Origin of the sequence: Plantactinospora alkalitolerans (genome assembly GCF_015690345.1) — a bacterium.
GTDB classification, from domain to species: domain Bacteria; phylum Actinomycetota; class Actinomycetes; order Mycobacteriales; family Micromonosporaceae; genus Plantactinospora; species Plantactinospora alkalitolerans.
The window spans coordinates 1-44,762 of the sequence record NZ_JADPUN010000165.1 but is presented as its reverse complement, the minus strand read 5'-3'; the positions used below and the strand labels follow the sequence as shown (position 1 = coordinate 44,762).

38 protein-coding genes, 1 tRNA gene and 3 pseudogenes are annotated in these 44,762 nt (G+C 70.4%); 22 read left to right on the top strand and 20 right to left on the bottom strand.

Annotation, left to right across the window (positions count from 1 at the left end; all coding sequences use genetic code 11):
* The first annotated feature begins 629 nt into the window (after positions 1-629).
* The 6 genes from I0C86_RS17165 (at position 630) to I0C86_RS17140 (ending at position 5,538) form a co-directional block, all read left to right on the top strand.
* The gene (locus I0C86_RS17165) at positions 630-1,019 is read left to right on the top strand and encodes a hypothetical protein (RefSeq protein WP_196202239.1); all 390 of its coding nucleotides are present in this window, start codon (positions 630-632) and stop codon (positions 1,017-1,019) included.
* Between the two features lie 191 nt (positions 1,020-1,210).
* On the top strand, positions 1,211-1,762 hold the full coding sequence (locus tag I0C86_RS17160) for an RNA polymerase sigma factor (RefSeq protein WP_323373693.1): 552 nt from the start codon (positions 1,211-1,213) through the stop codon (positions 1,760-1,762).
* Positions 1,759-2,553: a zf-HC2 domain-containing protein gene (locus I0C86_RS17155; protein ID WP_196202238.1), complete on the top strand. Its 795-nt coding sequence runs from the start codon at positions 1,759-1,761 to the stop codon at positions 2,551-2,553. Before I0C86_RS17160 ends, I0C86_RS17155 begins: the two co-directional genes overlap by 4 nt.
* Positions 2,554-2,744: 191 nt before the next feature.
* A complete protein-coding gene (locus I0C86_RS17150; RefSeq protein ID WP_196202237.1) occupies positions 2,745-3,548 on the top strand; it encodes an ABC transporter ATP-binding protein in 804 nt (267 codons plus the stop codon).
* Positions 3,545-4,927 carry a hypothetical protein gene (locus I0C86_RS17145; RefSeq protein WP_196202236.1) on the top strand — a complete coding sequence of 461 codons (1,383 nt, stop codon included), beginning with the start codon at positions 3,545-3,547 and terminating at the stop codon, positions 4,925-4,927. The genes I0C86_RS17150 and I0C86_RS17145 overlap by 4 nt, the downstream gene beginning before the upstream one ends.
* Positions 4,924-5,538 carry a hypothetical protein gene (locus I0C86_RS17140; protein WP_196202235.1) on the top strand — a complete coding sequence of 205 codons (615 nt, stop codon included), beginning with the start codon at positions 4,924-4,926 and terminating at the stop codon, positions 5,536-5,538. The genes I0C86_RS17145 and I0C86_RS17140 overlap by 4 nt, the downstream gene beginning before the upstream one ends.
* A 44-nt stretch (positions 5,539-5,582) precedes the next feature.
* Here the strand turns inward: I0C86_RS17140 and I0C86_RS17135 are convergent, their stop codons facing one another.
* The 5 genes from I0C86_RS17135 to I0C86_RS17115 all read right to left on the bottom strand — a co-directional run bounded on the left by I0C86_RS17135 (position 5,583) and on the right by I0C86_RS17115 (position 12,562).
* Entirely contained in the window at positions 5,583-6,686 is a 1,104-nt protein-coding gene (locus I0C86_RS17135; RefSeq protein ID WP_196202234.1) for a PLP-dependent cysteine synthase family protein, read from the bottom strand.
* Positions 6,687-6,731: 45 nt separating this feature from the next.
* On the bottom strand, positions 6,732-7,052 hold the full coding sequence (locus I0C86_RS17130) for a MerR family transcriptional regulator (RefSeq protein WP_196202233.1): 321 nt from the start codon (positions 7,050-7,052) through the stop codon (positions 6,732-6,734).
* 593 nt (positions 7,053-7,645) lie between these two features.
* Positions 7,646-8,515, bottom strand: coding sequence for a hypothetical protein (locus I0C86_RS17125; RefSeq protein ID WP_196202232.1), 870 nt, complete (start codon positions 8,513-8,515; stop codon positions 7,646-7,648).
* Positions 8,516-8,789: 274 nt separating this feature from the next.
* A complete protein-coding gene (locus tag I0C86_RS17120; protein WP_196202231.1) occupies positions 8,790-10,079 on the bottom strand; it encodes a S8 family peptidase in 1,290 nt (429 codons plus the stop codon).
* A 125-nt stretch (positions 10,080-10,204) separates the two neighbouring features.
* A complete protein-coding gene (locus I0C86_RS17115; protein ID WP_196202230.1) occupies positions 10,205-12,562 on the bottom strand; it encodes a cation-translocating P-type ATPase in 2,358 nt (785 codons plus the stop codon).
* 155 nt (positions 12,563-12,717) lie between these two features.
* Here I0C86_RS17115 and I0C86_RS17110 point away from each other — a divergent pair, with 155 nt between their 5' ends.
* A complete protein-coding gene (locus tag I0C86_RS17110) occupies positions 12,718-14,409 on the top strand; it encodes a sensor histidine kinase (protein ID WP_196202229.1) in 1,692 nt (563 codons plus the stop codon).
* Positions 14,410-14,445: 36 nt separating this feature from the next.
* Here I0C86_RS17110 and I0C86_RS17105 read toward each other — a convergent pair whose 3' ends face one another.
* Positions 14,446-15,177: a GNAT family N-acetyltransferase gene (locus I0C86_RS17105; RefSeq protein WP_196202228.1), complete on the bottom strand. Its 732-nt coding sequence runs from the start codon at positions 15,175-15,177 to the stop codon at positions 14,446-14,448.
* Positions 15,178-15,265: 88 nt separating this feature from the next.
* On the opposite strand from I0C86_RS17105, the gene I0C86_RS17100 reads away from it, so the two are divergent.
* Together I0C86_RS17100 and I0C86_RS17095 are read left to right on the top strand one after the other, a co-directional pair.
* Positions 15,266-15,802, top strand: coding sequence for a type 2 periplasmic-binding domain-containing protein (locus I0C86_RS17100; RefSeq protein WP_196202227.1), 537 nt, complete (start codon positions 15,266-15,268; stop codon positions 15,800-15,802).
* A 132-nt stretch (positions 15,803-15,934) separates the two neighbouring features.
* Positions 15,935-16,576, top strand: coding sequence for a flavin reductase family protein (locus tag I0C86_RS17095; protein WP_196202226.1), 642 nt, complete (start codon positions 15,935-15,937; stop codon positions 16,574-16,576).
* A 46-nt stretch (positions 16,577-16,622) separates the two neighbouring features.
* On the opposite strand, the gene I0C86_RS17090 is transcribed toward I0C86_RS17095, so the two are convergent.
* Positions 16,623-19,772, bottom strand: coding sequence for an ice-binding family protein (locus I0C86_RS17090; protein ID WP_196202225.1), 3,150 nt, complete (start codon positions 19,770-19,772; stop codon positions 16,623-16,625).
* A gap of 408 nt (positions 19,773-20,180) precedes the next feature.
* Complete coding sequence (locus I0C86_RS17085) at positions 20,181-20,837, bottom strand: RlpA-like double-psi beta-barrel domain-containing protein (RefSeq protein WP_196202224.1); 657 nt, start codon at positions 20,835-20,837, stop codon at positions 20,181-20,183.
* Between the two features lie 273 nt (positions 20,838-21,110).
* Here I0C86_RS17085 and I0C86_RS17080 point away from each other — a divergent pair, with 273 nt between their 5' ends.
* The 7 genes from I0C86_RS17080 to I0C86_RS17050 all read left to right on the top strand — a co-directional run bounded on the left by I0C86_RS17080 (position 21,111) and on the right by I0C86_RS17050 (position 31,093).
* Entirely contained in the window at positions 21,111-22,490 is a 1,380-nt protein-coding gene (locus I0C86_RS17080) for a glycoside hydrolase family 18 protein (protein ID WP_196202223.1), read from the top strand.
* A gap of 424 nt (positions 22,491-22,914) precedes the next feature.
* A complete protein-coding gene (locus tag I0C86_RS17075) occupies positions 22,915-24,372 on the top strand; it encodes a D-glucuronyl C5-epimerase family protein (RefSeq protein WP_196202222.1) in 1,458 nt (485 codons plus the stop codon).
* A gap of 105 nt (positions 24,373-24,477) precedes the next feature.
* Positions 24,478-26,625, top strand: a complete 2,148-nt coding sequence (locus I0C86_RS17070; RefSeq protein ID WP_196202221.1) for an NACHT domain-containing protein — start codon at positions 24,478-24,480, stop codon at positions 26,623-26,625.
* Between the two features lie 272 nt (positions 26,626-26,897).
* The gene (locus I0C86_RS17065; RefSeq protein WP_196202220.1) at positions 26,898-27,443 is read left to right on the top strand and encodes an RNA polymerase sigma factor; all 546 of its coding nucleotides are present in this window, start codon (positions 26,898-26,900) and stop codon (positions 27,441-27,443) included.
* Between the two features lie 10 nt (positions 27,444-27,453).
* Positions 27,454-28,620 carry a CU044_5270 family protein gene (locus I0C86_RS17060; protein ID WP_196202219.1) on the top strand — a complete coding sequence of 389 codons (1,167 nt, stop codon included), beginning with the start codon at positions 27,454-27,456 and terminating at the stop codon, positions 28,618-28,620.
* 310 nt (positions 28,621-28,930) lie between these two features.
* Positions 28,931-29,305 carry a hypothetical protein gene (locus tag I0C86_RS17055; protein ID WP_196202218.1) on the top strand — a complete coding sequence of 125 codons (375 nt, stop codon included), beginning with the start codon at positions 28,931-28,933 and terminating at the stop codon, positions 29,303-29,305.
* A gap of 342 nt (positions 29,306-29,647) precedes the next feature.
* Entirely contained in the window at positions 29,648-31,093 is a 1,446-nt protein-coding gene (locus I0C86_RS17050) for a serine hydrolase domain-containing protein (RefSeq protein WP_196202217.1), read from the top strand.
* Between the two features lie 140 nt (positions 31,094-31,233).
* Here the strand turns inward: I0C86_RS17050 and I0C86_RS17045 are convergent, their stop codons facing one another.
* Positions 31,234-31,779, bottom strand: coding sequence for a GNAT family N-acetyltransferase (locus I0C86_RS17045; RefSeq protein ID WP_323373690.1), 546 nt, complete (start codon positions 31,777-31,779; stop codon positions 31,234-31,236).
* A gap of 187 nt (positions 31,780-31,966) precedes the next feature.
* Here I0C86_RS17045 and I0C86_RS43490 point away from each other — a divergent pair.
* Positions 31,967-32,181 (top strand): annotated as a pseudogene (locus I0C86_RS43490) (site-specific integrase); the annotation flags it as partial.
* A 113-nt stretch (positions 32,182-32,294) separates the two neighbouring features.
* Here I0C86_RS43490 and I0C86_RS17040 read toward each other — a convergent pair.
* Positions 32,295-32,384 (bottom strand) — tRNA-Ser (locus I0C86_RS17040).
* 76 nt (positions 32,385-32,460) lie between these two features.
* Here I0C86_RS17040 and deoD point away from each other — a divergent pair.
* Positions 32,461-33,168 carry a purine-nucleoside phosphorylase gene (gene deoD, locus I0C86_RS17035; RefSeq protein WP_196202216.1) on the top strand — a complete coding sequence of 236 codons (708 nt, stop codon included), beginning with the start codon at positions 32,461-32,463 and terminating at the stop codon, positions 33,166-33,168.
* A gap of 102 nt (positions 33,169-33,270) precedes the next feature.
* Here the strand turns inward: deoD and I0C86_RS17030 are convergent, their stop codons facing one another.
* Genes I0C86_RS17030 through I0C86_RS17015 form a run of 4 tightly spaced genes read right to left on the bottom strand, consistent with a single transcriptional unit; the run spans position 33,271 to position 37,104 of the window.
* The gene (locus tag I0C86_RS17030; protein ID WP_196202215.1) at positions 33,271-34,494 is read right to left on the bottom strand and encodes an ABC transporter permease; all 1,224 of its coding nucleotides are present in this window, start codon (positions 34,492-34,494) and stop codon (positions 33,271-33,273) included.
* Positions 34,494-35,279 carry an ABC transporter ATP-binding protein gene (locus I0C86_RS17025; protein ID WP_456319960.1) on the bottom strand — a complete coding sequence of 262 codons (786 nt, stop codon included), beginning with the start codon at positions 35,277-35,279 and terminating at the stop codon, positions 34,494-34,496. Before I0C86_RS17025 ends, I0C86_RS17030 begins: the two co-directional genes overlap by 1 nt.
* A 32-nt stretch (positions 35,280-35,311) precedes the next feature.
* Positions 35,312-36,565: an efflux RND transporter periplasmic adaptor subunit gene (locus I0C86_RS17020; protein WP_196202213.1), complete on the bottom strand. Its 1,254-nt coding sequence runs from the start codon at positions 36,563-36,565 to the stop codon at positions 35,312-35,314.
* Complete coding sequence (locus tag I0C86_RS17015; RefSeq protein WP_196202212.1) at positions 36,562-37,104, bottom strand: hypothetical protein; 543 nt, start codon at positions 37,102-37,104, stop codon at positions 36,562-36,564. Before I0C86_RS17015 ends, I0C86_RS17020 begins: the two co-directional genes overlap by 4 nt.
* Positions 37,105-37,235: 131 nt before the next feature.
* On the opposite strand from I0C86_RS17015, the gene I0C86_RS17010 reads away from it, so the two are divergent.
* Both I0C86_RS17010 and I0C86_RS17005 read left to right on the top strand, forming a co-directional pair.
* Positions 37,236-37,892: a response regulator transcription factor gene (locus I0C86_RS17010; RefSeq protein ID WP_196202211.1), complete on the top strand. Its 657-nt coding sequence runs from the start codon at positions 37,236-37,238 to the stop codon at positions 37,890-37,892.
* Positions 37,889-39,175 (top strand): sensor histidine kinase, encoded by a 1,287-nt coding sequence (locus I0C86_RS17005; RefSeq protein ID WP_196202210.1) that lies wholly within the window; start codon positions 37,889-37,891, stop codon positions 39,173-39,175. The genes I0C86_RS17010 and I0C86_RS17005 overlap by 4 nt, the downstream gene beginning before the upstream one ends.
* Before the next feature lie 14 nt (positions 39,176-39,189).
* On the opposite strand, the gene I0C86_RS17000 is transcribed toward I0C86_RS17005, so the two are convergent.
* The 5 genes and pseudogenes from I0C86_RS17000 to I0C86_RS43485 form a co-directional block, all read right to left on the bottom strand.
* Positions 39,190-40,101: an aminoglycoside phosphotransferase family protein gene (locus I0C86_RS17000; RefSeq protein WP_230394298.1), complete on the bottom strand. Its 912-nt coding sequence runs from the start codon at positions 40,099-40,101 to the stop codon at positions 39,190-39,192.
* 135 nt (positions 40,102-40,236) lie between these two features.
* Positions 40,237-40,716 carry a nucleoside deaminase gene (locus tag I0C86_RS16995; RefSeq protein WP_196202241.1) on the bottom strand — a complete coding sequence of 160 codons (480 nt, stop codon included), beginning with the start codon at positions 40,714-40,716 and terminating at the stop codon, positions 40,237-40,239.
* Between the two features lie 82 nt (positions 40,717-40,798).
* Complete coding sequence (locus tag I0C86_RS16990) at positions 40,799-41,335, bottom strand: tRNA adenosine deaminase-associated protein (RefSeq protein WP_196202208.1); 537 nt, start codon at positions 41,333-41,335, stop codon at positions 40,799-40,801.
* A 160-nt stretch (positions 41,336-41,495) separates the two neighbouring features.
* Positions 41,496-41,663 carry a hypothetical protein gene (locus tag I0C86_RS16985; RefSeq protein ID WP_192766406.1) on the bottom strand — a complete coding sequence of 56 codons (168 nt, stop codon included), beginning with the start codon at positions 41,661-41,663 and terminating at the stop codon, positions 41,496-41,498.
* A gap of 117 nt (positions 41,664-41,780) precedes the next feature.
* Positions 41,781-42,116, bottom strand: a pseudogene (locus I0C86_RS43485) (hypothetical protein); the annotation flags it as partial.
* A 382-nt stretch (positions 42,117-42,498) separates the two neighbouring features.
* On the opposite strand from I0C86_RS43485, the gene I0C86_RS16975 reads away from it, so the two are divergent.
* Both I0C86_RS16975 and I0C86_RS16970 read left to right on the top strand, forming a co-directional pair.
* Positions 42,499-43,275: a M23 family metallopeptidase gene (locus I0C86_RS16975; RefSeq protein WP_196202207.1), complete on the top strand. Its 777-nt coding sequence runs from the start codon at positions 42,499-42,501 to the stop codon at positions 43,273-43,275.
* Positions 43,276-43,303: 28 nt separating this feature from the next.
* Complete coding sequence (locus tag I0C86_RS16970) at positions 43,304-44,308, top strand: prephenate dehydrogenase/arogenate dehydrogenase family protein (RefSeq protein WP_196202206.1); 1,005 nt, start codon at positions 43,304-43,306, stop codon at positions 44,306-44,308.
* On the opposite strand, the pseudogene I0C86_RS16965 reads toward I0C86_RS16970, so the two are convergent.
* Positions 44,280-44,762 (bottom strand): annotated as a pseudogene (locus tag I0C86_RS16965) (hypothetical protein); the annotation flags it as partial. The gene I0C86_RS16970 and the pseudogene I0C86_RS16965 sit on opposite strands and share 29 nt — an antisense overlap.

Genomic DNA, 44,762 nt, shown 5'->3' with positions numbered 1-44,762 from the left:
CAGACGCAGACGTGCGCGCGGGGTCAAGGCAGCGTTAGCGTGGGACACGAAGGCCTCCTGGTTGGCGGAGCGGTTCCTAGACAGCTCCACTCCACAACCGGAGGCCTTCACCTACCTACGACATCAGGTCGTGTCGTCACACAATCTCGACCAACCTCCCTGGGCAGTACAGCTAGTGCATCTCGTAGTGCGTGGTTCGGCACGTGGCCACCTCGCTAGGACGTCTGGGACGTTTCTGGGAGCGTAGCGATAAACGTCCAGTCCGTCCCTAGAACGTCGTTCCCCGACCTAGCTAGCTCGCCTACGTTGCGTGTGGGACGTGCCGACCGGCCGTAGGGCCTGGTCAGTCGCAGTCAGGGTGCGCGTCCCCGCCGGTCCGGGGCCTTGTACGGGGCTCTCCGGACCGGCGCCGGAACAGGTGGCGAGTGGCGCTCCGTGATCGGTGATCCGGGGCGCCACGTCCGGAAGGGGATCACAGCGATGGATGCATGGGCCCGTTGGCGGGCGGACCGGTGGATAGAACGGCAGCACCGGGGTGGCGGCCGGTGCACCGAGTGTGGACGGCGCGGCGGATGCCTGGCGCTACTCGCCGTCGTACGCCGCAAGATGGCCCGGTCCCGCTCATGGGGATGACCGAGGGTCCGCACGGGGCGGCGATAGACGCCGCGTACGACATCATCAGCACGCACGCCAGTGGCGGCGACTGCGGAGCCTGCCGGCTCGACTGGTGCCCGACCGCCGAGTGGGCACTGTGGGTTGTCGTCGCTGAGCCGGCGGCGGCACGCCCCGATGCCCGGCAAATGGTCACGGTCGTGGCCCGTCAGGTGATGGCCGCGCACTGGCCCAGCGCCGTCGACGGCTGCCGCCCCTGCGGACTGCCGGACTGCGACCGGATCCGGACAGCCGGCCCGTGGCTCGAAGTCCACGACCCGGGGTACATACCGCCGCCGATCCAGGCGCTGATGCGGTCCAGGCGGCCGACCGACGACGAGCTACGCGACATCACCGGAATGGATTGACGGAGGACCTTGTGGTTGTGCACCGGGTTCAGGAGGGCCCGCTGTGCAGGTAGAGCTTCTGATGCTGTCGGGTCTCACCACCATGGCACCCTGGTTGCGGGCGCCGAGGCCTCGCGCATCGACAGCGTGAATGTGACGCGGGTCACTGGCAGGAGAGAACCGATCCGGGGGTACCCGTCGTCTTGCCTGATGTGAGACGAAGCCTGGACGAACTCGACGAGGGCGAGCTGCTGCGCCGCGTCGCTCGGGGCGACCGGCGTGCCTTCGACGAGTTGTACCGGCGTACCTCGCCCTGGTTGACCGTACGGCTGCGTCGGCGGTGCGCCGACGAGGACGTGGTTGCCGAGGTGCTCCAGGACACCTACCTGGCGGTGTGGCGCTCGGCCGGCAGTCAGGCGCACGCCTCGACCGGCGGCAGCGCGCTGGGCTGGTTGTGGACGATCGCCGCCCATCGACTCGTCGACGCGTTCCGGCAGCGGGCCCGGCGGGAGCGCATGCCGGCGGTGCGGACCTTCGAGCCGGTGGCTCCGGCGGCCGAGGAGGAGGCACTGGCCGGCGGAATGGACGCCGACCTGGAGCGGGCCCTGCTGGCGCTGCCGGCGGAGCTGCGTCAGGTGCTACGGGCGATGGTGCTCGACGGGTTGACCGCCCGGGAGACCTCGCTGCTGCTCGGTATGCCGGAAGGGACCGTGAAGACCCGCGCGCGGCGGGCCCGGATCGCCCTGCGGGAGGCGCTGTCATGACCACTCATCCGACCTCCGCCCTGATCTCCCGGTACGCCGTGGGCGCCGCCGACGTCGACGACGCGACCGTCTGGGCCGTGGAGGCACACCTGGAGTCCTGCGCCGCCTGCCGGACGTTGTTGGCGGACGCCGTCGACCCGGGCACCCGGGACCTGCTGGGCCGGGTGGCCGACGGAATCGCCGACGGGATCGCCACCGGCCCGGGTCCGGTGCGCCGTCGGCGGTTGCGGCGTACCGGGGTCGCGGCCCGGGTGCTGCCCTGGCTGGCCACGGCGGCCGGACTGATGCTGGCCGCCGTCGTCTTCGAGCGGACCTTCGAGAGCCTGCCGTCGCTGGTGCTGCTGCTCTCGCCGGTGGCGCCGCTGCTGCCGGTGGCCGCCGCCTGGAGCCGGCGTACCGATCCGGCCTGGGAACTACTGGCCACGATGCCCCGGGCCGGGCTGTGGCTGCTGCTGCGCCGTACGTTGGCGGTGCTGGCGGTGGTCGTTCCGGTCCTGGCGGTGGCGGGCTGGTGGACCGGACAGTCGCCGGCCCTGTGGTTGCTGCCGGCGCTGGCCTTCACCGCCGGAAGCCTGGCGTTGGGCGGGCTGGTGGGGGTGGACGTCGCCGCGCTCGGCTTGGCGGTCGCCTGGTCCGCCGCCGTGGTGGCGCCGAGTCTGGCCGGCAGGCGGCTGCCGGCGATCCTGGCCGGCGGAAGCTGGCCCGGCTGGGCGGTGATCACCGTGGCGTTGCTGGCCGTGGTGCTCGTCCGGGCCGCCGACCACCGCCATCTCGGCGCCGGCCGTACCTGAGACGGTTCCGGCGTCAGTCGTACCCGAGGCAGTTCCGGCGCCGGCCGTACCCGATTCGGTTCCGGGGGGAACGCCCCCGGCCGGGCCAGCACCCTCCCCGACGCCCGGCCGGGGGCAGACCGCGACACCGAACATCTTCACGACAACCCATCCAGGTGGCGCATCCGCGCTGCCCGACGAATGGAGACATCATGATGCGCGCGGTCAGCGCGGCGGAGATCGCACCGACCACCTACCCGTGGACGGTGCACGCCGAGAATCTGGTCGTCCGGGCCGGACGACATCTGGCGGTCAACGGGCTCGACCTGGCGCTGGGCACCGGCGTGCACGGGCTGCTCGGCCCCAACGGCGCCGGCAAGACGACGCTGATGCGCGCCTTGGCCACGGTGGTGAAGCCGGCCGGCGGCCGGCTGACCCTGCTCGGCGACGACCTCACCGGCCGCGCGGACCCGCGTCGGGTACGCCGCAGCCTGGGCTACCTGCCGCAGCACTTCGGCTTCTACCCCCGCTTCACCGTCCGGGAGTTCGTCGAGTACATGGCCTGGCTCAAGGAGATGCCGAGCGCGGTCGTCCCCGGTGCCGTCCAGCGGGCCATCGAACGGGTGGGCCTGACCGACCGCGCCGACTCCCGGATGAAGACGCTGTCCGGCGGCATGCTGCGGCGGGCCGGCATCGCGCAGGCCCTCGTCAACGACCCGCAGGTGCTACTGCTCGACGAGCCGACCGTCGGCCTGGATCCGGAGCAGCGGATGGGCTTCCGTGACCTGCTGCGGGAGCTGGGCATGGACAGTTGCGTGCTGGTCTCCACCCATCTGGTCGAGGACGTCGCGGTGGCCTGCACCGACGTGGTGCTGCTTCACGAGGGCCGGCTGGTCTGGCAGGGCAGTACGGCGGAACTGGCCCGGCAGGGCGGGGCCGGGAACGCCGGTGACAGCGCCACCGAACGTGGCTACTCGGCGTTGCTGCACGCGTACCGGGGGCAGGTGGCGGGATGATGGGCCGGATTCTGCGCATCGAGCTGCGGCGCTCGGCGGCGCTGGGAGTCGCCCTGTTGTCGCTGGTGGTCGCTACGGCGACGCTGCTGTCGTACACCGAGGGGTTTGCCGGGCGGTGGATGCAACTCGCGGTGTCCGGCCGGTCGTTGTTGATGGTGATGTGCCCGCTGGCGCTGGCCGGCGGGGCGTGGCTGGGCCGGCGGGACAGCCGCAGCCGGGTCGACGAGTTGTTCACCAGTACCGCCAGGCCACGGTGGCAACGCGTCCTACCGACCGCGGGCGCGCTCGCGATCACGCTGGTGACCGCGTACATCCTGATGCTCCTCATCGGGGCGGCCTGGGTCCTGCCGACCGCCGGGTACTTTCCGATCGCCGCGATCGCCGTCAGCGCCGTCGGCGTGCTGTCCCTGATCGCCGCCGGCTGGCTGGGTATGGCAGCCGGCCGGGCGATGCCCCGGCTGGTCACCGCGCCCGCGCTCGCGGTGGTGTCGGTGGCCCTGCTGGCGCTGCTGCCCGACTACCTGTCCGTCGCCTCCATGGTCGAGGATCGGTCCGATCCGGCGGCCCTGCTGCTCACCCCGGTCTACATCGGCGGCCTGGACGACCTCCAGACGGTCGTGGCCCGGGTCAACCTCACCCAGGCGCTGTGGCTGGCGGCCCTCGCGGCCACCGGGTTGCTGCTGCTCGGCGCGGTCGGCCGTCGCGCCATCACGCTCGCCGTGCTTCCGGCGGTGCTCGGCGCCGCCGTCGCGATACCGCTCATGCCCACCGGCGGCTACGACGCGGCCGCCGCCGTCGACCCGGACGCCGCCGAGCTGGTCTGCGACAACGACGGCTGGCAGGTCTGCGTCACCCGGGCACACGCCGGGCTGCTGCCCGACGTCGTCGGCCCGGCCCGGCTGGCCCTGACGATGATGGCGGCGAAGCTGCCGGGCGCCCCCAGCCGAGCGGTGGAAACCCGCCGGGTCCAGTCCTGGGCGCAACCGGACGACGCTGCCCCGGCGGCGAAGGCGGATCGGGCCCACACGCTCGTCTTCGACGCTCCCCCGATCGGGCGTACCGGGCGCGCCGACCTTACGGACGCGGACTTCCTGCCGGGCCTGCTCGAGGCCGCCTGGCGGCAGGACTGCGGCGGCCAGCAGGAGGACCAGGACGCGTACCTCGCGCGGACGGTGGCCGCCGCCTGGCTGACCGGTCAACTGCCTGTGGCGCAGAGTTGGTGGGTACCCGGGGACCCCGAGCGGGTGTCCGCCGCCTACCAGACGCTCATCGGGCTGCCGGAGGCCGAGCAAGAACGCCGGATGGTGGAGGCCCGCGATGCGGCGCTGGCCTGCCGGACCGACGCCCTCAGGTCGATCCTGCCCACGGACGGCCCATGAGGTTCCTCCGGCTGTACCTGCGCTCCCGCCGGGTTCCCCTCGCGCTGGCCACCGCGACAGCGGCGATCACGGGTGTCTGGGCACTGTGCCTGGTCTACTCCGACACCCCGACCATCGACGCTAAAGGGGTGAGCCTCACCGTGATGCTCGCGGTGGCCGCGCTCGCCCCCACCCTCGGCGGCGCCGACGACGCCCTCGACCAGACCGCGTCGATCAACTGGCCGACCCGCCGGGCCGGACACCTGCTCCTCGTCGCCACCGCGATCGTCGCGCTGCTGCTGCTCAGCACGCTCACCGACGCGCGCTTCGCACCGGTGGGCCTCGTGCTGCGCAACACTGCCGGCCTGCTCGGACTCGCCGCCCTCGGCGCCGCTCTGTTCGGCACCGCCCGCTCCTGGATCGCCCCGTTGACCTGGACTCTCGTCTCGGTCCTGCCACTGGTACACGCCAGCCCGGAGGTATCGATGCAGATCCTCGGCTGGCTGGTGCAACCGGCCGGCACCACCGCCGCCACCACCTGCGCCGCCGTCCTGGGGGTGACCGGCCTGCTCGCGTACGCGCTGCGCGGCTGTCCCCGGCACCCCGCCGCCGAAACAGCGCCCGACCGCTGAGGGCGCCCGACCTCGGCCCTGCACCCGGGCTCCGGGAGTCCGGCTCAGTGCGCGCTGCGATCCGGTGGCAACCAGCGGCCACCGGCGAGGAAGCCCTCGATCGCCGCGGCGTACGGGGCCGGGTCGAGGTTCCTGCCCGCCACCCACCCGTCGTCGTGGTACGTACGCAGGTGCCGATCGGCGGCGTCGCCCACCAGGGACACCACCGAGCCCCCGACGCCCCGGTCCCGCAGTTCGGCGACAAGGTGCAGCGCTCCCCACAGGTTGGTCCCGGTGGATCCGCCGACCGCCAGCCCGGTACGCGCCCGTACCGCCCGGGCGGCGGCGACGCTGGCCGCATCGGGGACGGGGATCACGAGGTCGATCAGGGCGGGTACGAAGCCCGGCTCCATCCGGGGCCGACCGATGCCCTCGATCCGGGACGGCATCCCGGTGCCGTAGTCGGCGGCTCCGCTGGCCCAGCCGGGAAAGTACGCGGAGTTTTCCGGGTCGACGACCGCAAGTCGACTCGGCAGCCCGTGGTACCGGATGTGCCGGCCCAGCGCCGCCGAGGTGGCACCCGTACCCGCTCCGACCACGACCCACTGCGGATCGTCGCCGGCCACCTCCCGATGCTGGTCGAAGAGTTCACCGGCGAGGCTGTCGCCGCGCCAGTCGATGGCACGCTCGGCCCAGGTGAACTGGTCGAGGTAGTGACCGCCGACGTCGGCCGCCAGGCGCCGGGCCGTCTCGTAGATCGCCAGCGGCGGTACGACGAACTCGCACCGCCCGCCCAGCGCCTCGACGGCGGCGGCCCGAGCCGGATCGGCCCTGCCCGGCATCACCGCGACGTACGGCAGGCCGAGCAGTCGGGCGAAGTACGCCTGCGCCACGGCGGCGTTGCCTCCGGTGGCCTCCACCACCGTCGTGCCTTCGGTGATCCGGCCGGACGCGATGGCGTACCGAAACATCGCCCTGGTCGCGCGGTGCTTGACGCTGCCGGTGGGCTGCGCCGACTCGTCCTTGAGGTATAGCGCGACACCCCACTCGGGCGGCAGCCGAAACGGCACCAGCGGGGTCGGTCCCGCCTGTTCGGACTCGGTTGTCAGACGCCCGATGGCCCGTGCCGCCCACCGGGTGGAGTGCTCGCTGTCCGCCACGCCGACCATGGAACCAGATTCGGCAGGCCCCCACCGGACCGGGCGACGCCCGACCTATCCGTCGGCTGAATCCTGCTGCCGGAGTTGCTCGTTCAGCCTCAGGGCTTCCTGTAACTGGTCTTCGAGGATGATGATGCGGCAGGCGGCTTCCAGGGCGGTGCCCTGGTCGACCAGTTCGCGGGCCCGGGCGGCCAGCCGAAGCTGGTACCGGGAGTAGCGGCGGTGGCCGCCCGCCGAGCGCTGCGGCTCGATCAGCTTCGCCTCGCCGAGGCTGCGCAGGAACCCCGGGGTGGTGCCGAGAATTTCCGCTGCCCGCCCCATCGTGTAGGCGGGGTAGTCCTCGTCATCGAGAAACATGTTCGCGTCTTGGCCCATCTAGCCTCCACATCGAGGGCCCCGGTGCATATATGCACCGGGGCCCAGGGTTTTGGGTCTTAACACCATCTACCGACGTTGCCGCCGGCTTGTCGTATCCGCACCGACCGCTCGAAGCGGTTGGCGGTGCGAGGATCGCATAATCGTGACCGGAGACCACCTTTCGTTCCGATGGGACTACGGTGTCCGCTCCACGCGCAACCGCGGGTAGCGGGCGATCCAACGGTGTGAGCCCCTCCCTTTCCTCTGCTTCCACTGTCACTTTCACTTCTTTACTTCGCGTTCGTCACTGCCGGAGCCCCTTGCAACCTCATGGCCCCATGCACTTGCGACGAACCGTCCTGCCGGTCGGAGTCCGGATGGTGCGCGGCTCCGACACGTCCGCTCGTCGTGTCCTCACGGCCGAGCGGTGGTACGTCTGCGTCTTTGGTAATCCTTGCTCTCTTGACAAGAGAGAACGTTAGCCGACGCGGCGCCGAATGTCTACCGCAACCACGATAGATTTTGTCTTCCGCTGACCCGAGCATGCCTCGGAACAGCGAGGATCCCCGACCGCCTCCCGGCGAACGGGGATCCTGGGCAGCACCGACCGGTCAGGCGCAGACGGCGTAGGCGCGGACGCCCCAGTTGCCGGCGAAGCCGTTCTCGTCCTCCATCCCGGTCACGGTGACCGAGGTCGTCGAGGTGGCGAGGACCCCGGTCATCCGGACCTGGCCCGCACCACCCTCGATCTCCCCACCGACGCCGTGCACCCGCGTGCCCGAGGGGCAGGTGGCGGTGTTGGTCTTGACACCGGTCGAGTCGAGCAGGCCGAACGGCCCCGCCACCCGTTGCAGGCTGGCCGGCGGCGTCACGCAGATCGCCTTGGCGGCGATGCTCCAGTTCGCGGCATAGCCGTTCGCGTCCTCGGCGCCGGTCACCGTGACGCTGCTCAGGTTGGCGTCCGGACGCAGTTCCTCCAGGATCACCTGGCCGAGCCCGCCGGACAGTTCGCCGCCGACGCCGAGCGCCTTCTTCCCGGCCGTGCAGGGCAGGGTGACCGACTTGTTGGTCGAGTTGTCCGGAGAGAACATCGCCTCGGTCTCCAGGCCGGCGGGAGCCGGGGCGCAGAGCGACACGGTGGTGATCGACCAGCTTCCGGCGAACCCGTTGTCGTCCTCCCGACCGGTCACCGAGTACGCGCTCCCGTCGTTCAGCGGCAGCATGGTGTCCATCACCACCTGGCCGGAAGCCGTGTTGATCCGGCCGCCGCCGCCAAGCACGGTGGTACCGGCCGGGCACTGCGCGTTCGTCGTCTTCCATGCGCTGTTGACGGGTCCGGTGGTCTGGACCCGAACCAGGCCGGGCACCGCCTGTGCCGGCGCGACCACCACCAGCTGACTCGCCAGGACCGCGGCGGCGGCCAGGTTCACCCCGGCCAGGATCCGGCGGGTACGTGCGGGACCATTCTGACGTACGTTCATCGGGCAGCCTCTTCTCTTTCGCCTCTTCGGTAATCGGGTCGCCCGTACTGTCAATTCGATGACAGTTCCGTCGCGCTCGACGATGCGGCGGTTGACCCTGCTCCGACCTGGGGTTCTCCCGGTCAGAAAAGACGGTACGAGAAACGCTCTACAGTCGACTCACCATTTCGTGCCAGGGTGCCGGAGAGCAGAAATGCCCGGAATCAGCAACGCCGAAATGGTACGGGAGCCGCCCCGTCCGAGGCGACTCCCGTATTGACCGGGCGAAATCAGGTCAGCCGACGTACAGCAGCAGGTTGACGGTGTTCGTGTAGATCCAGTCCAGCCGGTCCGGGGTGGCCGTGGAGACGAGTTCGTCGCGTACCTGGGCCGGCGTCCAGCCCGGATGTGCGGCGAGCAGCAGCGCCGCCGCCCCGGCCACGTGCGGGCTCGCCATCGACGTACCGCTGCGGATGTACTGCTGCGTGTCGCTGGCGTGCCCGGCGGAGACCACGTTCAGCCCCGGCGCGAACAGGTCGACGCAGGGTCCCTGGTTGGTGCTGGGCCAGGTGCCGTCGTCGGACTCCGAGGCGCCGACCGTGATCGCCTCCGGCAGCCGGGCCGGGGTCTTCGCGCAGGCGTCACTGCTGTTGTTGCCGGCCGACACCGCGTAGGTGATGCCCTCGTCGATGGAGTTGGCGATGGCGCTGTCCAGCGTCCCGCCCGGATCCGACGTGGCGGGCGTGTAGCCGAGGCTCAGGTTGGCCACCGCCGGTGCGACGGCGTTGGCGGTGACCCAGTCGACCGCCGCGACGACCGTGGCGAGGTCCCCGGCGCCGATGCAGTCGAAGACCCGTACGGCGACCAGGGTGCTCTCCTTCGCCACCCCGTACGCGGTGCCGCCGACCGTTCCGGCGACGTGCGTGCCGTGCCCGTTGCAGTCGTCGGCGGCTCCCCCGTCGACGAGGTCGATTCCCTGCACCGCCCGCCCGCCGAAGTCCTGGTGCGTCATCCGGATCCCGGTGTCGACGACGTACGCGTGCACGCCCTCACCACCGTCCGAGGGGTACGTGTAGGAACTGCTCAGCGGCAGGTCCTGCTGGTCGATCCGGTCGAGTCCCCAGGATGGCGGGTTCGGCTGGGTGTCGTCGAGCGTCACGACCTGGTTCTGCTCGACGTACGCGACGGCCGGGTCGGCGGCGATCTTCCGGGCCAGCGCCGCACTGCCGGTCACCGAGAAGCCGCGCAACGCGGACGTGTACTGGTGGCCGACGACCCCGCCGTACCGTCGGGTGAAGTCCCGGGCGGTCTGGCCGACGGCCGCGCGGGCGGCACCGGCGTCCTTCAACACCACCAGATAGCTGTTCGGAATCGCTGTCGGCGCAGCGGCGTTGCGGATTCCGTCCGCCGTGCCGGAGCCCACCGTCCCGCCCCCGCCCGCCCCGGAGCCCGGTGCGGCCGGTCCGGCCGGTGCGGCCGACGCGACCGATGCCGGACCGGCCACCCCGAGCCCGGGCCCGACGACCAACCCGACGACCAACGCGACGGCGACGCCGAACCTCCCGGACCGACCTCGATTGTCCATCGACGATCTCATCTCCCCGTGTCCCCTTCCGATCGGTCGGCGTGACGGTCCCCGTGGACCGTTGCGCCGGAACCCATCGACGCGAGGCTACATTTCGATGTATCCAAATAGGAATGATGTCCCGTTCACCGGGCCGCGCGGGGACGCAGCCCGGCCCGGATCAGCTCCAGCAGCAGCCCGGCGACGACCGCCAGCGCCACCGCGATCCCCGGTGCGGTCGTTCCGACCAGGCTCAACTGGAAGAACTCCTGGAGGAACGGCACCAGCAGCACGACCACGAACGCCGTACCCATCACCGCGACGAGCAGGATCCGCCACCAGGTGTACGGGCGGGCGATGATGGCCACCGCCCAGAGTCCGACCAGGAACAGGGTCAGCGTCGCGGCCGAGGTCTCCGCGGCCAGGTCGCCGCCGTAGACATTCCGGGCCAGCAGGTACGACGTGATGGTCGCCGCCATCGCCACGAGCCCGCCCGGTACGGCGAACCGCAGCACCCGGCCGACGAAGCCGGGCCGGGCCCGTTCGTTGCCCGGCGCGAGCGCCAGGAAGAACGCCGGAATGCCGATGGTCAGCGACGAGATGATGGTCAGGTGCCGGGGCAGGAACGGGTACGGCACCTGGGTCAGCACCACGATGACGGCGAGCAGCACCGAGTAGACGGTCTTGGTCAGGAAGAGGTTCGCGACCCGCTCGATGTTGCCGATCACCCGTCGGCCCTCGGCGACCACCGCCGGCAGCGCGGCGAAGTTGTTGTCCAGCAGGACGATCTGGGCCACCGCCCGGCTGGCCGGGCTGCCCGAGCCCATCGCCACCCCGATGTCGGCGTCCTTCAGCGCGAGTACGTCGTTGACCCCGTCGCCGGTCATCGCCACGGTGTGCCCCCGGGCCTGGAGTGCCGCGACCATGTCCCGCTTCTGCTGCGGCCCGACCCGACCGAACACCGTGTGCCGGTCCACCGCCTCGGCAAGCTCCGCCGGATCGGTCGGCAACTCCCGGCCATCGACCGGGTTCTCCGCCCCGGCCAGTCCGAGGCTACGGGCGACGGCACCCACCGACAGCGCGTTGTCCCCGGAGATGACCTTGACCGCCACCCCCTGCTCGGCGAAGTACCGCAGCGTCCGCGCCGCCTCCCCCCGCACCCGCTGCCCCAACACCACCATCGCGACCGGATGTAAGGAAGGGCCCCTTGTTATCGCTTTCTGTATAAGAAGGGCCCCCTCCTCACATCCCTGCCGGGCCAGCAGCAGTACGCGGAGTCCCTGGGCGCCGTAATGGTCGGCCTCGACGAGTGCCGGGTGGCCGGGCGGGAGCAGTACGTCGGGGGCGCCGAGCCGCCACTGCGCGGTGTCGCCGGACGGGTCGGTCAGGGTGGCGCCGCTCCATTTCCGGGCGGACGAGAACGGGGTCCGGTCCTGGACGGTCCAGCCACCACCCGGTGCCGGGTACGCCTCGATGATCGCGCGCAGGCTGGCGTTGGGTCGCTCGTCGGCAGCGCCGAGCATGCCCAGTACCTCTGCTACCGGGGCGTCCGGGGCGAGGCGGCGTACCTCGGTCACGTCCATGGCGGTGTCGGTGAGGGTTCCGGTCTTGTCCAGGCAGACCACGCTGACCCGGGCCAGCCCCTCGATCGCCGGCAGTTCCTGCACGAGGCAGCGCCGCCGGCCGAGCCGGATCACGCCGACCGCGAAGGCCACCGAGGTGAGCAGCACCAGTCCTTCCGGAACCATCGGAACCAGGCCGGCGACCATCCGCCGGACGGCCTCGGGCAGGTTGTCCGAGTTGACCAGGTACTGGCTGATGATCAGCGCCAGTCCGGTCGGGATGATCAGCCAGGTGACGAACCGCAGAATGGTGTTGAGGCCGCCGCGCAGTTCCGAGTTGACCAGGGTGAACCGGCTGGCCTCCTCGGCCAGCCGCGCCGCGTACGCCGCCCGGCCGACCTTGGTCGCGGTGAACGCCCCACTGCCGGCGGTGACGAAGCTGCCGGAGAGCAGAGGATCGCCGGCCTGCTTGATCACCGGATCGGCCTCGCCGGTCAGCAGCGACTCGTCGACCTCCAACTGTTCCGCCTCGGTGACCACTCCGTCGACCGCGATCTGGTCCCCGGGTCCCAGTTCGATCAGGTCGTCCAGCACGAGGTCGGCGGCGGCCACCTCGACGGCCTGCCCGTCCCGCCGGACCACCGGGTGGGCCGCGCTGACGATCGCCAGCCGGTCCAGGGTCCGTTTGGCGCGCAGTTCCTGGATCACGCCGATCAGCGTGTTGGCGATGATCACGCCGCCGAAGAGCGCGTCCTGGATCGGGCCGACGGCGAGGATCACCCCGAACAGCACGCCCATGATGGCGTTGATCCGGGTGAACAGGTTGGCCTTGACGATCTCCCCGACGCTTCGGCCGGACCGGACCGGTACGTCGTTCACCTGGCCCGTCGCGATCCGCTCGGCGACCTGGGCCGTAGTCAGCCCGGCTTGCACTGTCAGCATGCCGTCGAAGATACGAATCCGGCTCCGGCGACCGATGCGGCCGATGGTCGACCCCGGACCCTGACCTTTCTCAGGGTCGCCGTCGCCGTTTTTCCGGGTACCGGGGCGCCGTTCCCCGATCGCGGACACCCGGTCGGCGCCGTAGCGTCGGAACGGTGCGGCGCCTTGCCATGGACATCCTGCTCTGGACGCCTCTCTCCGTCCTGGTCGGACTCTCCTGGACCGGGCATCGGGCGTACCCGGTCGGGCTTCTGGTCGTCGGGCTGGCGGTCTGGGCCGGCGCGGTGGCGGTCAGCCGCCGGGCCCCGGTGGTTCCGCTCCTCGTCGTGGTCGGGCTCTGTGTCCTGGACGGCAACTACTCGTTCGGCCTGCCGATGGTCAGCTATCTGCTCGGCCGGCGGATGGCCACCATCTGGCCGGCGGCGGCGAGCTTCTCCGGGCTGGCGCTGGTCGGTACCCCGGTGGTGCTGGCCCAATACGATTTCATCAGTTGGGCGACGCAGGTCGGTGCGCTGATCTACGCCGGGCTGTTTCCGTGGCTGCTGGGGCGGTACCGGCGCCAGCAGCGCGAACTGCTCGCCGCCGGTTGGGAACAGGCCGAGCAGTTGGAGCGTGAGCAGCGGATCCTGGCCCGGGAGGTGCGGCTGCGCGAGCGGGCCCGGATAGCCGAGGACATGCACGATTCACTCGGGCACGAGTTGAGCCTGCTCGCGCTCCGGGCCGGCGCACTGGAACTCACCACCGGGCTCGACGAGCGGACCCGCGCGGTGGCCGGACAGTTGCGGGCGGGCGCGGCGGCGGCCACCGGGCAGCTCCGGGAGGTGATCGACGTGCTCCGGGACGATCCACCGGCCGAGGCGCCGGTCCGGCCGGCCGGGGAGAGCGTCGCCGAACTCGTGCGCCGGGCCCGCGCGGCGGGCATGCCGGTGGAACTGCACCGGGCGGATCCGCCGGAACCGCCGAAGCCGTCGGAACCGCCAGAACCGCCGAAGCCGTCGGAACCGCCAGAACCGCCGAAGCCGTCGGAACCGCCAGAACCGCCGGAACCGCCGGAGCCGTCGCCGGCGCTGGTGGACCGGGCCGTCCACCGGGTGGTGCAGGAGGCGCTGACCAACGCCAACAAGCATGCCCCGGGCGCCGCGACCACCGTGCGGCTCGATTCCGACGCCGACGGGACGGTCCTGGTCAGCGTCGTGAACGCCCGGCCGCCGACCGCACCCGGGGCCGCGACCGCACCCGGGGCCGCGACCGGTCACGGTGGTCGTGGCGGTCGCGGCGGTCACGGTCTGGTCGGGCTTCGCGAGCGGGTACGGCTCGCCGGCGGCACCCTGCACGCCGGCGAGCGGGACGGCGGCTTCGAGGTCGTCGCGCGGCTGCCCAACCAGGCCGGACGGGCTGGGCTGGCCGGACGGGCTGGGCTGGCCGGACGGGCTGGGCTGGCCGGTCCACCGAGCCCGGAGCCCGGATCGGCGCTGGACCGGCGCCGGCTGGTCCACCGGGAGGCGCGGCGCGGGCTGGTCGGCGCCGCGATGGTGCTGACCACTCTCGCGGTGACGCTGGGCGGTACGGCGCTCGGCTACTACCTCTACGCGACCAGCAGTTCGGTACTCGATCCGACGACGTATGCGGGGCTGGAGGTGGGGCAGAACTGGACCGTGGTGGCCCCGTTGCTGCCCAGCCGGGAGACTCTCGAACCACCGGAGCCGGATCCGTTGCCGAGGCCGGCCGGTGCGCAGTGCCGGTACTACCGCTCGCACGGCGACGTCCTACAGCCACGGTTCGACGTCTACCGGATCTGCGCGGCGGACGGACGGCTGGTGGCGAAGGACGTGCTCCGGCCGTCCTGACCGGTGATCTGTCAGTCGGCCCGACCGGGTTGTCCCTCAGCGATGCTGGAGCCATACGTTCGGCTCGACGTATACGCCGTGGTCGGTGGCGTGATCGATGTGCAGGACGCTCAGCCCGTCCGGGATGACGAAGCTCCCGGAGTCGGGGAACGCCATCCCGGTCCAACTCTGCCACTGCGCGACGGTGCCGGTGATGACCTGCGACCGGGGAGCCGTCGCCACGATCCGGGCGCCGAGCCGGCAGTGGGTACGGATCCACGGGTCGAACGGAGTTCCGTCCGTGCGGGTCCAGCCGGCGTACCGGTCGATCGGGGTGAGCGGGTAGCGGGACTTCAGGGTCGGCCGGACCGGACAGATCACCCGCGGCCAACCGGCCCGTCCGGCGAGTTCGCGGAGTGCCCCCAGCAGTTCGCCGGCGAGGCCCTGACCCTGGCGGTCGGGGCGGACGGCAGCGGCGAGAATGGCAAGGGTGTCGGGCCGCCGCCCGGTGTCGTACGCGGCGAGGGCCCGGGCCAGTGAGTCGTTGTAGCCGGCGGGAAGGTCGTCGACCTCGCCGCTCCAGCACAGCGGTACCGCCCAGCCCGCCGCCACGATCTCGTCGTCGTCGAGCAGTACGACCTCCAACTCGGCGAAGAGTTCGCGGACCCGGCCGAGGTGCCGGGAGGTCTCCTGATCGTGGAAGACGAACTCGGGCCAGCCGGCGGTGAGCCAGGCCAACTGGTCTGCCGGTCGTGGTCGGGCGTGCAGCGGTTGCGCGACGATCGCCATGGCGTCGATTCTGCTGTGGAGCCAGCGGTACCACCCCGACGAATCGGACCAATCAGGAGTAAACTACTCTGTGTGCCCGGAGGGTGACATGGAGGCACGGAAAGTCGTACGAATCGCCGCAGTGCTGGTGGCTGCCACCATCGCGGTCTGCCACGCGTACCGGACAGGGTCCGATGAGCCGCCGACGCCTCCGGCCTCCGGTACGGACGTCCTCAACCTGCGGGGCGTACGCGACGTCGAGTTCGGCGACACCGAACAGGAGCTGCTGCGACGCGGCCAGTTGCATCCCGAGCCGGAACTGGCCTGCGGGTCGAGCCTCACCGACCCTCCGGCGGTCAGCCCGGTCTTCGCCGACGACCGACTGGTGCTGCTCTGGGCCAGCCCACCGGTGAAAACCCCGGAGGGCGTCACCGCAGGCACCCCGGTCGAGCAGGTACGGGCCGCCTATCCGGCCGCGACCCGGTTGACCGCGCCGGCGGGGACGTACCGGTTCGACGGGCTGCTCGCCCGGCAGGGCGACCGGGCGTACCTGTTCCTGCACGACGGTCGGACGGTCCGGAAGACCGTCGCCGGGTACGCCGACTACGCGCAACAGTTGTTCGACGAGGGCTTCGGCACCTGCTGACGACGGCGACGTCGAGGAGGCGGCGGACCGGTACCCGGCGTCCCGACACCACGTCCGACCGGCCCGACCGGTACGGAGCGCGATGTCCGATGCCCGCCAGCAGCCCCGCCCGGTGTTGGCGAGAGTTGACGCATGCACATCGTCCCAGGGCTCAAGGTGTTGTACTTCGGCACGCCAGTGGTGCTGATCAGCTCGCGTAACTCCGACGGCACCGCGAACCTCGCGCCGATGTCGTCGGCCTGGTGGCTCAACCAGTCGGCCATGCTCGGCCTCGGCAACAGCGGCCAGACGACAGCGAACCTGCTGCGCGAGCGCGAATGTGTACTCAACCTGCCTTCGTCGTCGATGGTCGACGCCGTCGACCGGATCGCCCTCACCACCGGAAAGCGGGCCGTGCCGGAGCACAAGCTACGCCAGGGCTACCGGTACGAGCCGGACAAGTTCTCGGCCGCGGGCCTGACCGAGCAGGCATCGGAACTGGTCCGGGCACCCCGGGTCGCGGAGTGTCCGATCCAGTTGGAGTGCCGGGTCCGTTCGGCACACCCGTTCGGCGACCCCCGGCCGGAGTGCACCGCCTTCGAGGTGGAGGTGCTCCGAACCCACGTCGAGGAGCGTCTCCTCATCCCCGGGACGCACTACGTGGACCCGGCCGGCTGGGATCCGCTGATCATGAAATTCTGCGAGTTCTTCGGCGGTGGCCAGAACGTACACCCGTCGAGGCTCGCCGACGGCTGGAACATGCCACACCACCTGCCCGTGGCCTCCTCCGCCTGACGACGGTCCGCCCGGACGGCCCTCCCGCCCCTCTCCTGCGTCGAGGTCAGGCGATGTAGCGTCTGCGGCGGGTGAACCGGTTATTGATCGTCAGGAGCGCCACACCAAGGCCGATCATGGCCAGGGCGACAGCGACATAGATTGATCCTCGGCTACCGGTGACGGGCAGAACAGGTCGTACCTTCCCGACGGTGAGGCTTGCCGAGGCGGGGGCACCCGGGCCGCTCTCGACCGAGGTGACCGCGACCGTCGTATTGACCTTCGTTCCAGTGGTCTTGCCGGTGACGTTGACCGACACCGTGCAACTCCCGTTGGCCGGCAGGGTGGCACCGAACAGGCTGATGCTGCTGCTGCCGGGACTCGCGACGATCGTGCCGGAGGCGCAGTTGGTCTGCGCGGCGTTGGGCGTGGCGACCACCAGTCCCGAAGGGAGGTTGTCGACAAAGCTGACGCCGGTCAGCGACCTGCCCGAGTTGGGGTTGGTGAGACTGAAGCTCAGCGACGTCGTCCCGTTCAGGGGGATGGTGGCTTCCCCGAAAGTCTTGGAGATCGTCGGTGCTGCGGCGACTCTGACCGTGATGCTTGCCGCCGCAGGGGTGCCCGGGCCGCTCTGGTCCGAGTCGACGGGGCCGCTCGTGTTGACCTTCGTACCGCTGGTCGTGCCGGTCACGTTGACCGAGAAGGTGCAACTTCCACCCGCCGGCAGGGCAGCACCCGCCAGGCTGATGTTGCCACCACCAGCCGTAGCCGTGATCGTCCCACCACCACACGAACCACTCACACCATTGGGAGTGGCGACCACCAGCCCCGCCGGCAACGCGTCGGCGAATTCAACACCGGTCAACGCCGTACCCGTGTTGGGGTTGGCGATGGTGAAGCTCAGCGACGTCGTCCCATCGGCCTCGATGACGGCGTCCCCGAAAGCCTTCGAGATCGTCGGTGCCACGGGAATCCTGACCGTGATGCTTGCCGCCGCGGGAGCACCCGGGCCGCTCTGGTTGGAGTCGACGGGGCCGCTCGTGTTGACCTTCGTACCGCTGGTCGTGCCGGTCACGTTGACCGAGAACGTACAACTTCCACCCGCCGGCAGGGCAGCACCCGCCAGGCTGATGTTGCCACCACCAGCGGTAGCCGTGATCGTCCCACCACCACACGAACCACTCACACCATTGGGAGTCGCGACCACCAGCCCCGCCGGCAACGCGTCACTGAAGCCAACGCCGGTCAACGCCGTACCCGGATTGGGGTTGGCGATGACGAAACTCAGCGACGTCGTCCCATCGGCCTCGATGATGGGGTCCCCGAAAGCCTTCGAGATCGTCGGCGGCGCGACGACCGCAGCCGCCACCGCGACGCTCGCCGAGGCAGCGGCACCGGGGCCGCTCTGGTTGGAGTCGACTGGGCTACTCGTGTTGACCTTCGTACCGCTGGTCGTGCCGGTCACGTTGACCGAGAACGTACAACTTCCACCCGCCGGCAGGGCAGCACCCGCCAGGCTGATGTTGCCACCACCAGCCGTAGCCGTGATCGTCCCACCACCACACGAACCACTCACACCATTAGGACTCGCCACCACCAGCCCCGCCGGCAACGCGTCACCGAAGCCGACACCGGTCAACCCCGTACCCGGATTTGGGTTCGTAATGGTGAAACCCAACGACGTCGTCCCGTTCAGAGGAATGATCGGGTCTTCGAAAGCCTTCGAGATCGTCGGCGGCGCGACGACCGCGGCGCCGACCGCGACGCTCGCCGAGGCAGCGGCACCGGGGCCGCTCTGGTTGGAGTCGACGGGGCTACTCGTGTTGACCTTCGTACCGCTGGTCGTGCCGGTCACATTGACCGAGAAGGTGCAACTCCCACCCCCCGGCAGGGCAGCACCCGCCAGGCTGATGTTGCCACCACCAGCGGTAGCCGTGATCGTCCCACCACCACACGAACCACTCACACCATTAGGAGTGGCGACCACCAGCCCAGCAGGCAACGCGTCACCGAAGCCGACACCGGTCAACCCCGTACCCGGATTGGGGTTCGTGATGGTGAAACCCAACGACGTCGTCCCGTTCAGAGGAATGATCGGGTCTTCGAAAGCCTTCGAGATCGTCGGCGGCGCGACGACCGCAGCCGCCACCGTGACGCTTGCGGCCGCCGGGGCACCCGGACCACTCTGGTTCGAGTCGACGGGGCCACTCGTGTTCGCCTTCGTACCGCTGATCGTGCCGGTCACGTTGACCGAGAACGTGCAACTCCCACCCGCCGGCAGGGCAGCACCCGCCAGGCTGATGTTGCCACCACCAGCCGTAGCCGTGATCGTCCCACCACCACACGAACCACTCACACCATTAGGACTCGCGACCACCAGCCCAGCAGGCAACGCGTCACCGAAGCCGACACCGGTCAACCCCGTACCCGGATTTGGGTTCGTGATGGTGAAACCCAACGACGTCGTCCCGTTCAGAGGAATGATCGGGTCTCCGAAAGCCTTCGAGATCGTCGGCGGCGCGATGGACGGGGTGCAGAACGGTCGCGTGATGGTGTTGTGGATCAGCGTGACGGCACCGTTCCGAGCCAATACCCGTCCGATCACGGTGGCTCCTTCGCCCAACGTCGCTGATTGCAGCGCCAGGATGCTTCCGGCGAAGATGGTTCTGGTGTTCAGGGTCGCCGAGCTGGTCACCTGCCAGAACACGTTGCACGCCTGAGCCCCGCGAGTCAGGTTGACCCGGCTGTCAGTCGCGGTGATCAGGCTGGATCCCGCCTGGAAGATGAACACCGAGTTGGGATCATTCTGCCCGTCCAGCGTGAGAGTGCCGGTCAGAGCCATGGTGTCGGGTGACTCGTACACCCCGGCGACCAAGGTCTGGCCGCCGAGGTCCGAACTCACCGTACTGGTCGCCGGCTGCGCCGCGGCAAAGTTGTACGCCGTGGTCAGCGCGGACTGGGCCTGCATCGCTTCGGTGTCACCGACGTGTATCTCGCCGTTCACCACGGGGGCGCCGGTGAGCGACGTGCCTGGCCAGACCCCAAGGTCCCCGTTGATGACCGAGGGGCCGACGGGGGGCGGGACATCCGTGACCGCCTGGCCCCCCAGCACTCCGTAGGTCTCGGCGACTCCCAAGGGGACCGGAGGCTGAGCCCACGCCGCCGGCATCCCCACCATCCCGACAAAGATGATGGTGGCGGCGATGGCCCCCGCCATCGGCACCGCAGTAAACCAACGGCGTCGTCCAGGAGACGCCAAACGGATCACCGACACGGAATTCCCCCACCGATCAAGATCCTGCCCCGGGCAAGATTCAGTACGTGAAAGTTATTGATCAGCCCTGAGTCGACAGACGGCACTGGAGGGCGATTTCAGGAGTTTATTCCTAAGTGCGGTCATAGTTGCATCAAATGCCCCACAAATGGCGCAACAGGGCATAGCCGGCGTGTCTTTGGTCGGTTACGGGCGCCGGAGATTGGCCGACCCGCAGTTCCGGACCGGCCGCCTCGCGACGACCCGTGCCACCGCGCGTCCTGTCGGAGGACCTGCGCAGAGTCCGCCGACCACAGGACCGCAGCGGAGATCGCGCCCCCAGCACGGCAGAGTGCCGGGAAGCGGTTTCGGTCAGCCGACCCGCTCGACCACGGGCCGCCGGATCACGAACTTGCCCGGCTCGCGGACCTGCTCGTACGCCGCACTGTTGAGCAGCACGCAACTTCCCGAAGGGCTGGTCACCTTGACCGTGATGCTCCTGTTGTTGTCCAGGTTCGTGACCTTGAGCGTGGTACCGATCGGGAACGTCCCGCTGGACGCCGCCGGTGCGGCATCCTCGTTGAACAGCGTCACGGTCGACCCCTTGCAGACGACGGTGCCCGCCGGTTCGGCCCCGCCGCCGGAGCTGGCGGGCGGTGTGGCCGGCGGCTTCACCACAGGCGGCTTCGCGGCAGGCGGGACCGTGGTCGGGTCGGCAGCGACCGGCGGGTGCGCGGGGGCGTCGGCGCGGACATCGGCGGTACAGCCGGCCGTTGCGCGACGCTGCTGGATCAGGTCGACCACGGCCTGCCGGTTGGCGATCCGCGCGTCGGACTGGGCGTCCGGGTTGGCCTGCTGGCCGGCGATGAAGTTCAGGTTGTTGCGCAGTGCGGTGTCCAGGCCGGCGCAGTTCTCGCCCGCGTTGCCGAGTCCGGTGCCGACGGCCAACGCGCCGCCGAGCAGGGCCGTCGCCGCGACGCCCAGGAAGATCTTCCGCGTCCGGCCGCTCGCCCTGCTTCGCCTGTACATGCACCGCTCCCTCGATCGTCCGCTGCCCGGTCGCAGCTACCGATGGGTACGGAGGCGGGGATCCCAGTAGATCAGTTCAGACTCCTAAATATTTTTTTAAGTCCTGTCGCGCGCCCAAGGTCGCGTCACGCGTCCACACCGGACCACAGGGGAAGGTCGCCATGACAGCGCGCGAACGGCCCTTGACCGTACGACACCGGCGGCCCTACCTTTGCCGTCATCGGAAACTTTCCTAACCATTAGCTGTCGCTCCAACCCCCGTCAGGAGTGCATATGCGCGGATCCGTCCTCCGTCGACTCAGCACCGCGACCGCCGCGACCGCCGTCACGGCGATCACCGCCCTGCTGGCCGGCATCGCCGTACCCTCGGCATCGGCCGCCCCCGGCACACCGTCCAAGCACGACGCCGGCCAGCGGGACGGCTTCGTCAAGGTCGGCTACTTCACCCAGTGGGGCATCTACGGGCGAGCCTTCACGGTCAAGAAGCTTCACGACTCGGGTGCCGCGCTCCGGCTCACCCACCTCAACTACGCGTTCGGCAACGTCAGCCCGGACGGCCGCTGCTACGTCGACGGCGCGGCACCCGAGGGCGACGCCTGGGCCGACTACCAGCGGCCGGTCCCGGCGCAGGAAAGCGTCGACGGTGTCGCCGACACCTGGGGTGAGCCGCTGAACGGCAACTTCGGGCAACTCCAGAAGCTCAAGGCGATCCACCCCGACCTGAAGGTGCTGATCTCGCTCGGTGGATGGAGCTGGTCGACGCACTTCTCCAACGCCTCGCTGACCCCCGAGTCTCGGCGGAAGTTCGTCGCCTCCTGCATCGACCTCTACATCAAGGGCAACCTGCCCAACCCGGACGGCAGCGCAGGTGGACCGGGCTCACTCGCCGGGGTCTTCGACGGCATCGACCTCGACTGGGAGTGGCCGGGCTCGGCCGGCGACGTGGACACGGTCCATCGACCCGAGGACAAGCAGAACTTCACCGCACTGGTCGCCGAATTCCGCCGGCAACTCGACGCGGCCGGCAGGCCGGCCCGCAAGCACTACGAACTGACCGCCTTCGTACCGGCCCACCCGGCCGCGATCGACGCGGGCTTCGAGGTCCGACAGGTCTTCAAGAACCTCGACTTCGCCACCGTGCAGGGGTACGACTTCCACGGCAGCTGGGAACCGGTCGCCAACCAGCAGTCCGCGCTGCGGGTACCGGCCGGAGCCACCGAACCCGACTTCGCGGTGGACCGGACCATCGACGCCTGGCTCGACCGGGGTGCCGAGCGCGGCAAACTGGTGCTCGGCATCCCGTACTACGGCCGGGGATGGGCCGGCGTGACCGGCGGCCGCAACGGCCTTCTCGGCACCTCCACCGGCGGCGCGGCCCCGGCGACCTTCGAGGCCGGCTACGAGGACTACAAGGTCCTCAAGACCAAGGTCGGCCAGGACGGCTTCAAGGTCTACCGCGACCTCCGCGCCGGCACCGCCTGGCTCTACGACGGTACGACCTTCTGGACGTACGAGGATCCCGCGGTCGTACTCCAGAAGACCCTGTTCATCCGGTCCCAGCGACTCGGCGGCGCGATGGTCTGGTCGCTCGACGGCGACGACGACCAGGCGACGCTGACCCGAACCATCGACCTCGGCCTCCGGACGCGGTAACCGGCCCGACCGACCGGCGCCGGAACGCCCGGCGTGATCCCACCCGGGATCGCGCCGGGCGTTCCGCGAAACCGTGCCGGCGCGACGCCCCATCGGAGCGCGCCACCGGGGCCACAAACGGGGCGCGTCCCCACCAACCATCGCAACGGGTATATCCGGCCGAGATTGCCCCACCCCCCAGGGCTGCGAAACAAATCTTGCGATCGGATGAAACCATCTGGGCGCCGATGGCCTTTGGTAGGTAGAAGGCCCGCGAATTTCGGGCGGGCAAGGAGCGATGACCGAAAGTATCTGATCGAGTACCACAAGGTCATCGGCAGCAGAAGGTGACGCACCTGGTTGCGTCTCGACGGGGGGGTCGGTAGTGGAAAAGCAACGCCGCATCGGGAATGCCGTCCGGCATGCCGAACTTTCGCGTCGCGCCGTGTTACGCGGCGCAATCGCGGTCGGCGGACTCGGGGCCGTCGCCGGACTGGCCAGTGGTTGTAGTGAGAGCCGGACCATCGATCCGAAACTCGTGGCCAGCCAGCCCAGTCCGGCCGTCTTTCTCGGATCTCCGATCAAGGCCAATTTCGATTACGAGGACTTCGAGATCCGCGAACTCCGGGACGGAATCCGTCCCTACCACATGAGCACGGCCGTGCCGCTTGTCGACCCGGGGACACACGACCCGTCGGGCGTCCGGATGGCCCTGCTCGGCGGAAAACTGTACGACCATCCGGTCGGCCAGGCGCAGTACGGCCTGCATCTGATCGAGGCCCACCGGCTCACGAAGAATGCCGAGTACCTGAACCGGGCCAAGAAGCAGGCGCAACGGCTGATCGACCGGCGGGTGTTGGAGGGCGACGGCTGGTTCTACCCGTACCCGTTCCGCTACCGACTGCACCGGAGCGAGGGGTACTACGAGGCACCGTGGTACTCGATGATGGCCCAGGGCCAGGCGCTCAGCGTCTTCTGCCGGTTGTTCACCGTCACCGGCGAGGCGAAATGGAAGGCGGCGGCCGACGCGACGTTCGCGTCCTATCTGGTGACCCCGGTGGCGGGCAAGCCCTGGGGCGTGTACGTCGTGGACGGGAAGCTCTGGCTGGAGGAGTACCCGAATCCGAAGGAGGTCACGGGTGACCAGACCTACAACGGGCACACCTTCTCGGCGTACGGGCTGTGGGACTACTGGGTGGTGACCAAGGACGAGCGCGCGAAGGTGCTGTTGCAGGGTGCCCTGACAACCACTCGCGACGTGTACGGCGACATCGCCAACCGGCAGTGGCGGAGCAAGTACTGCCTGCGGCACGCCAAGGACGGGGGCAATTACCACTCCACCCACATCACCCAGCACATCCAGTGCTTCGCGATCACCGGTGACACCGCCTTCGCACGGATCGCGGATTCGTATTACAACGATTTTCCGCCGCACGGCATAACCGGGACGGTCCTGCTCCATCCGGGTGATCACACCGGATACCAGTTCGACAACCAGGGTGTCGTCACCGCCACCAAACCGATCAGGCTGGTCCAGCCCTATAAGGCAGCCTCGAAAGGGCGAGTACGGGTGAAGGACCAACTCGACATCTGGTACGAGATCAGCGACGGTGAACTGGCTGGCTACCACGTCAAGGAGATGCCGGGGCATTCGTACCAGATCGGTGAGGCCGCCCCCATCGGTTACCGAATTCCGCGCCCGGCGTCGATCGCACTGGCCCGGCCCGAGGCGTACAGCATCGACGCGACCGGCGCGATGACCTCGGTGCTCACCAATTATCGGGTAGGCGACCGGGTCACCTTGGACCGGCGTGCCGTGCTGAACGGCGTGGACCACCTCCGGCTGGCGAACGGTCCCTACACCGGCCGTTGGGTGAGGTACGAGGCGGCCAACCGCACCTGACCGCCGCGTAGATTCGTCCACCGCCGGCATGACAACCTGGCATGGGCCAGGTACCCGGCGGAGCGCGGGGTTGTGCGGCGTGCCCGGGAACGGTAGAGACGACGCATGCATCGGGTGGTCACAGTTGCCCTGTCGGTGATCGTCGTGGCTCTGCTGGGTGTCGCCACGAACGTCGCCACGGGAGCGTTGCCCGAGAAGTGGACTCCGTACCTGTGGTTGGCCTGGCCGCTGCTCGTCCTGCTGGTGACGGTCCTGGTGGTCATCGAGGCGCAGCGTGGGCGGGAACCCCGGCGTGCCGCCGCGACCGCACCGGCACGAGGCCGCCGAGTGTTGCTGGAACGGGTACGTCGCTACTGGATCACCAGCGTTCTGGACCGCTCCCTGCACGAGGAGGCGCGGATCGAACTGGGCATCGCCGCGACCGCCGACGACCGGCATCACCCGTGGAGCCTGCGGGCCAGCCAGCGCGACGGCTTCACCACCGCGCTCGACGACCGGACGTCGATGTCGGCCCTGTTCGACCGGCTCGACCAGTCGGTGGTCATCATCGGCGCACCCGGCTCCGGCAAGACCACCACCCTGCTGGAGCTGGCCCGGGACCTGCTCGACCGCGCCGAACACGACCCCGAGGCGCCGATCCCGGCGGTGTTCAACCTCTCCTCCTGGGCGACCCTCCGCCGGCCCATCGACCAGTGGCTCGCCGAGCAACTCACCGAGCGGTACGGCATTCCGGCCACCCAGGCGGCCGCCTGGGTGGCGGCGGGGGAGATCCTGCCGCTGCTGGACGGCCTCGACGAGGTCGCCGAGCAGCACCGAGACGCCTGTACCGAGGCGATTGCCGCGTTCCACGATCGGCACCTGCTGACCCCGATCGCCATCTGCTGCCGGCAGGCGGAGTACGAGCGGCTCCGGTCGGATCCGTCCCTGTACGGCACGGTCGCCATCCAGCCGCTGGACCGGTCGCAGATCGAGCGGTACGTCGACCGGCCGGGACTGGACGACCTGCGGGACGCCCTCGACGCCGACCCCGAACTGTGGGAACTCGCCGACTCACCGCTGATGCTCAGCATCATGGCGCTCGCGTACGTGGACGAGGCCGGCGACCGCCCGGACACGGCCGGCGGACCTCCACCCGCCTCCGGCCGCGACCGGCTCTTCGCCCGGTACGTCGACACGATGCTGCGTCGCCGGCCGCATCCGCACTATCGGCCCGAGCGGACCGCCGGCTACCTCTCGATCCTCGCCCAGGCGCTGAGCCTGCGGAACCAGACGGTCTTCGTGTTGGACATGATCGACGAGTCCTGGTCGGCCCGGTACTCCGGCTCACTGTGGACCTCGGCGGAAGTTACCCGGCTGTTCAGTTGGACCGCCATCGCCGCCGTCTTCGGCGCGACGGCATGGACGTCGGGTTCGCCGTCCGGCCTGGTGGTCAGCGGCGGCCTGCTGGCCCTGGCGGCGCTGATGTACTGGAGCAAGTACGACAACCTGTTCCACCTGACCTGGACCATTCGTAGTCGGGACGAGAATCGGCGCCCGAGGAGTTGGCTCGCCGACTGGATCCATGACCTCCGCGACCTGGAACGGTCCGTCCTGGTCGCGGCGACCGCCGCCGGGGTGGTCGTCGGAGTACTCACCGGCTGCATCGCCCCCGGCGGGCCCAGCTGGACCGCCGGACTCGGCTACGGAACCGGATTCTTCCTCACCACACTGGTGTCCCTCGTCGCCCTCGACAGCGCCCAGTTGACCCTCTACTTCCGGCCGCCCCCACCCCGCACCGGGCGCCGCGAGGTGCCGAGCCCGCTGCTGCGGCAACGGCTGACCTTCATCGCGGGCGGGCTGCTCGGGCTGGGCCTCCTCGTCGCCGGGCTCGGCTACCTCCCCGTCGCCCTGGCCCGGGGCACCGCCGAGGCGCTCGGCTTCGCGGCGCTGGCCGGCGGCGGCACCATGCTGCTACTCCTCAGCGTGGTCGCCTTCTCCCCCATGGCCGAGCAGGCCCTCGTACGGCGGCGACTCGCCCGGGAGGATCTGGTGCCGTACCCGCTGTTGCCGTTCCTCGACCACGCCGTGCAGTGCCTGTTCCTCCGCCAGGTCGGCGACGGCTACATCTTTGTCCACCGGGAGTTGCTCGAGCACTTTGCCGACCGCGCGGAGGCGGACATGCCGATGCTGCGGTTCCGCGCCGTCGCACAGGCCCAGATAGAGCAGAACCGAGCTGCTACCCGGGACGTTCCGGGTGGCACGATCGTCGGCTGACAGTCGCCGCACAACGATCAACAGCCTTTCTTCGGCTCTGCTGATCGTCGAGCGCGCCGACGCCGTGGTCCAGGCGATCCGCGATGTCGTCGACCGGGCGACAGGCTCCTGAATCCGCACCACAAAGACGTCGTCGTCGCGTCGACGCGCCCGCCGAAGGCCAGTCGGGTACCCGCTCCGCCGTGGGCCTCGTGGAATCTCCGCTCCCGCTCCTGTAATCCATGGCCCCGTCGACGACAAGTACCCGCGACAAGGCGAACTGCGGAGGTGCGATGCGAGAACGTGAAGAGCGGGTGACCGAACTGTTCCGTCGACATGCCGACGACATCCACGCATATGCGGTCTGGAGGGTCGGCCGGCAGGACGCTGCGGACGTGGTGGGTGAGGTGTTCCTGGTGGCGTGGCGGTCGCTGGACCGGGTTCGGGCCGGCGAGGAGCGGGGCTGGCTGTTCGGGGTGGCGCGCAGGGTGGTGCTGGCTCACCGCCGGCAGGGCACCGCGACGGCCGTGCTGGACGAGCGGATGGTCACGTCGACAGTCGCGCAGGACGGGCCGGATCGGCTCGCCGATGATGTCGCGCTGCGGGACCAGGTGCGCCGGGCGCTGGACGCGCTCGGTGAGCGGGACCGCGAGGTGTTGGTGACGGCGGCTTGGTTCGACCTGACCGCGGCGGAGGCGGCACGGGTGCTCGGAGTCTCGCGCCCCACTTACGCGGTACGGCTGCACCGGGCCCGCACCCGGTTCCGCGTCGCCTACCAGCGGATCGCCGAAGACAGTGGTGGAGCGTCGCCGACGGTCCGCAAACCAGTGGCAGCGTAGAGGAGACTTCATGAACATCGACGAGATGGTGCGTCGGGGTCGGCCGGAATCGGCCGGGTGGGCGCGTGGCGAGATGGGGCGGCGGGTGCTGGACGGGGTCGTCGCGTCCGATCCGGCCGGGGATTCGTCCGGTCGTCGTGTGGTGGGCCGGTCGAGGGCGTCGCGGCCGGTGCTGCGTTGGTCCTTTCTCGGTACCGGGTTGGTCGGAGCGGCCGCGGCCGGGGTGCTCGCGGTGTCGGTGATCTCGGCTCCGCAGGGCGCGCGGGTGGGCGATCCGCCGCCGGCCGGCGGGCAGCCGGGAGCCGTGGACAGCGCCATCGGAGGCGCGACGCCGGTGACGGCGCGCGATATTCTGCTCGCTGCGGCGACCCGGGCGGAGCAGGCACCCGCCGAGTCGGGCACGTATTGGCATGTCAAGACGCTCGACGTCTTCGGACCGCAGCCGGTCGGGGCCGCCTCCGGCGGGTATCGGCTGCTCCGGCGCACTGTCAACGAGAGCTGGGACGCCAGCGATCCGCGGAAGGCCAGTTGGACGGGCCGCCGCGATTTCGGCGTACGGCCGTACAGCGCCGCCGACGAGCAGGCCTGGCGCGCGGCCGGCTCCCCGACCGAGTGGGCTCTCGACACCGACAGCCCGAAGAAGCTGATCCTGTCCACCCGACCGGGTGAGGGCACGCTCACCAGGGACAGTGCGGCACCCCGCTACCTGGAGGATCTCGGCCAGCTCAGCCTGGAGCAGGTCCGGCACCTGCCCGACGAGCAGGGTGCACTCCGCGAGTGGGTGACCGGCCGGATCAAGGCGGAGATGGGGGCGGCCGCCGGCAGCGCCGTGAGCGATCAGCTGCTGTTCGGTTTCCTGAGCCGGATGCTGCTGGACACCCCGGCGCCGCCGGAGGTGCGCGCCGCGGCGTTCCGGATCCTCGCCGACGTTCCAGGTGTGCGCAGCCTCGGCACCGTCAGGGACGAGAGTGGACGGTCCGGGCAGGGCGTGGAATTCCGCGACGACAGCGCCACCGTGCGGCTGATCGTCGACCCTTCGGCCCATCGACTGCTGGGCACGAAGACCAGTTCGACGCCGAAGGGCTCGAAGGTCCCCGCCAAGGAGAGCAGCACCGTGGTGCTGGTGGCGGAGTGGTCCGACGCCGCGCCGCAGGCACCGACCCTGCCGCAGGAGTAGCGGCACCCCGTTCTGTACCGATGGCCGGCCGCGAGTAGGCGGCCGGCCATCCTTCTCCCTGAGGACCTTGTGTGAAACGTCTACGGTGGCTGGCGATCCCCGCCTGCCTTGCCCTCGTGTCCACCACCGGCCAACCGGCGCCGGCTGTCGCGACGACCACGCCGCCCGTTCCGGCGCGGGCCGCCGGACCGGCTGCTACGGATGCCACAGCACGCTCCGTCACGCTCATCACCGGCGATCTCGTCGAGGTCCGCGGCGACGGCACCATCTCGGTAAGGCCCGGCATGGGTCGGAAGAGCAGGTCTCGTCGGTGTGGACGTTCCGCTCCCGGCAGAAGGCGAGCACCCTACCGGTGGCGCTGCCGCTGCTGGCGGTCCGGTACGCGCCCGTTCTGGGCGCGGGAAGGACGGCACCGGCCGGAAAACCGTTCCTCATCCCGATCCGGGTCGAGCATCAGCCCGGCTCGACCGGCGGATCGGTCAGCAAACTCACCGTGCAGGTGTCCTACGACGACGGAACGACCTGGCGGACCGCCCCGATCAAACTGGACGGCGGCAGCTGGGTCGCGGCAGTGACGCATCCGGCTGACGCCGGCCACGTGTCGTTGCGGGCCATCGTCGCGGACAGCCTGGGCAGCCAGGTCGAGCAGACCATCATCCGGGCGTACCTGCTCCGCAGCCGCTAGCCATCGCGGGCCCGCCGGGGGCTTCGCCCAGGGCGTCGGTGGGCTGCCGCTGGAACGGCCGTGGGACGGGGTGGACCGGCCGGACCCGTCCTTCAGCACGATCTGAGCACCAGAGAGCAGAACGCCCGGCGGGTCGTCTCCGACCTGCCGGGCGTTGTGCTGGGGAACTCGTCCGAACTCAACGAAAGTCAGGGCTCACTGGTGTCCTTCGGGTCCTGCCCTCGGCTGTCGCGATACCTAGCGTGGCCGGTACAACCGAGGCGTAGGGGGCACGCTGTGTGGCAGGGCAAAGGCTCGCGGTGGGGTGCGGTAGCAGCGCTTACGGCCGGTTTGGTGGTTCTGATGGTGCCAGGCACCGCGAGTGCGAAGCAGGAACCGGACGCGGCCGCGATCGAGCGAGCGGTTTCCGCCTACGCGGGGAGGGCGGCCTATCCGGGAATCGCCGTGACGATCACCAAAGGCAGTCAGGTGTTGTACGCGGGCGGATACGGCCACGACTCCGCTGGCGCCGCGGTGACCGCGACGACCCCGATGCCGGCCGCCTCCGTCAGCAAGTCGTTCACCGCGCTCGCCGTGATGCAACTGGTCGAGGCGGGCAAGGTGACGTTGGAGTCGCCGGTGCGCGACTACCTGCCTGACTTCCGGATCGCCGACCCCCGAGGAGCGCAGATCACGGTACGCCAACTGCTGGACCAGACCTCCGGAATCACCGACTCCACGCTCCCGGAGAAGAGCCTGCCTCAGCCCGACTCGCTCGCTGGCGCGGCGACCCGAGCCCGGAGCGCCACGTTGGCCGTCGAGCCGGGCACAAGACATTTCTACACGAACACGAACTACCACCTGGCTGCGCGGCTGGTGGAAGTCGTCGCGGGCGAGCCCTTCACGGACTATCTACGCCGCCATGTCTTCGAGCCGATCGGCATGGGGGCGACCACCACGATCAACCAAACCCCACGGGATCTGCCGCGCGACGTACGAAAGGGACACGTCTACGCCTACGGCGCGTCGATTCCCGCCGTCGAGCCGAAGCGGTTCGTCAACGGATCCGACGGCGTCATCAGCACGGCGTCGGACATGGCGAAATGGCTGATCGTGCAGAGCAACGCCGGCTTGGCCGCGAATGGGACACGTCTGGTCTCGGCCACGAGCATCGCCTCCATGCACACCTCGTCGGATCCACGCTGGACGTACGGGATGGGCTGGGACACCGACCGCAAGGGCCGGGTCAACCACAGTGGCATATGGTTCACCTACACCGCCGACACACTTCTGCTCCCGGACGGCTACGGCATCGCGGTGATCGGCAACAGCGGAATCGGCCTCGCCAACGAAGGCATCAGCCCGCTCGCCGACGAACTGGCCACCCTCGTGACGGGGGGCGAGCCGTCGACCGGCGCACCGGTACGGCTGATCGTCGACCTGACGCTGGCCGGCCTCACCCTGCTCAGCCTTCTTCTCGGCATCCGCAACCTGCGACGCGCCCGGATCTGGGCAGACCGTTTCGCCACCCGGCCGCCCTGGCGGCTCGCCCTGCGGCTGCTGCCCCGGCTCACCCCCCTCGCCCTGCTGGTGGTCCTGCCGGACCTCCTCGGTCGGATCGTCGGCGGCGGGCGGGACATCACGTTCATCCAGCTTTGTTACTACTCGATTGCGCTGGTCAGCTGGACGGCCGTCGCGGCCGTGTTGAACGCCAGCGTGCTGACCGCCCGCATCGTCGCGCTGTCACGGCCACGCCCGGCCAGGGACGCGCCGGCAACGAACACGTCGCCCCAGCTAGCCGCGAGCTGAGGGCGGAAGCCAACTGAGACCAGAAGACGAAACGCTTGGCTGGTCCGTTCCGACCTGCCAAGCGCGCGCCCCACCGAGCCTGGTTCGGCGCCCGGTGACACCACCTTGTGGCCCGTGGATTGTCCGGCCCGGTTCTGGGGTCAGAGGGCTCGTGCCATCTCGATCTCGGGGCCGAGGGATCCGTGGACACTCCTCCCGGTGGCCTTGAACCCGGCCTTCTCGTAAGCGCGTTGCGCGCGGATGTTGTCCGTATGCACGTAGAGACGCGCCCTCGTGAGGTCCCGCTGACGCATCCAATCCAGTGTTGCGTCGAACAAGCGCCCGATCACACCCTTGCCGCGGTGCTGCGGCTGCAGGAAGACGCCCACCACATGCCCGCCGGACTGCTCGATCGTCTGGCCCTCGAAGTCCTGCTCGCCCGCCTTTTCGATCAGTGCGACCGACGTTCCCACCCAGGTGCCGTCATCGGCGATCGCGACGAACTGGCATGCCCCCGCCGCTGGTCCAGCGTCGCTGGAGGAACCCTGTGCGCGCCCCCGCCAAAACTCTTCGGGCTGGGCAGCACCTTCCTCGTAGGACTCGACGAAGGCCAACGGGGCAGCCTCGTCCTTCAACGCCTTCAGACGCAACGCCCGAATCTCGCGCCACTCGTGGCCCCGGACAGGGCGGACCATGTACTCGCTCACGGGCGGGGATTATGCCAGCGCTGCGCGCCGGAGGTCGCCAGGAGCCGGGCCCTTACCCGCCCGGCGTCAGGTGAGGGGCCGGGCGGGATGGAACGCCTGACGCGGGGAAGCAACCTGCGGCGTTCCTGGACGATGGTGTTCAGGTAGCTGTCAATCTGCCGGGCGGCATCCTCGGGGTCGATCAAGACTCCGAGACGGGCGGCTACACGATGCCCGGCACAGGGCCGCCACGGTGCTGCTGACCCTCGGCGTGGCGGAGCGGGCCCCATGGGCTGGTCCAACTCAGCGATGGCCGTCCGCTACCAGCACTTGACGACGCAGGTCCGCCGGGACATCGCGAAGCGGGTCGGCGGGCTGCTCTGGGAGGCTCCGAAGGATCCGCCCGAGGACGGCGACCAGGGCGCCGCCGGGGTACGCGTACCGGCCGCTGAGCGGCAACTGAGACCAGAACTGAGACCACAAGCAGAACGCCCGGCGGGGTCGTCTCCGACCTGCCGGGCGTTTCGCCTGTTCCGTGGCGGTGGTGAAGGGATTTGAACCCTTGGAGGGCGTAAACCCTCACACGCTTTCGAGGCGTGCTCCTTAGGCCGCTCGGACACACCACCGCCGAGTAGGGTACCCGACGCTTCTGATGGACGTCGCGGCGGTATCGGCCGAACCGACCTGGCAGGATCACCTCACATGAGTACGCACATTGGCGCCAAGCCTGGCGAGATCGCCGAGCGGGTCCTGATGCCGGGTGACCCGCTGCGGGCCAAGTGGATCGCGGAGACCTACCTCGAGGACGCCAAGTGCTACTCGACGGTCCGCGGCATGCTGGGCTTCACCGGCCGGTGGTCCGGTACCGAGGTTTCGATCCAGGGCTCCGGCATGGGCATGCCGTCCGCCTCGATCTACGCCCACGAACTGATCAACGAGTACGACGTGAGGTCGCTGATCCGGGTCGGCTCCTGCGGCGCGCTCGCGGAGGATCTCCAGCTCCGTGACGTGATCGCGGCGAGTGGCTCGTCCACCGACTCGAACATGAACCGGATGCGGTTCGACGGGTTGATCGACTACGCCCCGGTGGCCGACTTCGGGCTGCTGCGTACCTCGGTCGAGGTGGCCGAGCGGCGCGGCATCGCGATGCGGGTCGGACCGATCCTGGCGGCGGACGCCTTCTACACCGATCGTCCCGACCTCTACGACACCCTCGCCGACTACGGCGTGCTGGCGGTGGAGATGGAGTCGGCGGCGCTCTACACGATCGCGGCCCGGTTCAAGGCCCGGGCGTTGACGCTGCTGACCGTCAGCGACCACATCAAGCGTGGCGAGAAGACCACCGCGCAGGAGCGGGAGCAGACGTTCGGCCAGATGGTCGAGATCGCCCTCGACACCATCATCGCCTGACCGACAGCGCCAAGATTCTTGTCGGGTCGGGGTCGATGGTGAACCCCAACCCGACAAGAATCTTGGTTACGCCCCCCGCAGCCGAAGCGGCGAGGCGCGGAATCAGGGCGCGGTGAGGGCCTCGGTCGGGGCGAGCCGGGCGGCCCGGATCGCCGGATAGAGCCCGGCGAAGGCGCCGATCAGCAGGGTCGCGCCGACCCCACCGGCCATCGCCCAGCCCGGTACGACCGTGGGCCAGTCCCGGGACAGGGCATAGCCCGAGGTGACGGCGATGCCGATCAGCACCCCGCCGATCCCGCCCAGAGCCGACAACAGCAGCGACTCGGCGAGGAACTGGGTGCGTACCTGTCCTCGGGTCGCGCCGAGCGAGCGGCGGAGCCCGATCTCGGCCCGCCGTTCGAGCACCGAGATCACCATCGTGTTCGCCACCCCGACCCCGCCCACCAGCAGCGCGACCGCGCCGAGGCCGAGCAGCAGCCCGGTGAACGCCTCGTCGGTGGCCTGTTGTGCGGCGAGGGCGTCGGAGGGCTGGGTCACCTTGACCTCGTTCGGCGCCTCCGGGTTCGCGGTGGCGCCGAGGACCGCCTGCACCGCCTCGACGAACTCCTCCGCCGACCGGGTGTAGATCGTCGTCGGGTGGCCGTCGAAGTCGAGGTACGACGCGGCGGCCTCCCAGCCGATCAGCGCCGACAGGTCCAGTTCCGGGGCCAGTGGTACCGGTGCCAGGATCCCGACGACGGTGAACCACCGACCGCCGACCTGGACCTGTACGTCGGGTCCGGCGGTGCCGAGCCCGAGCCGCTGGGCGGCGGTGGCCCCGACCACCACGGCCGGGTAGCGGGCCGTTCCGGCGTTCAACCAGGTGCCGCTGGTCACGGTCGCCCCGACCGTGTCGAGCAGGTCGAGCCGGGCCGCCCGGGTGGCGATCCCGCCGCTCTCCGCCGCCGGAATCTTGTCCGAGCGGTACACCTTGGCGTCGGAGAGTTGCCCGGTCGCGGAGACCTGTTCGACCGGGCCGATCCGGCCGACCATCGCCACCGACTCCTCCGGGAGCTGGGCGTCTTCCCCGAACATGGTGTTGCCGGGCGAGACGGTCAGCAGGTTGGTGCCGAGGGAGTCGAGCATCCGGTCCAGTTCGGCCCGGGAGGACGACGAGATGCCGACCACCGAGACCATCGCCGCGATGCCGATGGCGATGCCCAGCGCGGAGAGGAAGGCCCGCAGCGGTCGGGTACGCAGCCCGACGCCGCCGACCCGGAGGATGTCGCGTGGACGCATCCGGGTCGGCACCAGCCGGCGTCCGTCCGTGCCGCTCGTTCCGGCCATCAGCGCACCCCGTTCGACGTGGTGGGACCGGCGCCGGCCGGTACGGGCCCGGCCGGGACGAGCCCGAGCGGGGAGAGCCCCGAGGGCCCGGATCCGGGACCGCTGTCGGCGACGACCAGGCCGTCCCGCATGTAGACCTGCCGGGGCAGGCTCGCCGCGATCTCCCGATCGTGGGTGATCACCACGACGGTGGTCCCTGCGGCGTTCAACTCGCGCAGCAGGGCCAGCACCCCCGCACCGGACGCGGAGTCCAGGTTGCCGGTCGGCTCGTCGGCCAGCAGCAACGCCGGACCGCCGACGACGGCGCGGGCGATCGCCACCCGCTGCCGTTCCCCGCCGGAGAGTTCGTGCGGCCGGTGGTCCAGCCGGTGACCCATTCCGACCCGGTCCAACGCGGCCTCCGCCCGCCGCCGCCGCTCCCCGAGGGGCACGCCGGCATAGAGCAGCCCGTCCGCCACGTTGTCCAGCGCCGGTACGCCCGACGCGAGATGGAACTGCTGGAACACGAACCCGATCCGGGACGACCGCAGCGCGGACAACTGCCGGTCGGTGAGCCTTGCCACGTCGTACCCGTCGATGTGCACCCGGCCGGTCGAGGGCCGGTCCAGGGTGCCGATCAGGTGCAGCATTGTCGACTTTCCGGAACCGGACGGGCCGACGATCACCGCGAGTTCGCCGTGCCGGATCGCCAGCGAGACTCCGCCGAGCGCCGTCACCCCGCCCGGATAGACCTTTGTCACACCATCGAGCACGACGACCCCGTCGGATCCGGGCGCCGGGTGCACGGTCCCACCGGCGGTGACGGCGGTGTTCCCGCTCACTTGGGCATCCCGATGGTCGCGCCCTCGGCCAGCCCGGCGCCGGAGATCTCCACCCGACCGGAAGCGAACAGCCCGGTCTGCACCGCCACGATCCGGGTCGTGCCGCCCTCGACGAGTTGGACGCCGTACCCGCCCTCGGCGAGCGCGAGGAGTGCGGCGATCGGCACGGTCAGGACGTCCGCGCGCTGGTCGGCGGTGAACGCCACGTCGACCGAGGCGCTGTCGAATCCGGCCAGCGCCTTCGGATCGGCCGCCGTGACAGTCACCTCGATCTTGGTCTCCGGCTCCGCCTCCGCGCCGCTGCCGGTCTCGATCACCGTCTCGACGGTGGCGATGGTGCCGGCGACCTCCTTGCCGTCCGGGAGCGTCACGGTCACCTTGGCGCCCTTCTTGGCCAGCGCCTGGTCGTCCACGTCCAGGGTCGCGGTGACCACCCGGGCCGTACCGGTGTAGGTCAGCACCCCGCCCCCGGGCTGGACCGCGTCGCCGACGGTCACCTCGTGGCTGTCCACCCGGACCTCGCCGGCCGCGTAGACGACCTGGCCCAACTCGACCCGCCCGGTCTCGTCGAGACCGAGATCGTCCTGCCATTCCTCGACCGCGTCGGCGGTCGCCGAGGTGTACTCGTCGTCGACGGTGAACCCGTCGTACCCCAGCGCGCTGAGGTTCTGCTCGAACTGCTTGACGTCGGCACCGGTGTCCCCCGACCGGAGCGTCCGGTACGCCGGCAGCCGACCGTAGAGCAGCACGACCTTGGCGTTGTCGGCCGAGTACAACGGCTTGCCCCGGGTGATCCGGGCACCGGTCCCGGCCATCCAGGTGATGGTGCCGCCCGCCCGGACGGCGGCGGTGCGGGTTTCCCCGTACCCCAGTTCACCGCTGACGCTCTCGGAGTCGATCAGCGTCTGTCGGGTGATCTGGGCGTTCGCCGGAGGCAGGGTGCCGGCGGTCGCCGTACCCGGATTGTCGCCGCCGAATCCGACGGCTGCCGCCACCCCGGCGGCGACCGCGACCGCGGCGGTCGTCGCGACGGCCACCACCCTGGTACGACCGCCGCCGCGCCGCCGGTGGGCCCGGCCGGCACTCGCCGCAACCGGCGGGCCCGGGACCGGCCCCGCCTCGTCGAACGGTTCACCGGTCAGGGAGCCGGACGGGTCCGCTCCGGTCACAGCGGTCGCAGGGGACACGCCGGTCGCATCGGAGCCTTCCCGGGCGGGCCCGGCGGCGGTTGCCGAGGTTCCCGCCGTCATCGCGACTCCCGGGCCCGGATCGGGAAGTTCCCACGGCACTTCTCCATCGCGGCCTGAAACTTCGGGTCCTCCCGGTCGAGCCCGGCCCCCGCCTGGAAGTTGATGGTGCCGTCCGCGCCCGGGTCCGGGAAGTCCGGTACGCCGTTCTCCCGCATGCACTTGGCCATCTGGCGCACCTGCTCGATCTGCTTCGCGTCGAGCTTCATTCCCTCGCCACCGTTGGGCAGCAGGCTGCGGCACTTCTCCATCGCCGCCCCCATCTTCTCCCGGTCGTCCGGACCGCTCTGGACGCGGATCCCGCCCTGACCCGGCTCCGGGTCGGGCATGTCCACCCCGTTCTCCCGCATGCACTTGGCGAACTCCCGCTGCCGGTCCTCGTTGCTGAGGGCGGCGGCGCTGGCGCTGGCCGTGGGTTCGGCCCCGGTTCCGCCGCCGGCCGTCGCCACTCCGGTCCCGGAATCGGGGCCGCCGCAGCCGGCGAGGGCCAGACCGAGAGTCAGCGGCAGGGCCAGCCAGGTGCCTGACATTCGTCGGCGCATGGCACAACTCCTTCCGTGGGCCGGCGCGGTTCGCCGGCCGATACGGACAAAGTGAAGTGCGGGGCGCGTATCCGGGGCGTAACCGTCGACGTTTACGGCGGGGTTACCCGGGAGCGAGTCACGATGGGACGGTGCGGGTACTGGTGGTCGAGGACGAGAAGCTGTTGGCGGACGCCGTCGCCGAGTGGTTACGTCGGGAGGCGTTCGCGGTCGACGTCGTGTACGACGGCGACTCGGCCCTGGAGAGGCTCGGCGTCAACGACTACGACGTCGTCGTGCTCGACCGGGACCTGCCGGTGGTGCACGGGGATGACGTCTGCCGGGCGATCATGGACGGCGGGGCCGAGACGAGGGTGCTGATGCTCACCGCCGCCGCCGCTGTCCGGGACCGGGTGGCCGGTCTGGCGCTGGGCGCCGACGACTACCTGATCAAGCCGTTCGCGCTTGTCGAACTCTCGGCCCGGGTGCACGCGCTGATCCGCCGGGCCCGGCCGGCGGCACCGCCGAAACTGACCCGGGCCGGACTGGTGGTCGACCCGGCCCGGCACGAGGTCTACCGCGACGGTCGGCACGTCGCGCTGTCCCGCAAGGAGTTCGCGGTGCTGGCCGAGCTGATGCGGGCCGGCGGCGCGGTCGTCTCCGCCGAGGAGCTGCTGGAGCGGGCCTGGGACGAACACATCGACCCGTTCACCAACGTGGTGCGGGTGACAGTGATGAAGCTGCGCCGCAAGCTCGGCGACCCGCAGGTCGTCGAGACGGTTCCGGGAGTGGGGTATCAGATCCGGTGAAGCGACTGACCATCCGAGCTCGTCTGACAATCGTCTACGGCGGCCTCTTCCTGCTCGCCGGCATCGTCCTGCTCGGCGTCACCTACGTCCTGGTGAAGCAGCAGTTGCCCGCGACCTTCGGGGTGTCGCTGAACGCCTTCAGGCAGCCGCTGAACGGGCTGCCAGGGCAGATCGCCTCCCCCGAGGACGCCGAGCAGCTCCGGATGTACGCCCGGCAGGTCCAGGACCAGGCCCGGCAGGACGCACTGGAAACCCTGCTCACCCAGGGCGGCATCGCCCTGGGAGTGGTGTCGGCGACCGCCATCGCCTTCGGCTGGCTGCTCTCCGGCCGGGCGCTGCAACCGCTGAACCAGATCACCGGCACCGCCCGGCGGATCGCCGGGGCCGGGGCGGCCGGACGGGGGCTGCACGAGCGGATCGCGCTGCGCGGGCCCCGGGACGAGGTGAGGGAACTGGCCGACACCTTCGACCTGATGCTGGAACGTCTGGATCAGTCCTTCGACGGGCAGCGCCGGTTCATCGCCAACGCGTCGCACGAACTGCGTACCCCGCTGGCGCTGAACCGCTCGCTGCTGGAACTCGCGATCACCCGGCCGGAGGCCCCCGCCGAACTACGGCAGCTCGGGGAGACGCTGTTGTCGATCAACGAACGCCACGAACGGCTGATCGACGGGCTGCTCACCCTGGCCGACTCGGACCAGCAGATTGTCGACCGTACGTCGATCGACCTGGCCGAGGTGGCCGCGCACGTCACCGACCAGGCCACCGCCGGGACGCAGCTCTCCGTACACCGGTACCTGGCGCCGGCCCGTACCACCGGCGATCCGATTCTGCTGGAGCGGCTGGCCCAGAACCTGCTGGAGAACGCGGTACGGCACAACGTCCCGACCGGCGGCGAGGTGTGGATCAACACCGGCACGGTCGACGGCTGGGCCACCCTGGTGGTGGCGAACACCGGGCCGGTGGTGCCGGGGTACGAGATCGAGACGCTGTTCCAGCCGTTCCGTCGGCTACGTCAGGAGCGGGTCGACGGCGGGCGCGGGTTCGGTCTCGGGTTGTCGATCGTCCGGGCGGTCTCCGGCGCGCACGGCGGCTCGGTCCGGGCCGAGCCCCGGGAGGGCGGCGGGCTGGTCGTCACGGTCGTCCTGCCGGCCGATCCGGCCGAATCGTCCGGCGGGTTCTCGACGGCGGGCGAACCGCGGTGGAACCTGTCTCCGGCGGCGACCATCGGCGCGGCGGCCAACACCCCGGTCCCGGCCGCCATCGGCGCCCACCGCCCCTGACCCTCCCGGTCCAGTCAGGGCAGCCGGGGCAGTAGTTGCAGCGCGACGTCCAGGGCGCGGCTTCCGGGCGTGCCACCGCCCTCCGCCGTCCACACCTCCGACAGCACGCCCTGAACGAATCCCCAGCCGACGACTCGTTCGACGGGCATTCCCAACATGTCGGCGAGCTGCTCGATCCGGCGCGGGACCAGGGCAAGGAGGTCGTCCTCACGCCGGCCGGGGTCGGGGTTGTAGAGCAGGGCGCCGATCTCGTAACCCGGATCACCGATGACCCCGTGCGGATCGATCGCCAACCACGGTTCCCGGTCGGCCCGCAGGATGTTGTCATGATGAAGGTCGCCGTGCAGGATCACCCGGTCCGGCGCGGTCGCGCACAACTCGTCGAACAGCCGGCCCGCCCGCTCCACCAGGTGCCGGGGGATCAGACCACCGTCGGGGTGCACGCGCAGGTGATTCGAGAAGGACGCGCTCCGGGCCGCCAACTCCGGCAGTGGCCAACTCGGCGGGGCCGTACGGTGCAGTCGCCGCAGCACGTCGACGAAGGCGGTGGTCGCCTCCTCGTCACGCGATGGAACGAGTGCGCTGATCGGGATGCCGGGGTTGGCCCGTTCCAGGAGCAGCGCCCCCCGGTCGGCGTCCCGGGCGAGCAGACGTACCGCCCCCTGGCCGGCGAAGAACTCGAGCGTCGCCGCCTCCTCCGCCAGATGGCCGGTGTGCGGTACGCCGAGCTTGAGCACCGCTGGCGAGCCGTCGGCCCGGTTGACCGAGGTGACCCAGTTGAAGCTGAGCGGAAACGGCGTGCCGGGTTCCAACTCCCAGTCGCGCAGCATCGAGGACTCCAGCTCCGGCAACTCGGTCAGCCACCGTCTACCGGCCTCGCCCCAGGTTTCGACGACATTGCGACTGAGGGTGGCGGGAATGACCATGCGGGGCACGGATCGAAGTCTGCCAGCCGGACGCCCCTCGGCACGTACCCGGTCCACAGCCCGTACCGGAGTTTTCCACAGGTTTTGAAGTTATCCACAAACTGTGGATAAGCCCTGAGTCCGCAGCGTGGGAGGTCAGCGGAAGAACGCGCGGAGCGCGGCGGCGCACTCGGCTTCCAGGACCCCGCCGTAGACCTCGGGCCGGTGGTTGAGCCGCCGGTCGCGTACGACGTCCCACAGTGACCCGACCGCGCCCGTCTTCGGCTCCCACGCGCCGTAGACGAGGGTGGAGATTCGGGCGAGCACCAGTGCCCCGGCGCACATGGTGCACGGCTCCAGCGTCACGACCAGGGTGCAGCCGGTCAGCCGCCAGGCCCCCAGCACGTCGGCGGCCCGGCGCAGTGCCAGGACCTCGGCGTGCGCGGTGGGGTCACCGGTACGTTCCCGTTCGTTGCGGGCGGTGGAGAGTTCCGTTCCGTCCGGGCCGTAGATCACCGCGCCGACCGGTACGTCCTCGGCCGCCACCTCCCTGGCCCGGTCGGCGACGTCTTCCGCCGGGCCGACCGCACCGAGGCCGGCAGGACTGGTGCCGGAGACCTCCAGCGCCCGCCGCATCCACGCCTCGTGCTGTTGCCGTCGGCCGGTCACCACCCGGCCCGCCGGACCGACGCGTCAGAACCTTCCGAATCCGGGCCGGTCACGCTTCCCGAAGTTCCTCGACCTCGTTGCCGCAGCCGATGACCTGACAGACCTGCGCCGTGACATCGGCCGGCAGCATGCCCTCGCGGGAGCAGATCGCGAGCAGGCGATGGGCCGAGATGCCGAGGTCGGCGAGGAGGTCGGCGTCACCCACCGGGTCGGCGTCGGGATCGACCGCCGGGTCGTCGTCATCCTCGTCACCGGACGCCCCGGCGACGTGCGCCGCCGGTTCGACGACGTCGTCGATCTCCAGCGCCGGTGCCTTGATGTCCCCGACCAGCAGGGCACCGAGCCGCGATTCCTCGGCGAAGGCCGAGTCGGAACCGAAGATGCGCAGGTCCTCACCCTCGTCCAGCCGCATGATCGCGAGGTAGACGTCATCGGACTCGACGAAGAGCAACGAGATCTCGGCGTCCTGGTCGACGTCGCGGAGCAGGTCGGCAACCTCGTCGATGTCCGCCGCGCCATTAAGATCAACTTCTGCCGCAGTCCAGCCGGACGCCCGACGCACCACGGCCGCAGCGAAGTACGACACGGTCCCCCCAATTACCCTTCGGCCCCCAGCCGCAGATCACCGCCGACGTGCCCGTTCACGGCCGACTCCCTGTTACGCGGAACGGTATCCGGTCACATCCACGGGAGCCTAGGCAACGCCCCGAAGCAGGTCAGGGAATCGAGGTGGGTGGCGCGGTCGGTCAGCTCACCAACCGACGACGGGTCGCGATCAACTCACGCAGCCGATCAACGCGGGCACGTCGTGGATGCTCACGCTCCCGCACCGACTTCGCCCCGGCGAGCTCGGCGAGGAGCTGCAACCGACGGCGGCTGCGGTCGGGGTCGAGCCGATGCTCTGTCCAGGCCATACCGCGAGGGTGCCGAGTCCCGCGCGGTTCGTCAAGGCCGGTCGCGGTATGCGGTCGCAGGCTCACCCAGCGCCGCCAGCGAGGGCGAATTTCGCCCGTTTTCGCCCACCAGGCCCCTCACCAGAGCGGCCAGTCGGCGGAGGAGGACCAGCGGACCGCGACCGCCGCTGCCGCGACGGCCCAGCCCAGTGCCCCGGCCAACGCGATTCCCGCGCCGACCCCCCGATCACCGCGCGCGGTCAACACCAGGGCGACCAACCAGGCCACCCCGCCGGCAAAGAGCGTCCACAGCACATATCCGCGCAGGTCACGACCGAGCAGACCGAAGGCGACCAACCAGGCCGCCGCCGAACCGGCACCGGCGAACACGCCGCCGACCCGGGCCGGATGGGGTTCTCGGTAGGTCGGGTGTGAGTTCGGCGGCGGGCCGGCCGGAAAAAGACCGGACGGACTGTGCGCCGCCGGCCGTGCCGCCCAGACCGGCCCGACCCGTGGACCGCCGCCCCGGAGCGCATCGCCCGGCGGAACCGCGCCCGGCCCGGGTCTGTCCGGCTGGCGGACACCCGCGTGCGGACCACCGGGCGCAGGTGCGTCCGGCCAGGGTCGGAACGCCGGCTCTTCCGCCATGACGCCGCTCCTTCCACCACCGTCCGCGCCGGATTCCGCGCGGTCCGCCGCCCGCAGCCTATCCCGGCGGTCACCGGGCACCCACCGAGTCGCGGCCAACGGACCACCGGCAGGTCGCAGCGGCGGTGGTGGGCCCACAGGCCGGACAACCCGATGACGGTGAGGTTCCGGGCGGACGCACGGCGGGGCGGTCTGCCAGTATTGCCGGATGTCTTGGGGAGCACCCGCAGCGCGGGATCGGCGGCGCGGCCGGCAGACGTACCCGGTCGTCGTCCTGCTGGCGACGGCGCTCGTCGCCGGCTGCGCCGACACGAGACAGCAACCGGACGCACCGAGCTTCGAACCGATGGACACGTCGACGTCGGCTTCGGCCGGCGGCTCGCCGCTGGCGGCCCCGACGCCGACCGCGCCGGCAACCCCGAGCACGTCGCCGTCCCGCAAGCCCACCACCCCGCCGCCGAAGCCCGGCAACCACCGGTACGTGTTCCCGGTGCAGACCAGCAACGTCTCGTACCATCCGACGCACTCGGGCTACCCGGCCACGGACATCTTCGCCAACTGTGGCTCATCCGTCGTCGCCGTCACGGCGGGCCGGATCCTGGAGGTGAGCCGGGTCGACAACTACAGCAAGTCCGGTCCACAGGGTCCCAACAACGGCGGCAAGGCGGTGTCGCTGCTCGGTGACGACGGGGTGCGCTACTACGGCTCACACCTGACCAACGTCGCCGCCGGAATCAACGCGGGAGTACGGGTAGGCGCCGGCCAGCAGCTCGGCACGGTCGGCAAGACCGGTAACGCGAACAACGTCTGCCATCTGCACTTCGGCATCTCGCCGCCGTGCAAGAAGACCGGCGACTGGTGGATCCGGCGCGGCGTGGTCTGGCCGGCGACCTTCCTGGACGGTTGGCGCAAGAAGCGCAACACCTCGCCGGTCGCCAAGGTGAAGGACTGGCACGCCGACAAGGGCTGCCCGAAGGCACCGTAACTGGCGCCGGTGTGCGAGAGTTCCGGACGTGGACGTCGCGGTGATCGGGCTCGGTCTCATCGGCGGCTCGGTGCTACGCGCACTGGCCTCCGCCGGCCATCGGGTCCTGGGCTATGACGCCGATCCGGCGACCCGGGCCACGGCCCGGACGGCCGCCGCACAGGCCCCGGTCGACGGGCGCTGGCAGGTCGCCCGGACCGTACGGGACGCCGTGGCCCGGGTCGAACTGGTCGTGGTCGCGGTTCCGCTGCCCGCCGTCGCCGGAGTGCTGGATGAACTGGCCGGCGCCGGCTACACCGGCCTGGTCACCGACGTCACGTCGATCAAGGGGCCCGTACAGACGTTGGTCGACCGGCACCTGCACGCCGGATCCGACCGCCTCGCCGGATTCGTCGGCGGACACCCGATGGCCGGACGGGAGACCTCCGGCTTCGGTGCCGCCGATCCGGATCTGTTCGCCGGTTGCGCCTGGGTGCTCTGCCTCGAACCGGGGTCGACGTCGCTGGCCGACTGGCTCGAACTGGCGGCACTGATCACCGGCCTGAACGCCCGGGTGGTACCGGCAGTCGCCGACGAACACGACCGGGCGGTCGCCGCCGTCAGCCACGTACCGCACCTGCTGGCCTCGGCGCTGGCCGCGGTCGCCGCCGACGATCCGCTCGCCGGCACCCTGGGCGCCGGCTCGTTCCGGGACGGTACGCGGGTCGCGGCGACCCGACCGGACCTGGTGGCGGCGATGTGCGGCGGCAACGCCGCGGCGGTCGGTCCGGCCCTGGACGCGGTGCTCGACGCGCTGACGCGGGCCCGAGCCGCGCTGGACACCGCGGATCCGATCGACGCGCTGCGGACCTGGCTCCGACCCGGCTCGGCGGCCCGGTTGGCCTGGCCGCCCCGGGGCGGTACCCCGGTGGAACTGCCGGCCGAGCCCGAGGCCCTGCTCCGGCTCGGCCGGGCCGGCGGTTGGCTGACCCGGGTCGCCGACGACCGGCGTACGGTCACCGCCGTCAGACCCGCTCGCCACGATCCAGCCTGATCACGCGTCGCTCGGTGACGATCGCGGTGACCAGGTCGTGTGGCGTCACGTCGAACGCGGGATTGACCGCGCCGACGGTCGTCCACCGCGTCGACTGATCATCTGGTCGCGTCGACTGATCCCCTGCTCCGGCCGGCTGGTCATCCGGTCGCGTCGACTGGTCATCTGCTCCGGCCGGCTGGTCCGCTGCGGGCGACAGCACCTCGTCGGCGCCCCGGTCCTCGATCTCGACGTCGGCACCGGAGGCCGTCGCCAGGTCCACCGTGGACTCGGGCGCGACGACGACGAACGGGATGCCGGCCCGGTGTGCGCCGAGGGCATGCGCGTAACTGCCGATCTTGTTGATCACGTCGCCGTTCGCGCAGATCCGGTCGGCGCCGAGCACCACAGCGTCGACCTCGCCCCGGGCCATCAGGAACGGCCCCGCCCCGTCCACCGCCACCCGGTACGCCAC

Excerpts from the sequence above, each read along its gene's own strand:
- I0C86_RS17165 (WP_196202239.1), top strand. The coding sequence starts at position 630 with ATGACCGAGGGTCCGCACGGGGCGGCGATAGACGCCGCGTACGACATC.
- I0C86_RS17155 (WP_196202238.1), top strand. The coding sequence starts at position 1,759 with ATGACCACTCATCCGACCTCCGCCCTGATCTCCCGGTACGCCGTGGGC.
- I0C86_RS17150 (WP_196202237.1), top strand. The coding sequence starts at position 2,745 with ATGATGCGCGCGGTCAGCGCGGCGGAGATCGCACCGACCACCTACCCG.
- I0C86_RS17145 (WP_196202236.1), top strand. The coding sequence starts at position 3,545 with ATGATGGGCCGGATTCTGCGCATCGAGCTGCGGCGCTCGGCGGCGCTG.
- I0C86_RS17140 (WP_196202235.1), top strand. The coding sequence starts at position 4,924 with ATGAGGTTCCTCCGGCTGTACCTGCGCTCCCGCCGGGTTCCCCTCGCG.
- I0C86_RS17135 (WP_196202234.1), bottom strand. The coding sequence starts at position 6,686 with ATGGTCGGCGTGGCGGACAGCGAGCACTCCACCCGGTGGGCGGCACGG.
- I0C86_RS17130 (WP_196202233.1), bottom strand. The coding sequence starts at position 7,052 with ATGGGCCAAGACGCGAACATGTTTCTCGATGACGAGGACTACCCCGCC.
- I0C86_RS17125 (WP_196202232.1), bottom strand. The coding sequence starts at position 8,515 with ATGAACGTACGTCAGAATGGTCCCGCACGTACCCGCCGGATCCTGGCC.
- I0C86_RS17120 (WP_196202231.1), bottom strand. The coding sequence starts at position 10,079 with ATGGACAATCGAGGTCGGTCCGGGAGGTTCGGCGTCGCCGTCGCGTTG.
- I0C86_RS17115 (WP_196202230.1), bottom strand. The coding sequence starts at position 12,562 with ATGCTGACAGTGCAAGCCGGGCTGACTACGGCCCAGGTCGCCGAGCGG.
- I0C86_RS17105 (WP_196202228.1), bottom strand. The coding sequence starts at position 15,177 with ATGGCGATCGTCGCGCAACCGCTGCACGCCCGACCACGACCGGCAGAC.
- I0C86_RS17100 (WP_196202227.1), top strand. The coding sequence starts at position 15,266 with ATGGAGGCACGGAAAGTCGTACGAATCGCCGCAGTGCTGGTGGCTGCC.
- I0C86_RS17095 (WP_196202226.1), top strand. The coding sequence starts at position 15,935 with ATGCACATCGTCCCAGGGCTCAAGGTGTTGTACTTCGGCACGCCAGTG.
- I0C86_RS17090 (WP_196202225.1), bottom strand. The coding sequence starts at position 19,772 with ATGGCGGGGGCCATCGCCGCCACCATCATCTTTGTCGGGATGGTGGGG.
- I0C86_RS17085 (WP_196202224.1), bottom strand. The coding sequence starts at position 20,837 with ATGTACAGGCGAAGCAGGGCGAGCGGCCGGACGCGGAAGATCTTCCTG.
- I0C86_RS17080 (WP_196202223.1), top strand. The coding sequence starts at position 21,111 with ATGCGCGGATCCGTCCTCCGTCGACTCAGCACCGCGACCGCCGCGACC.
- I0C86_RS17070 (WP_196202221.1), top strand. The coding sequence starts at position 24,478 with ATGCATCGGGTGGTCACAGTTGCCCTGTCGGTGATCGTCGTGGCTCTG.
- I0C86_RS17065 (WP_196202220.1), top strand. The coding sequence starts at position 26,898 with ATGCGAGAACGTGAAGAGCGGGTGACCGAACTGTTCCGTCGACATGCC.
- I0C86_RS17060 (WP_196202219.1), top strand. The coding sequence starts at position 27,454 with ATGAACATCGACGAGATGGTGCGTCGGGGTCGGCCGGAATCGGCCGGG.
- I0C86_RS17050 (WP_196202217.1), top strand. The coding sequence starts at position 29,648 with ATGGTGCCAGGCACCGCGAGTGCGAAGCAGGAACCGGACGCGGCCGCG.
- deoD (WP_196202216.1), top strand. The coding sequence starts at position 32,461 with ATGAGTACGCACATTGGCGCCAAGCCTGGCGAGATCGCCGAGCGGGTC.
- I0C86_RS17030 (WP_196202215.1), bottom strand. The coding sequence starts at position 34,494 with ATGGCCGGAACGAGCGGCACGGACGGACGCCGGCTGGTGCCGACCCGG.
- I0C86_RS17020 (WP_196202213.1), bottom strand. The coding sequence starts at position 36,565 with ATGACGGCGGGAACCTCGGCAACCGCCGCCGGGCCCGCCCGGGAAGGC.
- I0C86_RS17015 (WP_196202212.1), bottom strand. The coding sequence starts at position 37,104 with ATGCGCCGACGAATGTCAGGCACCTGGCTGGCCCTGCCGCTGACTCTC.
- I0C86_RS17000 (WP_230394298.1), bottom strand. The coding sequence starts at position 40,101 with ATGGTCATTCCCGCCACCCTCAGTCGCAATGTCGTCGAAACCTGGGGC.
- I0C86_RS16995 (WP_196202241.1), bottom strand. The coding sequence starts at position 40,716 with ATGCGGCGGGCGCTGGAGGTCTCCGGCACCAGTCCTGCCGGCCTCGGT.
- I0C86_RS16985 (WP_192766406.1), bottom strand. The coding sequence starts at position 41,663 with ATGGCCTGGACAGAGCATCGGCTCGACCCCGACCGCAGCCGCCGTCGG.
- I0C86_RS16975 (WP_196202207.1), top strand. The coding sequence starts at position 42,499 with ATGTCTTGGGGAGCACCCGCAGCGCGGGATCGGCGGCGCGGCCGGCAG.